Genomic DNA, 57,671 nt, shown 5'->3' on the forward strand with positions numbered 1-57,671 from the left:
TGTTCTTCGCTGCCGCGCCGATCAGGATGCTGCCGTCAGGGCGCGCCTCGATGGCGCCCGACAATCCGGTGACGTCGACCAGCGCGGCCGGCCGTTCCACGGTCTCGCGCATCAGGTCGATCAGGTTGGTGCCGCCGCCAAGGTATTTCGCGTCGCCCAGTGCGGCCAGCCGGATGGCATCGCCCGCGTCCTGGGCGCGGGCATAGGTAAAGGGTGTCATGGCGCCTCCTGTCCGGCCGCGGCCAGCTGTTCGTTGATGGCGGCGACGATGCCGTTGTGGGCGCCGCAGCGGCACAAATTGCCGCTCATGCGCTCGCGCACTTCGTCGTGGCTGGGAGCCATGTTGGCGGCGGCCAAGTCATCGGTGACGTGGCTGGGTACGCCGCGCTGCAGCTCGGCCGCCATGCCGATCGCCGAACAGATCTGGCCCGGCGTGCAATAGCCGCATTGGAAACCGTCGTTTTCGATGAAGGCTTGCTGGAGCGGATGCAATTGCCCGTCGGCGCCCAGTCCTTCGATCGAGGTAATGGCGCGGCCCTCGTATTGCACGGCCAGCGCCAGGCAGGACAGGATACGCTCGCCGTCGGCGAGGACGGTGCAGGCGCCGCAGGCGCCCTGGTTGCATCCGACCTTGGTACCGCTCAGGTGCAGGTGTTCGCGCAGGAAGTCCAGCAGGGACACGCGCGGGTCCTGCGGCAGGGGGTGATCGGAACCATTGATGCTGATCGTGGGCATGGCGGACATCCTTTCGACAGGGGTGTAACTGTAGCAAAGGGTGTTGCTGCGCTGCTGTGCTTCCGAAATGCCGGGTCCGGCTGATCGTTGCCGGGCCGTGAAGCGTGCGTAAAGCGGCTAGAGTAACGCGCCGGTGCGCTGCCGGGAAGGCTTGCGCCGGATTTTTTTTGCGATTAATGCAAGCAATGGACGCGTGGAATGAGCTGCCGAACATGGTGTCGAACACGAGACAGCGATCATTGACAAGTATCAAACGATACCGATCCAGCATAGGATTCCGCGCTAGGCAAACGTATGCTGGTCGGCCCACGCATCTTCCCAGGAGTCCCTCATGAAACGCCTTTCTTTCATGCTGGCCACGCTGGCGGCCACCTCCGCATTACACGCCGCGCCGCAGGTCGAGGTCGTCGCCACCGGCCTGAACAATCCGCGCGGGCTGGCATTCGCACCGAACGGCCAGCTGTTCGTTGCCGAGGCCGGCAGTGGCGGAAACGGGCGCTGCCTGGTCCTGGCCGACGGGCGCACCGCGTGTTATGGCGAGACCGGCGCGCTCACCCGGGTCGACCCGCGCGGCGTCAATCCGCCCAAGCGCATCATTACCGGGCTGCCGTCGGTGGCCGGGCAGCCGGATGGGTTTGGCGGAACCGGGCCGCAAAACATTGCATTTTCCCGCGATGGACGCGCCGCGCTCGCAATGGGACTCGGCGCCGACGCGCCGGCACGCAACGGTGTCGGGCGCAAAGCCTGGCTGTTCGGCAAGGTGCTGCAGCTCAGCCTGCATGGCGGACCCGTGCTGGCGGCTGCCGATATCGCCACCTACGAGTTCACCCACAATCCGGTGCCCGGCGGTGCGGACAGCAACCCGAACGGCGTCGCCCTCGCTTCCGGCCAGACCGTCGTTGCCGATGCCGGCGCCAATGCGGTTTTCGGCATTGCCGCGAATCGCAGCATCACCACGCTGGCCGCCTTTCCCCCAAGGCTGGTGCCCGCGCCGCCGTCGCTGGCGCTGCCGCCCGGCGCCACCATTCCGATGCAATCGGTCCCGACCACGGTCGTCGATGGCAGGGACGGCTGGCTGTATGTCGGCGAACTGACCGGCTTTCCCTTCCCGGTCGGCGGCGCCAACGTGTACCGGATGGCGCCGGATGGCACCCTGTTGCAAACGTATGCGAGCGGTTTCACCAACATCGTCGCGCTTGCCTTTGACAGCTGGCAGCGCCTGTATGTGCTGGAAATCGGCAATGGCCCGTCCTTCGGCGCGCCGCCCTTGCGGCCGCCCGGCCGCCTGATCCGCGTGAATCCCGATGGAAGCCGGACGGTGGTGTACGACCAGCTGTTCTACCCCGGCGGCCTGGCGATAGGCGAGGACAATGCGGCCTATGTGACGAACAACGGGGTCGTGCCGGGCCCCATCCCCGGAGGACAGTTTGCAGCCGGTGGCACCGTGCTTCGTATCCGCCTCGACTAGTTGGCCAGGCAGGCCGGGATCCGGTGCCGGGCCGACCCGGCGCCGGGCGGCTGGGCAAGCACACGATCGGTCTTCGCGCGCATAGTCTGGGCAGTATCCAAATGGCAAGTTCGTGTTATAGAATGGATAACAAGATGATCATTTGACACGAAGCGATCCATGCCCCGTTTCTTCCTGCTTCCTGGCGTTCTTTGCAGCGCCGCCCTGCTTGCCGCATGCTCTCCCTCTCCTCCATCACCGCCCACGCCCGGCGAGACCGGCCAGGCCGGTGGCCGCTCGTATCATGTCGTCACGGTCGAGCGTCCGGCATCGGCCACCGACCATCATCGCCTGCAGAAAGGCATGTACGACATGTGCGTGACCGTGCACCAGTTGAAGACGAAGTCGCCCCCCAAACCTTTCGTGACATTCCCGGCTGACTTCGTTACCGCACGCAAGACCTACGTCAGCGATGGCACATCGTATCTGTTCAAGGAAGAGCGCTTCGACGTCGAGGTGGGTGACGCGGACCAGGCCTGCGAAAGCCGGATCGTTCGTACCTGGACCACTTACCTTGGGCGTGCCGGCAAGCTGCACTACGACGGCATTGACAAGGAGGGCAAGCGCCTGGTGTCACCGCCCGGCGAATTCATGCCGCCGGAAACCGAGGGGAAAGCCGATCATTTCACCGAGGCGCGCACCATCGGGGGAATTGCGGTCAAGTGCATGCCGATTCCTCCCGGGATGCAGCAAGCGGTGAGCCAGATATGTGTGGCGGACGCAAAGCCGGGCACCCTGGTGGACGTGCACGGCGAGCCGATCACCCTGTTTTCCGAGACCGCCATCGTACAGGATATGGCAAGCGTGTTGCGGACCGAGGCGAAGTCGGTCCGGATAGGCGGCAAGGTGGACCAGGCCGTGTTCGACGCGGTCGCGGCGCCCTGAGACCGAAAGCGCGCGCCGAACACCGTAAGCTGAGGATGCAGGCACATCGTGGCGCCTGCCGGCGATGCTCAAACGGTGTCGCCAGGCGTTTCGGCATCCGGGGCCGGAACGCCGCGGCATCGGGCGCCGGTCAACCCATCAGCCGCGCTTTGCCGCCTCGGCACGCGCCTTGTGCAGCTTGCGGTAGCTGTCCATCAAGCGGTGATGACGGTCGAGTCCCTCGAGGCCCATACTGGTTGGCGTGAGGCCGAAGAAGCGGACATTCCCGTCCACCGACCCCAGCGCCGCATCCATGCGCGCGTCGCCGAACATGCGGCGGAAGTTGTGCACGTAGTCGCTAAGTTCCAGCTCGGGGTCGAGCACCACTTCCAGCACCACGTTCAGCGCCCCGTAGAACAGGCGGCGCTCGGCGGTGTTGTCGTTGTACTGCAGGAAGGCCCCGACCAGCTCGTGCGCTTCGTCGAACTGCTTCAGCGCGAGGTTGATCAGGAGGCGCAGTTCGAGCACGGTCAGCTGGCCCCAATCGGTGTTCTCGTCGAACTCGATGCCGATCAGGCTGGCGATGTCGCCGTATTCGTCCAGCTCGTTGGTCTCGAGGCGCTCCAGCAAGTCGGCCAGCTGCTCGTCGTCGAGACGGTGCAGGTTCAGGATGTCTTCGCGGAACAGCAGCGCCTTGTTGGTGTTGTCCCAGACCAGGTCTTCGACCGGATAGACTTCCGAGTAGCCCGGCACCAGGATGCGACAGGCGGTCGCGCCCAGGCCATCGTACACAGCCATGTAGACTTCCTTGCCCATCTCTTGCAGGATGCCGAGCAGGGTCGCCGCTTCGTCGGCGTTCGAGTTTTCGCCGTGGCCGGAAAAATCCCACTCGACGAAATCGTAGTCCGATCTGGCGCTGAAGAAGCGCCACGACACCACGCCGCTGGAATCGATGAAGTGCTCGACGAAGTTGTACGGCTCGGTGACCGCTTCGCTGGCAAAGGTCGGCTGCGGCAAGTCGTTCAGGCCCTCGAAGCTGCGGCCCTGCAGCAGTTCGGTCAGGCTGCGCTCCAGCGCCACCTCGAAGCTCGGGTGCGCGCCGAAGGACGCAAACACGCCGCCGGTCTTCGGGTTCATCAGCGTCACGCACATCACCGGATAGCGGCCGCCGAGCGAGGCATCCTTGACCAGCACCGGGAAGCCCTGCTCTTCCAGGCCCTTGATGCCTGCCACGATGCCGGGATATTTATCCAGCACGTCCTGCGGCACGTCCGGCAGGGCGAATTCGCCTTCCAGGATCTCGCGCTTCACGGCGCGCTCGAAAATCTCGGACAGGCACTGCACCTGCGCTTCGGCCAGGGTGTTCCCGGCGCTCATGCCGTTGCTGGCGTACAGGTTCTCGATCAGGCTAACCGGGAAGTACACCGTTGCGCCGTCCGAATGGCGCGTGTACGGCAGCGACACGATGCCGCGCGCCGCATTCCCGGAGTTGGTGTCGACCAGGTGCGCGCCGCGCAGTTCGCCCTCGGGATCGTAGATCTCCAGCGTGTAGTCGTCGAGGATTTCCTTCGGCAGCGCATCGCGGTGGCCGGGCTTGAACCAGCGCTCGTTCGGGTAGTGCACGAAGTCGGCGTTGGCGAACTCTTCGCCCCAGTAGGAACCGGCATAGAAATGGTTGTTGCTGATGCGTTCGAGGTACTCGCCCAGGGCCGAGGCCAGCGCGCTTTCCTTGGTCGCGCCCTTGCCGTTGGTGAAGCACATCGGCGAATGGGCGTCGCGGATGTGCAGCGACCACACGTTCGGCACGATGTTGCGCCAGGACGCGATCTCGATCTTGATGCCCAGGCTGGCCAGCAGGCCCGACATGTTGGCGATGGTTTGTTCGAGCGGCAGGTCTTTGCCGGGGATGTAGGTGGCGGCGCCGGCGTCGGGCTGCAGGGTCAGCAGCGCCTGGGCATCGGCGTCCAGGTTCTCGACTTCCTCGATCACGAATTCCGGCCCCTGCTGGACCACCTTCTTCACCGTGCAGCGGTCGATCGAGCGCAGGATGCCCTGGCGGTCCTTGTCCGAGATATCGGCCGGGAGCTCGACCTGGATCTTGAAGATCTGGGCGTAGCGGTTTTCCGGGTCGACGATGTTGTTCTGCGAAAGGCGGATGTTCTCGGTCGGGATGTTGCGGGTGTCGCAGTACAGCTTCACGAAATAGGCCGCGCACAGGGCCGACGAGGCCAGGAAGTAGTCGAAGGGGCCGGGGGCCGAGCCGTCGCCCTTGTAGCGGATCGGCTGGTCGGCGATGACGGTGAAGTCGTCGAACTTGGCTTCCAGGCGCAGCTTGTCGAGGAAGTTGACTTTGATTTCCATGGGAATTCCAGATTTTTACGCGAAAAGATGCGCGCATTATCCGTGGTTTCCGCCGCGCGGGAAAGGCAAGAATGCGAAAAGCCCTGTAAAAACAGGGCTCTATGATCGCGTTGCGTGTGCTGTGCGGCGGGGCGGCGCGCAGGCCAGGCGCTCTGCCAGGTCATGCGCCCACGGCGCCGGCATCGCGATACAGCCGCTCGAAATCCGCGATCGGCACCGGCCGCCCCAGCAGGTAGCCCTGCAGCGCGCCGCAGCCGCCTTCGACCAGGAAGCTGCGCTGCGCTTCGTGCTCGACGCCCTCGGCGACGATGTCGAGCCGGAGCCCGCGCGCCAGGGCGATGATGGCCTCGATGATCGGCGCGGCGGCGGGATCGAGGTGCACGTCGTGCACGAACGAGCGGTCGATCTTCAGGGCCGCCAGCGGAAAGCGGCGCAGGTAGGCGAGCGAGGAATAGCCGGTGCCGAAGTCGTCGAGCGAAAACTGCACGCCGAGGCCGCACAGCGTGTGCATGTGCGCGATCAGCTCGGCGACGTTTTCGGCGAACACGCTTTCGGTCAGCTCCAGGCACAGCTGGGCGGGCGGCGCGCCGGTGTCGTGCAGGATGCGCGCCACCTGCTCGGGAAACGCGTCGCTGCGCAACTGCTGCACGCTGACGTTGACGGCGAGCTTCAGCTTGTCCAGCGCCGCATCGCCCCGCCAGCGCGCCAGCGCGCGGCAGCTCTCCTCGAGCACGTGGCGGCCGAGGGGCACGATCAGGCCCGAGGCTTCGGCCAGGCCGATGAACTGGTCCGGCCCGAGCAGGACGCCGTCGGCGCGGCGCCAGCGCACCAGCACCTCGGCCCCGAACAGCGCACCGCTGCTGCTGAACTGGGGCTGGCAATACAGCACGAACTCGTGCGCCGACAGGCCCTCGCGCAGCGCGCGTTCGAGCGAGGCCTGGCGCTCGGCCGACGCCTGCATGCCCGGATCGAAAAAGCGCGCGGTGTTGCGCCCCTCCGCCTTGGCCTGGTACATGGCGAGATCGGCCTGCCTGAGCAGGGTGTCGACGTCGCTCGAGACGCCGTCGAACAGCACCAGCCCCATGCTTGGGGTACTCACGAAGGGGCGACCGTCCAGGCTGTAGGGCTGGTCCAGGACCAGCTTGAGCTTGTCGACGACGATGCCGGCTTCGCGCACCGCTTCTTCGCCCGACCCGCCCAGTTCTTCCAGCACGAGCACGAACTCGTCGCCGCCCAGGCGCGCCAGATGGTCGCTCTGGCGCAGCGTCTGGCGCAGGCGCCCAGCCACCTGGCGCAGCAGCGCGTCGCCGGCAGCGTGGCCCATCGTGTCGTTGATCAGCTTGAAGTTGTCGAGATCGAGAAAGACCAGGGCCCCGAGTCGTCCGGAACGGTGGCTGCGCGCCAGGGTCTTGTCGAGTTCCTCGATGAGCAGGCGCCGGTTCGGCAAGCCGGTCAGCTGGTCGAAATACGCCAGCTCGTATATATGGCGCTCGGCGCGCTTGCGCTCGCTGAGGTCGGTGTTGGTGCCGGAAATGCGCAAAGGTTTTCCAGTGCTGTCGCGCCGCACGAAGCCGCGCGACAGCACCGGCACGTAGTGGCCGTCGCGGTGGCGCAGCCGGAATTCGATGGCATAGCTCTCGCGGCGCTCCGCGGCCAGCGCCGCCATGAAGGCGTCGATGCCGGGCCGCTCGTCCGGGTGCACCAGGTCGAGCCAGAGTCCGGCATGCGGCGCCAGCTCGTCCGGCCGGTAGCCCAGCATGTGCCACCAGCGCTCGGAATAATAGAATTCGCCGCTCACGAGGTCGTTGTCCCAGGGCGCGTCGGTAGAGCCGCGCAGTACCAGGCGCAGGCGCTGCTCGGACTTTTGCAGGCGCTGCTTGGCGCGCTTGAGCAGGGTGCAGTCGGTGAAACAGACCACCGCCTCGCGCAGGTGGCCGGCCGCGTCGAATCCGGGATAGGCGTTGCAGATCAGCCAGCGTGGCTGCGTGCCCGGCGCGCCCGGGATGCCGACGATCAGGTGCGAGATCTTGCTGCCGGTGCGCAGCACGACGTTGACGGGGAATTGCTCCGACGGCATGGGGCTGCCGTCGGAGCGCACCAGCTCCCAGGCGGCGGCGCTTGCTTCGATGCCTTTCAGCTGCTGGGGACTCTGCCCCAGCAGTTCGCAGGCCAGCTTGTTGGCGCTGACGATGCGGCCGTCGGCGCCATGCACGACGACGCCTGCCGGCAAATGATCGAGCAAGTCATCGAGCCGGCGCTGGATCTCCACGGCAGTGCTGGAATGCATGGTCGCTGGATGATGCGTTAGTGCCTGCGGCCATACTAGCATGGCAAGCCGCGCGGGCGGCGTGCGTATGTACGCAGCGTGACGTCCCCCGTCTGCGGATAAACATTAACAATCCTTAATGTCCCAGACATCCACAGTTTAGTTCGCTGGTGGCATAGTGTTCCGCTACGCGATGTTCGCCAACCTCGACTACCAACTCTTCAATGCCATTCCACCTCCCTGAATGCCGCAAGGGACTGCCGGCCACCGGCAGCGCCCTCCTTCTTGCATGCCTGCTCGCCGCCTGCGGCAAGGACGCCACACCACCCGCCCCGGCCGTACCCGAAGTCACGGTCATGCCCGTGCAGCGCAGCGCCGTGCGGATGGACGTCGAGCTGCCGGGCCGTACTTCGCCCTCGCTGCTGGCCGAAGTGCGGGCGCGGGTCGACGGCATCGTGCAGGAGCGCAGCTTTACGGAGGGCAGCGACGTGCGCGCCGGGCAGCCGCTGTACCGGATCGACCCGGCTCCCTACCGCACCGCCCTGGCCAGCGCCGAGGCGCAGCTCAAGCGCGCGCAGGCGAACCTGGCCAGCAGCACCGCCCAGCTGAAGCGCTACAAGGTGCTCATCGTCAGCAATGCCATCAGCAAGCAGGACTTCGACGATGCCGAAGCGGCGCAGCTGCAAGCCGCCGCCGACGTCGCCGCGGCCGAAGCTGCCGCCAGCAATGCCCGCATCAACCTCGGCTACACCAGCGTCACGGCGCCGATCGCCGGCCGCAGCAGCATCTCGCAGGTGACGAAAGGCGCCTACGTGCAGGGCGGCTCGGCCACCCTGATGACCACCATCCAGCAGCTGGACCCGATGTTCGTCGACCTGCAGCAGTCGAGCGTGGAAGGCCTGGCCCTGCGCCGCGACATCGCGGCCGGCAAGCTGACCGCGAGCGGCCAGCAGACCAGGGTCAAGCTGCAGCTCGAGGACGGCAGCACCTATGCCCACGAGGGCACGCTGGAAGTGAGCGGCGTGACCGTGGACCCGGCCACCGGCTCGGTGACGCTGCGCGCGCGCTTCCCGAACCCCGACCATTTGCTGCTGCCGGGGATGTTCGTGCGCGCCTCGGTGAACCAGGGCATGCGCCCGAACGTCGTGCAGGTGCCGGCGCCGGCCGTCACCCGCAATCAAAAAGGCGAGGCCAGCGTGATGCTGGTCGGTGAGAACGGCAAGACCGTGCTGCGCCCGGTGCGCACCGGCGCACTCGCAAATGGCCAGTGGCTGGTCGAGGACGGGCTGAAGGAAGGCGAACGCGTGATCGTGAGCGGCACCCAGAAGCTCAAGCCGGACATGGCGGTGAAGGTGCGCGCCGCTGCTGCCGCTGCTCCGGCTGCTCCTGCTCCTGCCGCGCCAACCCCTGCCGCCGCAAGCTGAGGACCGTTCCCGATGCCTAAATTCTTCATCGAGCGGCCGATCTTCGCGATCGTCATTTCGCTTCTCATCATGCTGGTCGGCGGTATCACGCTGCACAACATGCCGGTCGAGCAGTATCCGCCGGTGTCGCCGCCGGCCGTGCAGATCCGCGCCAGCTTCCCGGGCGCCTCGGCCGAGACCATGCAGAACACCGTGGTCCAGGTGATCGAGCAGCAAATGACCGGAATCGACAACATGCTCTACATGTCGTCGAGCAGCGACGAGACCGGCCAGTCGACCACCACCCTCACCTTCGCCCCCGGCACCGACCCCGACATCGCCCAGGTGCAGGTACAGAACCAGCTGCAGGCGGCCGTGCCGCGCCTGCCGCGCGACGTGCAGAACGCCGGCCTGCGCGTCAGTAAATCGACCAGCGACTTCCTGATGGTGGCCGCCTTCGTGTCCGACAACGACAGCATGTCGAAATTCGACATCGCCAACTACGTGGCCTCGAACGTGCAGGACCCCTTGAGCCGCATCCCCGGCGTCGGCAGCATGAATTTGTTCGGCACCCAGTACGCGATGCGCATCTGGCTCGACCCGGTCAAGCTCACCAGCTTTGCGCTCACGCCGCTCGACGTGAACGCCGCCATCGAGGCCCAGAACGTGCAGGTCTCGGGCGGCCAGCTGGGCGGCCTGCCGGCCGTGCCCGGCCAGACCCTGAGCGCCACCATCAACCAGGCCAGCCTGCTGCGCACGCCCGAACAGTTCGAGCGCATCCTGCTCAAGGTCCGCCCCGACGGCTCCAGCGTACGCGTCAAGGACGTGGCGCGCGTGGCGCTCGGCCCGGAAAACTACAACGTCGACGTGCGCTACAACGGCAAGCCGGCCTCGGGCCTGGGCATCCAGCTCGGTCCGGACGCGAACGCGCTCGACACCGCCGACGCCGTTCGCGCGCGCCTCAAAGAATTGAGCGCCTTCTTCCCCGAAGGCCTGCGCGTGGTCTACCCGAACGACATCACGCCCTTCATCGAGGTGTCGATCCACGAGGTGGTGAAGACCCTGATCGAAGGCATCGTGCTGGTGTTCCTGGTGATGTACCTGTTCCTGCAAAACTTCCGCGCCACCCTGATCCCGTCGATCACGGTGCCGGTGGTGCTGCTCGGGACCTTCGGCATCATGTCGGCGCTGGGCTTCACGATCAATACGCTGTCGATGTTCGGCCTGGTGCTGGCGATCGGCCTCCTGGTCGACGATGCGATCGTCGTGGTCGAGAACGTCGAGCGCGTGATGCACGAGGACGGACTCGAACCGTACGAGGCGACGAAAAAGGCGATGGGCCAGATCACCAGCGCCCTGATCGGCGTGGCCCTGGTGCTGTCGGCCGTGTTCGTGCCGGTCGCCTTTTCGAGCGGCACGGTGGGCGCGATCTACCGCGAATTCTCGCTGACGGTGGTGGCCTCGATGCTGCTGTCGGTGTTCGTCGCGCTGACCCTGACGCCGGCGCTGTGCGCAATGCTGCTGAAGCGCCCCGACGACAACCATCACGAGAAACGCGGCTTCTTCGGCTGGTTCAACCGATCCTTCGAGCGCGAGCGCGACCGCTACCTGGGCAGCGTCACGGCCATCCTCGGCCGGCGCGGCCTGTGGATGCTGGTCTACGCGCTCATGATCGGCCTGGTGCTGGCGCTGTTCATGCGCCTGCCGGGCGGCTTCCTGCCGAAGGAAGACCAGGGCTACATGTTCGTGCAGGTGGAAACGGCGGCCGGCAGTACGGTCGAGACCACGGGCAAGGTGCTGGAACAGATCGACCACTACCTGCTGAACGACGAAAAGGCGATGGTCGACGCCACCTTCATGACCATCGGCGCCAATAACCCGGCGCGCGGCCAGAACCAGGGCCGCCTGTTCGTGCGCCTGAAGACCTGGGACGAACGCAAGGACGCGGAGCTGAGCGTCGCTGCCCTGAGCAGCCGCATCGCGGCGCGCTATGGCGACTTCCAGGGTGCCCGCATCACACCGGTGGAACCGCCGCCGATCCGCGGCCTGGGCTCGGCCGCCGGCTTCTCGATGCAGCTGCAGGACCGCGGCAACCTCGGCCACGAAGCGCTGGGCAAGGCGCGCGACCAACTGCTGGCCCTCGCCGCCAAGGAACCGAACCTGGTGCGGGTGCGCTTCACCGGCCAGGCCGACAGCTCGACCTACAAGATCTCGATCGACCACGAAAAGGCGGCTGCGCTCGGCGTCAGTCTGTCCAGCGTCGACCAGATCTTCTCGACCGCCTGGGGCGCGAAGTACGTCAATAACTTCTTCGATACCGACAACCGCATCAAGCGCGTCTACGTACAGGCCGATGCGCGCTTTCGCATGAACCCGGACGATCTCCGCCTGCTCCACGTGAGGAATGCCGACGGGCAGATGGTGCCCTTCTCCTCGTTCGCGAAAGCCGAGTGGTCGTGGGGCGCGCCGGCGATGCAGCGCTATAACGGCATCGAGTCGGCCGAGATCCTGGGCCAGGCCGCGCCCGGCACCAGCAGCGGCGAAGCGATGCAGATCATGGACCGGCTGGTGAGGCAGCTGCCGGCCGGTATCGGCTACGAGTGGAGCGGCATCTCGCTGCAGGAATCCCAGGCCGGCGCCCAGGCGCCCCTGCTGTACGCGCTGTCGATCCTGGTGGTCTTCCTCAGCCTGGCCGCGCTGTACGAAAGCTGGAGCGTGCCGGTGTCGGTGATCATGGTGGTGCCGATCGGCGTGCTCGGCGCGCTGGGTGCGGCCACCGCCTTCGGCCTGCAGAACGACGTGTTCTTCCAGGTGGGGCTCCTGACCACCATCGGCCTGTCGGCCAAGAACGCGATCCTGATCGTCGAATTCGCGCGCGAACTGCAGCAGCAGGGCTACGGCGTGGTGGAAGCGGCGCTGGAATCGGCCAAGCTGCGCCTGCGACCGATCATCATGACCTCGATGGCGTTCGTCTTGGGCGTGCTGCCGCTGGCAATCGCCACCGGCGCCGGCGCCGCCAGCCAGAACGCGCTCGGCATCGGCGTCATCGGCGGCATGCTGACGGCGACCTTCCTGGCGACTTATTTGATTCCGCTGTTCTTCGTGCTGATTGCGCGGCCGATCAAGCGGCGCAAGGCGGCTGCGGCCGTGCATGCGGCGGATGAACACAAGGTGGCCAGCCATGGCGCCCTCTGACACGCGGGCCGGTACAATGACGGCATCGCGCCCGCCATGTGCGGGAACCTGAAGGAAACGCTGTGAAACTGCTGCTAGTCGAAGACAACGAACGGGTCGCGCGCTTCGTGTGCAAGGGCCTGGTCGAGGCCGGCCATACCGTGCACCACGCCGACAACGGCCGCGACGGCATGTACCACGCCGTCAGCGAGCCGTATGACGCCATCGTCATGGACCGCATGCTCCCAGGCGGCATCGACGGCCTGGCCATCGTCGAAACGCTGCGCCAGGGTGGGAACCGGGTGCCGATCCTGGTGCTGAGCGCCCTCGACGGCGTGGACGACCGCATCCTCGGCCTGAAGCGCGGCGGCGACGACTACCTGGTGAAACCCTTCGCCTTTGGCGAATTGCTGGCGCGCCTGGACGCGCTGATGCGGCGCTCGCAGGTACAGGCGGCGGACACCACGCTCGCGCTCGGCGACCTGAGCGTCGATCTGCTGGCGCACAAGGTCACCCGCGCCGGCACGGCGATTGCCCTGCAGCCGCGTGAATTCAAGCTGCTCGAATACCTGCTGCGCCACGCCAACCAGGTGGTCACGCGCACCATGCTGCTCGAGAACGTGTGGGATTACCACTTCGACCCGCAGACCAACGTGATCGACGTCCATATCAGCAAGCTGCGCCAGAAGATCGACGCGCCCTTTGCCACGCCGCTGCTGAAGACCGTGCGCAATGCCGGCTACATGCTGACCGACCGCCAGTGAACCGGCCCCGTTTCGCCTTCATGCTCAAGCTGCCGACCTTTTCCGCCCGCACCATCGCCGCCGGCTACGGCGTCGTCAGCCTGCTGGTGCTGGCCATGTTCGCCGGCCCGCTGTGGTACGCCTGGCATACGAACATCGAACAGGTGCGCACCGAACTGCTGCGCTCCGACGCCCAGCGCCTGGCGAACCTGTTCACGCGCAGCGGCGAAGCGGCGCTGGCCAATGCCATCGACAGCCAGGTGGTCGGCACCAACGACGGCGTGCGCAAGATCATGCTGCTGGCCGCGTCCGACGGCAGCCGCATCGCCGGCAACCTCTCGCGCTGGCCGCAAGGCCTGCCCGACCGCGACGGCCTGTGCTCGGGCACCATCCACGTTGACGGCAAGGCGCGCCGCATCGAGTCGGTGCGCGTCACCCTGCCCGGCGGCTACCGCCTGCTGGTGGCGAGTAACCTGAACCGTTTCGAGGAGCTCGAACGCCTGTTCGTGTATGGCCTGCTCGCCTGCGCGGTCACGGTGCTGGTGGGCGCCATCCTGGGCGGGATGCTGATCCGGCGCGCACTGCTCGAGCGAATCGGCGGCATCAGCCAGACCACCGCCGCCATCATCGAAGGCAAGCTCTCGCGCCGCCTGGCCGAGCCGCACGATGGCGAGGAACTGCGGCTCCTGACCCAGACGGTGAACCGCATGCTCGACCAGATCGAGCAGCTGGTGACGAGCGTGCAGGACGTGTCGAACTCGATCGCCCACGATTTGCGCACGCCGCTGAGCGAACTGCGCGCGCGGCTCGAAGAACTGGCGATCACGCGCCCGGACACCGAGGAGACCTTTGCCGAGATCGACGCGGCGATCGGCGACATCGACCGCGTGATGCGCATCTTCCAGGCCCTGCTGCGCCTGGCCGAAATCGACAGCGGCAGCCGGCGCAACGGCTTCGTGGAGGTCGACCTCGCGCGGCTGGGGGCGGAGGTCACCGAGTTTTACCTGCCGGTGGCGGAGCTGAAGGAGATCGACCTGGGCTTCCACGCCGAGGGCGCGTTGACGGTGGTGGGCGACCCGCTGCTGATTGCGCAGGCGCTCGGCAACCTGGTCGAGAATGCGCTCAAGTACGCGCCGGAACGGGGTGCGATCGCGGTATCGGCGCGGCCGGAACCCGGTGGCGTGCTCGCCTTGGCGGTGGCGGACGATGGGCCGGGCATTGCCGAGGACGAGCGGCCGAAGGTGGTGCAGCGTTTCTACCGCGTGGACGGCAGCCGCGGCACGCCGGGCGTGGGGCTGGGCTTGAGCGTGGTGTCGGCCGTGGCGCGGCTGCATGGCGGAAGCCTGCGGCTCGAAGACAACGCGCCGGGGCTGCGCGCGACGCTGGTGCTGCCGGTGCAAACCACGCACGCGGCCGTCGAACGCACCGGCTGAATCCCGTACGGTGGGGTCATTGATGCCGGGGGCATCGATGACGAAGTGCCCACGCGGTTACGTGCGTATCCCTAGGACACGTGCACCGAGATGTCGCTCGAAACATCTGCCCCGGACGAACACCGTATCAGCATACTGCGCCATGCTGCAGAGGCCACGGAAATCTGCGGCGCGGCCAACGGCAACAGGATACGCGCGTAACCGCGTGGGCACGGAGTGCCCACCCTACGGAATCATCGATCAATCGGATACCCCGGCCGGTGCATCCGAAACAACTGCTCCTCCGTGATCTCGAAATAATCAGCCGGCCCGCCGCCGCGCAGGATGTGCCCCGCGCCGGCGGTGTCGTAGATGCCGTCCTTGAGCAAATGGCGCGCAATGTGCACGCCCACCACTTCCCCCAGCACCAGCCGGTTACCGGTATCGCTGCCGGCCGTGGTCTGCAGCGGGATGACCTGGGTGACGCGGCATTCGAAGGCAACCGGCGACTCCGCCACGCGCGGCGTCCCGACCACCCGTGCCGGCGCCGGCGTCAGCCCGGCCAGTTCGAACTCATTGACCTCGGGCGGCGCAGGTGCGCAGCTGACGTTCATCGCTTCGGCCAGCGGACGCGTGGCCAGGTTCCACACGAATTCGCCGGTCGCCTCGACGTTGTTCAGGGTGTCCTTGCGCCCCTGGCTGGAGAAGCCGATGATCGGCGGGACGTAGTTGAACGCGTTGAAGAAGCTGTAGGGCGCCAGGTTCAGGATGCCGTCCGCGCTGCGGCTGGAGATCCAGCCGATCGGGCGCGGGCCGATGATGGCGTTGAAGGGATCGTGCGGCAGGCCGTGGCCGCGCGCCGGTTCGTAGAAGTGATAGTCCTGGGTCACGTGAGCGTTCCGATGTCGATGGCAGATGCCCTATTCTGCCAAAGGATGCGAATCGCTGCCGGACGCGGCCTCAGGCCAGGCCAGCGCAGCGCAGCGCCACCCGCGCCGCCGCCAGGTCCCAGGCCGCGGTGCCGACGCTCTTGAACACCGCCGGGCGCACCGGGTCGGCCGGGGTGCGCAGCGAGTCGCCGAGCGAGCGCACGCGTGACCAGTCGACGCCGGCGCGCAGCAGGTCGCCGGCCTCGTGGCGCGCACCAGGCGGGTCGTCGGCATACAGGTCGCTGCCGTGCAGGGTCGTGGCGCCGAGTTCCGCCATCTCCGGCCGGAAGGCGCCGACGCCGATCACCAGGCAGCCAGGCCGGGGGGTTTCGTCGTACACCGGTTCGAGGCTGGTGGTCAGCGTGATCACCACGTCCATCGCGGGAGGGTCGGCCGCAAGCGGCTGCATACGGCTGTGCAGGGCGCGGTGCGCGTCGCAAAAACGCATGGCAGCATCCTGCGTGCGCGCCCGCACCCAGACCTGGGCCTGCGGGTGCAAGGCCTGCAGGGCCTGCGCGTGGTAGCGCGCCTGGACGCCGGTGCCGACGAGCAGGACGTGCCGTGGCGCATGCGGCAGCAACCGGCGGATCGCCAGCATGCTGACGGCGGCGGTGCGGCGGCCGGTGACTTCCGGGCCGTCGAGCACGCAGCGCACCTGGCCGGTGGCCGTGTCGCATACCGTCACCGCGCCGTGGATGGCCGGCAGGCCGATCCCCGGATTCCTGGGATGGACGTTGACCAGCTTGTGAATCGCGATGTCCGGCGCGGCAGCGGGCATGCTGAGCATCACCGCACCGGCACCCAGCGGCACCACCAGCCGCTCGGGGCTGCGGATGGCGCCGGCCTCGAGTTCCCCGGCAGCCGTGGCAATGGCGTCGACCAGTGCGGCGAAGTCGAGCACGGCGGCGGTTTGCTCGCGGTCGTAAACGATGAGTTTGCTGGAACGGATGGCGGCCGGATCGATGTCTTGCATGCGGTTTTCCATGGCGGGCTGGGGACCGGTCCATGATGTCTGATTGTTGAGCATTGCGCAACAATCAGCCGGCCCTTGCGTGTCGACCTCAGTGTATGAACGAGCCATGGAAGCCCAGCGGAATCGCGCTGGGTACGGTGGCGCGCACGATTGGCGTCATCGTCCTGGCATCGATGACGGCCAGTACCGACGTTTCCGCATCGCGCGCCGAGCCGACCGTCAGCAGCACACCATCGTCCTCGCTTTCGCCATGCGGGCGCGCGACGAAAACCGGTTCGCCGAACACGTAGGGTTCGTCGCCGAAGGCCGTCGACTGGCCGGTGTCGAGGTCGGTCTTGACGAGGGCCGAGGCATACGCGTGCCCGGCGTCGGGCCAGTTCGCGGCGCCATACACGTAGCGGTACGCGCGGCCGTTCACCCGCTTGTAGTTCGTCGCCGGGAACTCGAACCCGGCCTCGCCGGGCTTCTCGACCCGCGCCCGCGCCACACCGTGGCGCATGACGATGCGCAGCAGCGTCGGCCTGAGGTCGGGCAGTTCCGCCAGCATGCGCTCGACGCGCAGGGCCGCGACGATGCCGGCGTCGGGATAGGCCAGCAGGTCGAGCACGGTCTCGTCGCCGCGCTCGAAAGCATTCACGGTGTGGAAGGCGAAGAACGGCTCGGTCACGTGTTCGCGCACGGCGCCGCTGGCGCGGTCGATCACGACCAGGTGCGTGCCCTCTTCCGGGTGCCAGTCGAAGTGATCGATGTAGCCTTTGCTCGACCACAGCATCTTCGACGTCTTGACCGCGAACGGGTGCGCGACCAGGATCGCGTTCTCCGGCGTCAGCCCGAAGGTGTGGATATAGGGAATGCGCGCGGGTTGCCAGGACCCGACGACCTCGCGCCGGCGCGCGTCCGGTGCGTGCTCGTAGACCGAGATCGTGCCGTGCATGCCGAACTCCGTGGCGACGTTCACCACCTTTCCCTGCTCGGCGTCGAAGTGCGGGTGGGCCGTCATCAGGGCGCCGTGCAGGGTGTCGCCCGCATAGCGCACGGCGCCGTCCACGGCGAGCGTGGCGTCGTCGATGACGAGCTGGCGGCTGCCTTCGGTCATGGCCACCAGGTCGCGGCCGATGCGCACGATGTTGACGTTGTCGTTGTCGGTCATGCGCGGCACCGGCTCGACGATGCGCTGCCAGAGCGGGCGTTCGGTCGGCGTGCCGTAGTTGCCGAGTCGGGCCTTGCCGCGCCAGGCGTCGCGCGCCGCCTCCGAGTCGAGCAGGCGCGAACGGAAGCCGATGCCGGCCTCGCCGATGCGGAAGGCGTAGACCATGCCGAGTCCGTCGAACCAGTGCCGGGCATGCCAGCCCGCCGCGTCGAACACGGCCGGACAGGTGCGCACGAGTTCGCCGCGCAGCCAGCCTGGGATGTCGCCCTCGATCTCGGCGGGAACGGCCGTGTGGCACTCGCGCGAGCGGCGAAACGGCGCGAGGGTTTCGATGGAGGGCGGGTGCGCCAGCATGGTGGCCATGATGATCCTTTCCTGCGCCTGGACGCATGACGTGCGGAAGTATTCCGCGCTCGGACACGACTTTCGCGATCAAGAAGTGTAGATCGCATTCGGCACCACCAGGTTCCGAGAATTGTTACATCAGCCCGGCCGCGCCGCGCGTCCGCCAGCGTTCAGCCACCGGCTTTCCGGCAAGCGAGCCCGATCGAATCCGACAAGATCCGCCACAAGGCCGCATGCCGCTGGGCGAACGCCTGCGCGCTGCCATATACCAGTTCGACGTGCAGGCTGTCGACGATCCCGAGATAGGCATCCGCGAACTGCTGCACCGCCGCCTGCTCGATCGGCAGGCGCGCCAGCAGACCGGCGCCGTAGAGATGACGTACGGTTTGCAAATAGCCTTCGTAGCCGGGCGCGACAATCGGACGCAGGGACGCCGGCGGCAGGTAGGCCGTGCGCAGCAGGAAGCGCAGCGATGGCGAATCGCGGTAGCGGTCCGCCACCAGCCGGCAGTAGGCTTCGCCCGTGCCCTCCTTGCCGCTTTCGTCGTTGAAGCAGGCGCGCGCGAATGCCGTCTCCTGGGCGAGCGCATCGGCGAAGATCTCGCCGTACAGTGCGTCCTTGCTGGCAAAGTGCGCGTACAGCGAGGCCTTGCGCATGCCGACCTGCTCGGCGATGGTGGCCAGCGACGAGCCGTCGTAGCCGAACTCGGCAAAGTGGAGCACGGCGACGGCGCAGATGCGGTCGACGGAAGGTGAGCGGGTTTTCATGACGCAATTTTACCCTGTACCGTCGCGTCGACCTGCCACTCAATGCCCGGCCAGTTCGCGCAGCTCGGCCGGCACGCGCGCCGCGCTCGCCATTGCCAGCGCCAGCGCGACCACGCCGAGGATCACCAGCAACGACAGCCAGGCCACCGGCCCCGATTCGGCAAAGGCGCCGGCAACCGGCGTGGCGGCCGACGAGATCATGAGCTGGAAGGCGCCGAGCAAGGCCGCCGTCGAACCCAGCGCCACCTGCTGTGACGACATTGCCAGCGACATCAGCGTGGCTTCGGCGATGCCCAGGCCCAGCATGGCGACGAACATGCCGGCCGCGACCACGGCCAGGGGCGCATCGAAGCCGGCGGCCGCCGCGCCGATGGCCGCGCCTGCCGTCATGCAGCCAACGCCAGTCGTCGCCACGCGCGCCACGCCCATCCGTGCCACCAGGCGCGTGCTACCCAGTGCGCCGAGCAGCACCGCCACGCCGGTGGCGCCGAACACGAGGCCGAAGGTATCCGACGCCAGGCCGTAGTGCTGCTGGTAGACCAGCGACGCGCCGCCGATGTAGGCGAACAGGAAGAAGAAGGCGGCGGACAGCGCCAGCGTCGGCAGCAGGAAGGCGCTGTCGCGCACGATGCGCAGGTAGGTTTGACTGACCTGCCCCGGCTGCAGCGAGGAACGCTGTGCCTGCGGCAGCGTTTCCGGCAGGTTGACCAGGGTATTGCCGAGCGCCAGGACGCCGAGGGCGGCCAGCACCAGCATCACGGCACGCCAGCCATGGGCCGCGTCGACGTAGCCGCCGACCGCCGGCGCCAGCACCGGCGCCAGGCCTTCGATCGTCATCAGCAGCGCAAACAACTGCGCGGCGCGGGTGCCGGAACAGACATCGCGCACGGTACTCATCGCCACGACCAGCGTCAGCGCCGCGGCCATGCCCTGCACGAAGCGTGCGCCCAGCAAGGCATCGATCGACGGAGCGAACCCCGCGCCCACGGACGCGGCGATATAGACGAACAGCGCCAGGACCAGGGGACGGCGGCGGCCGTAGGCGTCGACGATGGGCCCGAACAGCAACTGACCGGCGCCCATCGCCAGCAAAAACACGGTCAGCGTGAGCTGCACCCGCGCATACGAGGTGTCCAGCTCTTGCGCCATGTGCGGCATGGACGCGAGGTACATGTCGATCCCGGCGGGACCAAGAATGGTGACGAGGGCCAGGGAGGCCGCGAGCTTGAAGCCTGTTTCAGGTGCTTCCATCGTAGTTCCAGAAGAAATTGTGCAAGAGCGCCGAATCATATTAACTACCTACCGACCGGTAGTCAATCATGTTATGATCGGCTCATACTTGGCTTCCATAAGCTGCTCAAAGCGGACATTCCTTTACCTCTCCTACCGATTGGAAGGCATGAATTCTGTGCGGCGCAGCTCCTATCACGCTCCGGGAATCGATTACTTTTTTGCCCCTGACCTTATGCTCAACCCCTTACTGTCCGGCCCCCTCTTCATTGGCGCAAGCCTTCTCATCGCCCTCGCCGGTGCCCGCCGCGATGCCAGCAAGGAAGACCTGCGTTTCCTCGGCGTCGGCGCCTTGGCGATGTTCGGTTTCGCCGGCATCGCCCTCCTCCTCGGGGCGCCGACGACATGAGCCATCCGCACCCCGCCCAGGGGCGAAATGGCCGTTTACGGCTGAGCAGTGCAAGCGCATTGCACTGCTCTGCACCCGGGTTGTAGTCAGCCGCGCGCCCCCGTCTCGCACCCTTCGTTACGCTTATGGGGTCAGGACTGGCGAATTCGCCTGACCTCTCGTCCAATCAGGGACGCTCCACGCGGGCAGCTTGTGTGCTGTCCAGGCCGCTGCAACACCTTGCGGCCTGTTTCCCGCGTGAACGTCCCATCGACCAAAAGGAGAACGATCATGCCGTACGAACTGCCACCCTTGCCTTACGCATACGATGCCCTTGAGCCGCATTTCGATGCACGCACGATGGAAATCCACCATACGAAGCACCATCAGACCTACGTCACCAACCTAAACAATGCGTTGAAGGAAGCCGGTGTCGACGACAATGCCCAGATCGAAGACCTGGTTGGCAGGATCGATAGCCTGCCCCAGCAGATCCAGACCGCCGTGCGCAACAACGGCGGCGGCCACGCCAACCACTCGCTGTTCTGGACCGTACTAAAAGCCGGCGGCGGCGGCCAGCCCTCGGGCCCGGTGGCCGAAGCGATCGAGCGCGATCTCGGCGGCTACGACAAGTTCAAGGAAGCCTTTACCAAGGCCGCGCAGACGCGCTTCGGCAGCGGCTGGGCCTGGCTGACGGTGGGCTCGGACGGCAAGCTGCTGGTGGAAAGCAGCGCCAACCAGGACCACCCGCAGATGGGCAGCTTCGCGGGCCTGTCGGGCGGCACGCCGATCCTGGGCCTGGACGTGTGGGAGCACGCGTACTACCTGAACTACCAGAACCGCCGGCCGGATTACATCGCGGCGTTCTTCAACATCATCAATTGGGATGAGGTCAACCGCCGGTATGAGGCGGCCGTGAAGTAAGACAGAGAGGGCCGGCGCGGCGTAGCTCACGCCGGCCGGATTTCGGTCAATCGATGTACAGCGCAGGCTGCTTGTCTCCATGCAGCCTGCTCTTCCTCCGTACTCGGGCACTCGCCTATCCGTACTTTTCCCTCGTAGTACTTCTCTTCCGCATCCCGCTGCACGTTATGCGCGTGTCATCGCACCGTCATGCGCGCCACTTACATTCTCTGCGTCCTGCAGTCGTATCGGCATGACAACACTCGGCAACATAAGTTGCTAATGAGTAACCACAACTTCTCCGGAAACGTTATGACCTCACGACGCAGATTCTTGCGCGGCAGTGCCCAGGCGGGCATCGCCGCTGCCACCTATGCGGCCTTCCCGCCGGCCATTCAGCGCGCGCTCGCAATCCCGGCCAACAATGCCACCCGCAGCATCCGGGACGTGGAACACGTGGTGATCCTGATGCAGGAAAACCGCGCCTTCGACCATTATTTCGGCACCCTGGCCGGCGTGCGCGGCTTCGGCGACCGCTTTCCGATTCCGCTGCCCGAGGGCCGCAACGTCTGGCAGCAGCGCATGGCCAACGGCAACCTGATGATGCCCTTCCACCTCGACTCCAGCCGCGGCAATGCCCAGCGCGCCAACGGCACGCCGCACGACTGGCTCGACAGCCAGCTGGCCTGGGACAACGGCCGCATGGACCAGTGGCCGCGCTACAAGAACGCGATTTCGATGGGCTACTTCAAGGAGAACGAAATCCCGTTCGCCTTTGCGCTGGCGAATGCCTTTACGCTGTGCGACGCCTACCACTGCGCGATGCATACCGGTACCGACGCGAACCGCTCCTTCTTCCTGACCGGCACCAACGGCGCCGTCCCCACCGGCACCGCCTTCGTGACCAACGAGTGGGACGCGATCGACGGCACGGTGGCCGGCGTGAACACCGGCTACACCTGGACCACCTATGCCGAACGCCTGGAGGCGGCCGGCGTCAGCTGGATCAGCTACCAGAACATGCCCGACGAATGGGGCGACAACATGCTCGGCGCCTTCCGCCAGTTCAAGCGCGCGAATATCGCATCGGGCTATCCGGTTTCCAGCGGCGGCGCGCCGAACCAGCCGTACACCAACACCGGCCAGGCCCTGCCCTACCACGCCTACGATGCGGCCACCGACAACGGCAGCAATCCGCTGTACAAGGGCATCGCCAACACCCTGCCCGGCACCCAGCCGGAGCAGTACCTGGACGCCTTCAAGCGCGACATCCGCGAGGGCAAGCTGCCGCAGGTATCGTGGATGAACGCGCCGTCGATCTACTGCGAGCACCCCGGCCCATCGAGCCCGGTACAGGGCTCCTGGTTCCTGCAAGAGGTGCTGGACGCGCTGACGGCGAATCCCGAGGTCTGGAGCAAGACCGTCCTGATCGTCAACTTCGACGAGAACGACGGCTACTTCGACCATGTGCCCTCGCCTTCCGCGCCTTCGCCCGACGGCAAGGGCGGCTACGCGGGCAAGACCACGCTGCCGCCGGGCGCCCTGGGTGCGGAATACTTCACGCACGGCCGGCCCGAAGGCAGCACCCGGCAGCCGGCGCCGGACGGCCGCGTCTACGGCCCCGGGCCGCGCGTGCCAATGTACGTGATCTCGCCCTGGAGCCGTGGCGGCTGGGTCAACTCGCAAGTGTTCGACCACACTTCGGTGCTGCGCTTCCTGGAAACGCGCTTCGGCGTCAAGGAGCCGAACATCAGCCCCTTCCGCCGCGCGGTGTGCGGCGACCTCACCAGCGCCTTCAACTTCGAGACGCCGAACAGCGAGGCCCTGCCGGTGCTGGCAGGCCGGAGGAGCAGGAGCCAGGCCGACGCCCTGCGCGCCGCCCAGCAGCGCCTGGGCCAGATCGCGCCGCCGGCATCGCCGCAATTGCCGCTGCAGGCCATCGGCACCCGTCCCTCGCGTGCGCTGCCGTATGAACTCGCGACCATCTGCGAAGTGCTCCCCGGCGCCACGATGGCCGCCGTGCAGGTGGCCCTGACGTTCGTGAACACCGGCCGCCAGGGCGCCGTCTTCCACGTGTACGACCGCAAGAATTTGGCCGCGGTCCCGCGCCGCTATACGGTCGAAGCGGGCAAGACGCTGTCGGACGCATGGACGCCGGCCGTGGGCGGCCCCTATGACCTGTGGGTGCTGGGGCCGAACGGCTACCACCGTCACTTCAGCGGCAGCGCACTGCGCGCCGTGGCGGCCGGCCAGCCGCGTCCCGACGTGCAGGTGCGTTGCGATGCGAGCACCGGCGAGCTGGTCGTGCGCATGGTGAATGCAGGCGCGGCCCCGTGCACCTTCAACCTGAACGCGAATGCGTATGCGGCGCTGCGCCAGATGCACACGGTTGCGCCGCGCACCGAACTGACAGTGCGTATCCCGACGGCGGCCAATGGCTACTGGTACGACATCAGCGCCACCGTATCCAGCCAGCCTGATTACCTGCGGCGCTTCGCCGGCCGCGTCGAAACCGGACGCCACACGGTCAGCGACCCGGCGCTGGGCCGCGCCTGACCGCCCACCCGCAGCCGGCCCTGCGCCGGCTGCTTTCGCTTACCAGCCATCCATCGAAAGGAACCGTATGCATCCCCTCATTCGCAAGCTCGCCGTCAGCGCCGCCCTGGCCATGGCCGCCCCCTTCGCCTCGGCCACCGTTCTCGGCTTCGACGACATCGTCGGCCCCGACGGCCATGCCGCCATGCCGGTCAACTATGGCGGCCTCGACTGGTCGGACGCGGGCATGTCCGTCTACACCTATGAGCAGGCGCCATTTACCCCGCATTCGGGCCAGGGCCGCGTCACCACCGACTGGACGGACAACTGGCCGGTGGCCAGCACCATCCGCTTCCTCTCGCCCACGGTCTTCGGCGGGGCATGGTTCGCGGGCTATGGCGACAGCAGCGTACGCTTCGACCTGTACTTCGGCGGCGAACTGGTTGCCAGCTCGGCTTCCCTGCAACTGTCGGACGTGCCTGCCTACCTCGGCGGCGGCTGGACGGGGGCGATCGACACGGTCGTCGTGGCCAGCGACTTTCCGGCGTCGTACGTGATGGACGACCTGAGTTTCGACAGCATCGCCGAAGTGCCGGAACCCGGCACGCTGGCCCTCATGCTGGCCGGCCTGGGCCTCGCCGGCACCGTGCGCCGCCGCGCAGCGCAGCGCTAGGCGCTACCGCGCAGGACTTCCCGGCCGGTCGCCACAGCGGCGGGCTGCATGCAAAGGCGCAGCCCGCCGTCAGTCACTGCGCAACAAGGCTGATGGCATAGCCGCCGCCGGGGGCACAGTACTGGCTCAGCCTGGTCTTGCTGTCGACCTTCATCTTGCGGATGACGTAAGCTTTCGGGTTGGTCTCATAGTGTGCATCCTTGCGGTCCGCATAGATCGTGGCGGCGTAGTGTTTGCGAGGATCGAGGAAGCCCAGGTCGATCTTCGACGTCCGTCCCTGCTCGTCACACGTGCTCCCCACGAACCAGCTGCTCTGGCCCTTGGCCTTGCGCGCAATCGTGATGTAGTCGCCCGGTTCGGCTTCCAGCACTTTGGTATCGTCCCAGTCGACAGCCACGTCCTCGATGAACTGGAACGCATCCAGGTATTTCTCGTAGGTCTCCGGCAGATCGGCCGCCATCTGCAGCGGCGAATACATGGTCACGTACAGGGCCAGCTGGCGCGCCAGCGTGCTGTGCACGAAGGACTTATTCTTCGGGTTGTAGGCGCTGATCCGCGTTTCGAAGATCCCGGGCGTATAGTCCATCGGTCCGCCGATCAGCCGGGTGAACGGCAGGATGGTCGTGTGGTCCGCATGGTTGCCGCCGAACGATTCGTACTCCGTGCCGCGCGCCGACTCGTTGCCGATCAAATTCGGATAGGTGCGCGACAGTCCGGTCGGGCGCACCGCCTCGTGCGCATTGACCATGATCTTGTACTTGGCCGCCTCGGTAACCGCATACAGGTAGTGGTTGTTCATCCACTGCCCGTAGTGGTATTCGCCGCGCGGCAGGATGTTGCCCACGTAGCCGCTCTTTACCGAGTTGTAGCCGTTGTCGGCCATGAACTGGTAAGCCGCCGGCAGGTGCCGCTCGTAGTTGCGGATCGAACCGCTGGTTTCGTGGTGCATCATCATCTTGATGCCCTTGCTGGCCGCATAGCGGTGCAGCTCTTGCACATCGAAGTCCGGGTACGGCGTGACGAAGTCGAACACGGCGTCCTTGTGTTTGCCGAACCAGTCTTCCCAGCCCACGTTCCAGCCCTCGACCAGCACCGCATCGAGTCGATGTTTGGCGGCGAAATCGATGTAGCGTTTTACATTCGCGGTGTTCGCGGCGTGGGTGCCGTTCGGCCTGGCCTTGGCATAGTCGAAGCTGCCGAGCTTGATGTTGCCTTCGTCGGTGTAGGACCAGGAACTGCGCCCGGTGATCATTTCCCACCACACGCCCACGTACTTGATCGGCTTGATCCACGAGACATCCTTGTATTCGGTCGGCTCGTTCAGGTTCAGCACCAGCTTCGATTCGAGGATGTCCCCGGCCCGGTCGCTGACGATGACCGTGCGCCACGGCGTCACGGCCGGGGTTTGCAGGTAGCCCTTGTCGCCGCGCGCGTCGGGCGTCAGGTGCGATTCGAGCACCATGTTCCTGTCGTCGAGGTCGAGCGACATGGCCGCGTAGTCGACCAGCGCCGCTTCGTGCAGGTTGATGTACAGGCCGTCCTGGCTCTTGAGCATAAGCGGCGTCTGCACGCCGGTCGGCGAGAAGGTGGTCTGCGAAGCGTTCGGCGTGACCGCCTTTTTCATCAGGCCGCGCACTTCCGACAGCTTCGAGGTCGTGGTGTGGTATTCCTGGGTGTCGTAGTCGCCCGGCAGCCAGAAGGCCTTGTGGTCGCCGGCCAGCGCGAACTGCGTGCGCTCTTCCTTGATCACGAAGTAGTCGAGATTCGGCTGCTTGGGGAAGTCGTAGCGCAGGCCCAGGCCGTCGTCGAACAGGCGGAAGTGCAGCAGCATGGTGCGCTTCGTGGCCGCCTGGGTCAGCGTGACGGTGAGCCCGTTGTAGTGGTTGCGGATGGTCTTGACCTCGCCCCACACCGGATTCCAGCTTTCGTCGAACGTGCTGGTGCTGCTGGACGCCACGGCGAAGCCGCCCGTGAGGCCCGGGCCTTCCTTCAGGTCCAGGCCGAGGCGGCTGGTCTTGATGACGGGGCGGCCCTTGTAGCTCAGGCTGTAGGTGGGCTCGCCACCCGCGCCGAGCGCGAAGTGGAGCGTGAGTTGACGGTTCGGCGAGTGGATGTCCTCGGCCCGGGCGGCATGGGCCGACAGGCAGAGGGCCAGCAACAGGAAGCGGGAAAATAGCGCGCGGACGGCGCGAGGGCGGAAAATATTGGTCATAAGTAATTATATACTTAACAAGACCACCCTTCCTCTCATCCGGACCGCTCACAGCAGCGCGCGCGGTAGCGAGCGCCTGCATGGCAACCGGACCTGCGCGACGCCATCAACAGCCTGCAGCCTGCGGCCGACTCAGGCCGCCAGCGCCCCCAGCTCGACGATCCGGTAGCTGGCCTGCGGCGCATCGTCACCACTGGTGGCGATGAACTCCCACCCCGCACCGGCGCCGCCCATGCGGTAGACCCGTCCGCTGCCGGGCGGCAGCAGCAGGTGCACGCGCGAGACGACATAGCCGACGCAGGCGCCGCCGCTGCGCACCACCATCACGTCGCCGCGTGCTGCATCGACAACAGCGGCAGCATCGCCGGTGCGCAGGTCGCGCATCGGGATCGTCCGGCCCTCCCACGCCATGGCGCCGTTGCCATCGGTTGCCGCCTCGCGCAGGCTGACGATGCGCTCCACCGTATCGATGGCGGTGGCGAACATGCCGTCGCCTTCGAACACGATGTAGGCGGTGGCGTTGGCCGCGCGCCGATCCTGCTCATGGCCGTGCCCCGCGCCGGCGCGCAGGCCGGCACCTGCGCCGATGCGCGTGCCGGCGTCGCGGCTGAGTTCCGCCTCCGAAAACCGCGCGAACAGGCGCGCTTCGTCGAGCAGGCGCAGCGGCGCGCCGTCGGCGTCGAACAGGGTCGACAGCAAGCCGTCCGCCGCCTCTAGCCCCGCCGTATCGACGGTTTGCAGGCTCAGCGCCGCGTGCACCGGCAGTCCCAGCGCCAGGCCGCCGTGCTCGACGATCGCCAGCAGCGCGGGGGCGGCGCCGTCCGCCAGCGCTTCCAGCCCCAGCGCCGCATGCGCCAGCACCGGCACGTGGCGGCCGCGCCAGGTGCAGTAGCCCATGCCGGCGCCCAGGGGTTCCAGCGCCGGCATGGGCAGCACCTCGGTCAGCGCGTCGGCCGCCAGGGCCAGCCGGTCGGCGCCTGCCTGCAGCACCGCATACGAGCGCGCGCCAGGCGGCGGCGCGTCCGCCGTGGCCGCCGGCATGCCGGAATCCGGCGAACAGCCGGCGTCCTGGTGCCAGGCCGCCGCCAGCCGCGCCAGGCGCTCGACGTCGAGCAGGCTCAGGATGCGCCCACTGGCCGGCTCGCGCACCACGCAGTGAAAGACTTCGTCCTCGCAGTCGTCGTGGTGCAGGCGCGTGACGGTGTGCGCGGCCACCTCGGCCAGGCCGCCGACGGTGTCGGCCTTCAGGCCGATGGTGCGCCCGCCGGCGTGCAGGATTAGCACGCGCGCCGCGGCGGCCGACCCGGGCCGCCCCTCTTCTGGCGCCGTGCCGACATCGACCCAGCGCGCCAGGTCGACCACCGGCACCAGCCGCCCTTCATGTTCGATCACCCCAAGCAGCGCGCCATGGCGACGCGGCAGCATGGCCGGCGCGGGCGGCAGCGTGACCGCCTGCAGCACGCTGTGCGCCGGAATGCCGACCCATACCGCGCCGATCCCGGCCTCGGCCAGGTGCAGGAGTTCTGCCGACGGCATCGCTCAGCGCTCCGTGGCGATGCGTTCCAGTTCGCCCAGCAGCGCCGAGGCGTTGCGCGTGGCGCTGGCCTGGGCGCTGGTCGAGGCATGGATGCCGCCGATCGACTCGCTGGTCTTTTCCACCGACACGACAATGCGGCCGAACGCATCCTCGACCTCGCCGGACAGGCGCGTGCCCTCGCCGACCCGGGTCACGGTTTCGTTGATCAGCTTGGCGATCTCGCGCGCGGCCAGCGCCGATTTCTCGGCCAGCTTGCGCACCTCGTTGGCCACCACCGAGAAGCCCTTGCCGTGCTCGCCCGCGCGCGCCGCCTCGATCGCCGCGTTGAAGGCAAGCAGGTGGGTCTGGCCGGCGATGTCGCTGATGGTATCGATGATTTCGCGCACGTTGCCGGAGGCCTGCTGGATCGCCCCGATCGACTGGCGCGAACGCGCCAGCAGCTTGCTGCCTTCGGCCGCGTCCTGCTGGGTGCGCGTGGCCAGTTCGCTCGACTGCTGCGAACCCTGGGCGATCGCCGCGATCGACTGGGTCAGCTCGTTGAGCACGCCGGCAATCGCCTTGACCTTGGCGCTGACCAGCTCTTCGCGGTGCACCTGCTCGGTGACGTCCATCGCGAATTTCACGACCTTATAGGGCTTGCCGTTGACGTCGAGGATGGGGTTGTAGGTGGCGACGATCCAGATGTCGGCGTCGTGCTTGCCGCGCCGCTGGAAGCGTCCGGACTGGAACTGGCCCTGGGCCAGGTTGGCCCAGAAATGGCGGTAGGCCGCGCTTTTCACCAGCGCCGGGTCGCAGAACATGCTGTGGTGGGCGCCGGCCACTTCGTCGCTCGTATAGCCCATGGTGCGCAGGAAGTTATCGTTCGCGCTCAATACGTTGCCGCGCAGGTCGAATTCGATCACGGCCTGCGAGCGCCCGATCGACTCCAGCTTGCCCTTGACCTCGGTGTCCTGGCGCTTCTGCTGCGTGATGTCGGTGGCGAACTTGACGATCTTGATCGGCTTGCCGTCGGCGTCGAAGATCGGGTTGTACGAGGCCAGCAGCCAGACCTCCTTGCCGGCGCGCGTCACGCGGCGGTACTCGCCGGCGTTGAATTCGCCGCGTCCCAGGCGGTCCCAGAAGGCCAGGTACTCGGGCGAACCGGCCAGGGCCGGGTCGCAGAACATGCGGTGGTGCTGGCCGCGGATCTCGTCCAGCGCGTAGCCCATGGCGTCGAGGAAGTTGGCATTCGCCGTCAGTACCCTGCCCTGCAGATCGAACTCGATCACGGCCTGGACCCGGTCGATCGCCTGGTTCTTGCCTTCGTAGTCGGCATTGCGCAGGGTTTGCTCGGTGATGTCGGTGGCGTACTTGATGACCTTGCACGGCTTGCCGTCGGGGCCGAACACCGGGTTGTACGAGGCGCTGATCCAGACATCGCGCCCGGACTTGTGGCGGCGCTTGAACTGGCCCGAGTGCACTTCGCCCTTGCCCAGGTGGGCCCAGAACAGCGCGTACTCGGGCGACGCCGCATAGGCCGGCTCGCAGAACAGGCGGTGATGCTGGCCACGCAGCTCGTCGAGGGTATAGCCGAGCGTATCGAGGAAGCTGGCGTTGGCATGCAGGATGCTGCCGTCGAGGCCGAATTCGATGACGGCCTGGACCCGGTCGATGGCGTCGATCTTGGCCGCGTTCTCGGCCTGCTGCAGCCTGGACTGGGTGATGTTGGTGGCGAACTTGATCACCTTGGCCGGGCGGCCCTCGCCGTCGAACACCGGGTTGTACGAGGCCTGCAGCCAGACCGGCACACCGTCGCAACCCAAGCGCATGTATTCGCCCTGGCTCGGCTGGCCGCTGGCCAGCGTGTCCCAGAAGGCGGCGTAGGCATCGGACGCCACGTAGTCGGCGGCGCAGAACATGCGGTGGTGGCGGCCCACGATCTCGCCCAGCGTGTAGCCCATCGCATCGAGGAAATTCTGGTTCGCGTGCAGGACGTGGCCCTGCATGTCGAATTCGACCACGGCCTGGGTGCGCTGGATGGCGTCGAGCGCGGCGTGGGCCATGTCGAGGCGGCTGTCGGGAGTGGCGAGGGTGGTAAAGGTGTGCATTGTTCTTGTCTTTTTTATCTGGTGGGTAGGCGCAGCCATGCATGCTGCCGGACGGATGTGCGCGATCCGACCGGCAGGCCTCGAAAATTCTTGCTGGGAGTGCGGTACTAGGTGGAGATTTCCAAACGGAAACAAGAATAGCAGGATAAAAACAATATCGCTGTTAAATATTCAATTGAACGGGGTATTTACTGATGAGGCGGGCCTGGACGCGTCGCAATTTGACAACGCAAACAGTCAGAACTGGTGAGGCTAGGGGCTGGCTTGGCGGATGGAAGATTTCCTGCAAACCGTAGACAAGCTTTAATGGGCGCGCGGCAGCGATTGCCACCGGCACGCCCGGGTTTCAGGCGAGACAGTGCTCAGGACTTCTTCGCCGTGCTGCGCCGGGTGCGCGAATGGCTGCTGCGGCTCTTGCGCCGCGATGCCGTACGGCGCTTCGGCTTGTGCTTCGTCTTGGTTTCGCCGGCAGCTGCGCGCTGCTTGTTGACGATCCGGGCTGCGACTTCGTCCTCGCGTCCCTTGTACCGTTTTTCCTTCTTGAACTTGCGTTCCAGTTTCTTGGCTTCGCGTTCGCGTTTCGGGCTGGCTCCTCGCGGCATGGCATTCTCCTGTTTGTCTTGATGTCTTCATGTTAGACAGGCGAACGCGACCGTGGCGCACGCGTGCTCTTGTCAGGACAACGGCATGCCCACTTGTGCCGAAGCCCAGGAATTGTTGATAATAAACAAGTCAGCACATTCTCCCTCCTCCCATGGCCAGCCTTTCCCCGCAACTCCTCCCCCCGCTTCGCACCGACGCCGGACGCTACCGCGAACTCGACGTGCTGGAACGACTGCGCGACCACCTGCCCGACGGTTTCGAGGTCTTCCACAACATCGCGCTCCATACCCTGCGCGGCGGACGCGATTGCTACGGCGAGATCGACGTCGCGGTGCTGTCGCCGGAAGGCTGCCTGCTGCTGATGGAGGTCAAGGCCGGGGCTGTGGTGCTGCGCGGCGGCGAGATCTTCAAGCTCTACGGCGACGGCGAATGCGACGTGGCGCGCCAGGGCCGCCTGCAGCGCGCGGCGATGCAGAACCGGCTCAAGCAAGCGGGCCTGGAGACAACCGTGATCAGCTGCCTGGTGCTGCCCGACTACGAACTCGGGGACAGCCAGGTGATCTCGGTTCCGCGCGACCGCATCGTCGACGCGCCCGGTTTCGGCAACATGGTGTCGACGGTGCGGCAATGGTTCGCCGCCACCGCCAGCACGGTCGACCGCACCGCCCTGCGCAGGCTGCTGCTGAACCAGTTCCAGGTCACGCCCAACCTCGAAGCGATGCGCGACCAATTGCTCGGCACCGTGCGCCGCCTCGCGGATGGCCTCGCGACCTGGGTCCCGCGTACCGGGTCGCCGACCGGCGTCTTCCGCATCCAGGCCACCGCCGGCTCGGGCAAGACCCAGCTCGCGCTGCAACTGCTCGAGACGGCCGCCGCCGAGCGCCGCAACGCCTGCTACGTCTGCTACAACCGCAGCCTGGCCGACCACGTACGCCGCCTGGCCTCGCCGAAAGTCGAGGTGGTGAATTTCCATGAACTGTGCGTCGATCACTACCGGCGCAGCGAGGGCGCGCCCGACTTTTCGCCGCACGCCTTCGAGCGCATGGCCGCGCATTACGTTGCCGCCAGCGCCGGCTTCCCGCAAAACCTGGACCTCCTGATCATCGACGAGGCCCAGGACTTCGACGCGGACTGGGTGGAAAGCCTGTGCAGCCGCCTGCGGCCCGACGCCAGGCTGTACGTGCTGGAAGACGAGGCCCAGCGCCTGTACCGCAAGGAAGGCTTCGAGCTGGGCGATGCGGTCACCATCGATTGCAGCGACAACTTCCGCAGCCCGCAGGTCATCTGCGACCTGATCAACGCGCTGGCCCTGGTACGCCCGCCGATCCGCGCCATGAATCCGCTGCGCGGCGACCTTCCCGGCATCCGGACCTACGCGTCAAGCGAGGAACTGCCGGCCCGGACCGAGGACGCGGTGCGCGCCCTGCTGGCGCGCGGCTTCGCCCTGGCCGACATCGCCGTCGTCTGCGGCCGCGGCCGCGACAAGTCGGCGCTCCTGAACCGGACCGCCATCGGCGCCCATGCGACCCGCCGTTTCACCGGCGAGTACGACGCCGGCGGCGAGCCGCGCTGGAGCCAGGGCGAGCTGCTGGTGGAATCGGTCTACCGCTTCAAGGGCCAGAGCGCGCCGGCCGTGGTGATCACCGAAATGGACTTCGCCGAGCTCGACGAGGCGGCGCGGCGGCGCCTGTTCGTCGCGCTGACCCGGGCCCAGATGGCGGTGGAACTGGTGCTGTCGGAACGGGCCGAGCGCTGCATGGCCGCCGTGCTGGCATAGTTCGCACCACGCACCGGGGAGCCGCCGGGGAGCGGTGCACTCCTCAGCATTCATACGGGGCCAGCTCGCCCTGCGTGCCCGCCGCGAGCGGCGCACCGGCGCCATAGGCCGCCGCCATGCGCCGCGCGACGCCGGCCAGTTCCTCGCGCAGCTGCGCTGGCTCCTGCACGACGACCCCGTCGCCGAAACCGAGCAGCCACCACACCAGCGAGCGGGTATGCGGCACGGTGGCCGCCAGCTGCAAACCTCCCGCCGCATCGGGCACCAGCACCTGGTCGGCGCTGAGCGGCGTTTCGAACAGGTGTTCGCCGGCGGCGCGGGTGAACGCGGCGCGCAGGACGATCGGCGCACCGGCGATCACGCCGAACTGGCCCGACGCGATATAGGCGTCGACGTCGAAACCGGGCTGGCGCCGCGCCGGTTCGTACAGCGCCTCGGCCTGCTGCAGCCGGTGCAGGGCGATGGTACGCACGTCGTCGTAGCCGCCGAAGGTGCACACGAGGTAGACCAGGCCGCCGCGCTGCACCACGGCCAGCGGGTGCACCGCGGGATAGACGATCGGGGCGTCGGCGTCGCGCTTGCGGTAGTGCAGCCTGAGCTGGCGGTCCTGCATCAGCGCCATGTAGACGATGCGCTGGCATTCGTCGTCCATGCGCGGCGGCAGCAGCGGCTGCTGGGGCGGCACGCTGCGCACCTTGTCCAGCCAGGCGCGCGGCGGCGCGGCGTCGTCCACCGCCGACAGGGTGCGCGCCGCCGACTGGAAGTGCGGGCGCAGCGCGTCGACCGCGTTCGGCGGCAGGTGGTGCCGCAGGTGCTGCTCGACCAGGGTCAGGGTCAGGGCCTCGGGCAGGGTCAGCCCGGGCAGGTCGAAGCTCGACGCCTCGCGCAGCCAGCTCCAGCCATACGGCTTGTCGCGGCTGTCGACCACGATCGGGAACACGTCGGACAGTTCCTTCAGGTCGCGCTCGACGGTCCGCTTGACGACCTCGAAGCCGGCCGCGCACAGGCGCTCGCACAGCTCGCGCGCCGATATTTTCAATGGCGCGCGCGGCACCATGCGCAGCATGTGCCACTGGCGCAGCAGCGATTGCTGGTTGGTCGCCATCAGAACTCCTCCGCCTGGCGTTCCCAGAAGCCCGGTTCGTCATGCGCGGCATTCTGCATCGCGTGCTCGAGCCGCAGGGCATAGAAGCGCACCCCGGGGTGGCGCATGGTCCCGTCCGGGTATTCCAGGTAGTCGCGCAGCATGCGGTAGGCGGGCAGCGACTCGTCGTAGGGAACGTCGAAGTAGACCTGGCCCAGGTAGGGCAACATCATGGCGGGATTGGCGATCGGGCCGCAGGGCGTCCAGGGCACGCCGTGCTGGTCGGCCCAGGCCAGCACCCGGGCGCGCAGCGGGTCGTCTTCGTACCGGTATGCGCGCCACTCGCGGAAGGACTGGGGATGGAATTCGAGGTAGAGGACGGCGCGCCCCTTCTTGCGGGCGATGGCGTCGATGTGTTCGATCAGTGCAGGCATGTGCGAGGGGGGCAGCCGGGCCGGCCACGGTGTGGGTTCCAGCTGCCATGTTAGCAAAAGTATTGTTAATAAGAAATATGAGCAGGCCTGCTCACGCCGGCGCCGCGCCATACACGCGGGCGTGCGCGGCCGCGCGCGGCTGTTCATGGACCAGCTCGCCGATCGCGGCGGCGATCTTCCGTCCGCCCCGGGCCGACGGTTCGATCGGCGACGAAGACGCGTAGTCCGCAGCATCGGCGCACAGCACCCGCAGGTCGAGCACCGGCAGGCGCCGCAGCACCGCTTCGCGCAGGATCACGTCGTTGAACGGCGCCAGCGCGGTGCGCAGGCCGGGCGACAGGCCGGGCACGGCGTCGTAGATGGTGGCCACGGCCAGCGGAATGTCCTGCGCCAGCAGCAGGTCGAGCATGCCCCGGTAGGCGTGGCGGAAGCTGGCCTGCCACGCGGCCAGCAGTTCGGCCGCCTCGAGGACGGTGCCGGCCTGCGCATGCATCGCGCCGACCAGGCCGAGCACGTCGTTGCCGCCGCAGCTCACCACCAGCCAGTCGGCCGGCGCCGGCAACGCGCGCAGGCGCGCCGCCTGGGCCGCCATGTCGGCCAGCACGCTGCCGTCGCGCGCCAGCAGCGACACGCGGTGCGGACGGCCCGGCAGCGACTGCAGGCAGGCCGAGACCTCGGTCCCGGCCGGGACATACGGCGCGTTATCGAAAATCGAATCCCCGAGCAAGACAATGTGCGCCATCGGCGCCTCCTTCCTTCAACGATTGGTGTCGGGCCACGAACGTGGCACCTGTTCATGCGCCTTACCGGCCGGCGCAACGCCAGCTTAAGCGCATGCCGCGACAAGCGCCGTCGCGCCGTGCTGCGACGCCGCCTGTCGCGCGCATCCCTATACTGATCCCTCGACCGCCGCGGCGGTGATTATCGAGGAGGACTGGCATGAGCAAGGGACTGGTACATTTCGTTCACGGAAAAGAAAGCGGCCCGAACGGCAGCAAGATCACCGCGCTGGCAGAGGTGGCGCGGCAGCACGGCTGGGACGTCGTCAGCCTCGACTACTCGCATACCACCGAACCGCGGCTGCGGCTCGACCAGCTGAGGGATGCCTGCAAGGATGTGGACCAGACCCTGCTGCTCGTGGGGTCGAGCATGGGCGGCTGGGTCGCCGCCGAAGCCTCGGTGCGGGTCGACGCCGAAGGCCTGTTCCTGCTCGCCCCCGCGCTCTACATGCCGGACTACCCGGTCCCGGCGCCCGCCATCCTGGCCACCCATGCGGAGATCGTGCACGGCTGGGACGACGAGGTCATCCCGTACGAAAATTCGGTGCGCTTCGCGCGGCTGCGTGGCTGCACCCTGCACCTGGTGCCGGGCGGTCATCGCCTCGACAATCGCATTCCGCTGCTGTGCGAGCTGTTCGGCGCCTTCCTGACGCGCTGCGCCGCCTAGACCTCGGCCTGGACCAGGTTGCGAACGGTGCGCGCAGCCTGCTCCTTCGGCGATTGCAACTTCACTAGGGAAAGGCAATCGGCGCGATGACATTTTATTTCAAATAAGCAATAATATTGACATAATCTTTCACCATGAGGCCGCGCCATGTCCCGCCTGTCCAAGTCCAAGCTGCTGGCCTTCCGCCAGTGCGAACGCCGCCTCTGGCTCGAACTGCACCGCCCCGGCCTGCGCCAGGACGACAACGCCAGCCAGGCTGCGTTCGCGAACGGGCACCTGGTCGGCGCGCTGGCGCGCCAGCTGTACGACCCGGGCCGCCAGGGCGTGCTGCTCGACCCGGTAAGTGACGGCGTCGACGCGGCGCTGGCACGCAGCCGCCACCTGCTCGCCGGCGCGCAACCGCTCTTCGAAGCCGGCTTCGAGGGCGGCGGCGCCCTCGCGTTTGCCGACATCCTGCTGCCGCTCGACCCAGGTCCCGACGCTGACGCTGACGCGCAGCGCTGGCGCATGGTCGAAGTCAAGTCCGCCACCAAGCTCAAGGACTACCACCGCGACGACGCCGCCATCCAGGCCTACGTGACGCGTGCCGCCGGCGTCGCACTCGACGGCATCGCGCTGGCCCGCATCGACAGCCGCTGGGTCTATCCCGGCAACGGCCAGTACGGCGGCCTGCTGGTCGAGGAAGACCTGAGCGCAGAAGCCTTCGGGCGCAGCGGCGAAGTCGCATCCTGGATCGCCCGCGCCGGAGAAGTGGCGGCGCAGGAGCACGAGCCGGTCATCCGGCCCGGGGACCACTGCGCCAGCCCGTACCCATGCGGCTTCACGGCGCACTGCACTGCCCGCATGCCGCAGGCCGCATACCCGGTGCACTGGCTGCCGCGGATCGCCAGCCGCGCCCTGAAGCAGCACATCATTGATGGCGCCGCCGACATGCGCGAAGTGCCGGACGCCCTCCTCAACCCCATCCAGCTGCGCGTCAAACAGCATACCCTTGAGGGCACGACCTATGTCGATGCCGGGGGCGCCGCCGCCGACCTCGCGCCCTACCCGCCGCCGGCCTGGTTCATCGACTTCGAGACCATCGCCTTCGCGGTGCCGGTCTGGGCCGGCACCCGCCCGTTCCAGATGATCCCGTTCCAGTTCAGCGTGCACAGGCTGGACGAGACCGGCAAGCTGGAACACCGCGCCTTCCTCGATTTGTCCGGGAGCGATCCCTCGCGCGCGTTTGCCGAGGCGCTGCTCGATGCCTGCCACGGCGAGGGTCCCGTGTTCGTCTACAACGCCGGTTTCGAGACCGCCCGCATTGCCGAACTGGCGGCGCGCTTTGCCGACCTGGGCCCGGCCCTGCTGGCCATCAACGCGCGCGTGGTGGATTTGCTGCCGGTGGCGCGCGAGCGCTACTACCATCCCGCGCAGGAAGGCAGCTGGAGCATCAAGCGGGTGCTGCCGGCAATCGCGCCCGAGCTGCGCTACGACCAGCTCGACGGCGTACAGGACGGCGGGGCGGCGATGCACGCCTTCCTGGAAGCGATCGCGCCGGATACCGCTGCTGAACGCAAGGGGCAGATCGAGCGCCAGCTGCTCGATTACTGCCATCTCGATACGCTGGCCATGGTGCGGCTGTGGGAGTTCTTCACGGGACGGCAGGAACCCTGCGACCTGGAGCGGCGTATCCTGCAGAACGGCGAACTGGTCGAACGCATCCTGGCGTCCGAGCAGGAAATGAGCGAACCGATGTCGGCCGAGGAATTCATTGCCTGGCTCGGCCAGGTGAAGAATGACGCTGCGCCCGAAGACCAGGCACAGGCCAAATAAAACCTGCACAGAGCGCGCATATCCAAGGTCGATTGCGCCGACCGTACGGTGGGCCGGCCGCGCAAGGCACCCCGTGCCCACGCGGAACGTCGCGTCATGTTGACGTTTGATCCCGCCGAAAAACAAGCGCCGCGTGATCGCTTCTGAGGCGATAACGCGGCGCTTGTTTCATGCCACGAACATGCTATATCACCGGCGTCAGCAGGAAGCCGCCAGGCACAGGAAGCGGCCGTCAGGCCGGTCCCGGATTTCCCAGGTGGCGTAGTAGCCCTTCGAGCAACCCGGCCAGCCACGCAGGCGCGGCCGGGGACAGGTCGAGGCAGTCATCCAGGGGAAACGCGTCGATCCCGTATCGCGCGCCGCCGGCATGCAGCGTTTCCATGAAGTTCATCGTCACCAACAGTCCTCCGAATCGCAATATCAGGCACGGTCCTCGAGCAGCACCGCTAGACGCTCGATGAAGCGCGCCTCGCTGGCGAGGACATCGTCGGCCCCCTCGCCGCCGCCTTCCGGCACCCGGATGCCGTCGACCACGAATGCGGTCGTTTCGTCGCCCATCCAGGCATCGTGGCAGCGCCGCGGGTCCGGCTCCGTCGCCAGCGGGTACAGCAGCCCGCCCAGGACCAGTCGCTTGCCGGGCAGGCGATCGAAATGGCTCATGTAGGTGGCAATCTGGAAGAAGTCTTCGCGGTCGACGTCGCCCATGCCGTGCGCGCTGCCGCCCTGGAAGTGCATGCGCTTGTACTTGGTGTCGAGTACCGCGACCCGGCGCCCGTCCTCGTGCAGCATGACGATGTCGGGGATGATGCGGCGTGCGTAGAACCGGCCCGCATGCAGGCGGATCGCGGGCGATGACACGCTCCATCCGGGGAAATGCAGCGCCAGCAGTTTGCCGACATAAACCTCGAACAGCTCGGCGACGTTGACCAGCAATCCCGACATGGATGTACTCCCCTCGGGTCTGTCGCGCGCGCTGTCGAGCGCGATGATCGTCTCGGCCAGATCCAGTACCTTGCGGTACGGTGCGAAAATCGGATTGGCCAGGCCCTTGTCCGATTGGGCGCGCCGGATGGTGGCGGCGTCGACTGCCCGGTTCGAGCGCGCGCCTGCCAGCTGCGTGCGGACGTGGGCGATACGCCGCAGCAGCTGCTCCCCGCCATTGCGGTCGATCACCTGGATCGCCCTGGCCAGCACGTCGATGATGGCCTGGCTCGGCACCTGCTCGCGCGCCACGCTGGCTACCTGGCCCCTGAACGGCAGGTCGTCCCTGACCATGCGCGGGATGTCGATCCGGCCGCGCACCACGAAGTCGTGGTGCTGGATGCTGCGGTAGGACTTGGGCAGGCCCAGCAGGAAGGCTTTTTCCAGCGCCCGCACGAAGCTCATGAAGATCAGCACGCGCGCATAATCGGTCGTGGCGGCGTCGATCCGTTCGGCCGGCGCTGCCCAGTCGTCGACGTAGATGTCGTTCGCAAAATTGAGCATGCGCTGCATGAAGGCATCGCCGAAACGCGAACGGATGTCGAACTCGTGCTTCTGGTAGCTCAGGCGCCCGACATAGTTTCCGGTCTGGGCCACCCATCCGGCTTCGCCCTCCTCGCTCAGGGCCAGGACCAGCTCGTCATTGCCGTTACGCTTGGCGCGCCTGTCCTCGTCCTCGCCGTGGAACGAGAACAAACGGTTGCCCGCCGCCCGGCAGGCGCCGATCGTCAGCGCCGGCAAGACGCCCGGTTTTTTCGGCAAATGCCTGACGCTGACGAGGCCGGCCAGCGGATGCGCATGGCAATTGTCGTGCAACCGGATCATGCGGCGGCCGGAGCCAGCGTGAAGATCGCGCGCGCCTGCTTGACCTTGCCGGCGATCTGCTCGGGCCTGTACTCGGCGCGCAGGTATTCGGTCAGCAGCGGCTCGATACGCGTGTCGAACAGCTGCTGTACCGCGGCGTCGCGCAGGGCGCGGCCCGCAACCGTCATGAAATAGGCATGGCCGATTTCGTAGGCCTGCCCCAGATTCAGGGTGTCGCGGATGAAATCGTTCAGCCGCTTGCAGATGTCGGTGTACGCGTCGGCATTCGCTTCGCCGTTCACGGCTTCGCGGATCACCTCGTAGTCGCAGCCGGTCCTGACCCAGGCGAAGCGCCGGCGCAAGGCCATGTCGAAACTGTCGATGCTGCGGTCGATGTCGTTCATGGTGCCGATGAAGTACAGGTTGGCGGGAACGCCGAAGCGGCCCTCGCCTTCCTCGGCCATGTAGCCGTACTGGGTACTGACGCGCAGGCCGGTCTCGATGCCGTCCCTGTCGAAGTCGACGCGCTTGGATTCTTCCAGGCAGACCAGGACTTCGCCCAGCACGCGCGACAGTTCGGCGCGGTTGATCTCGTCGGCCACGAAATAGAAGGTACGCGGCGCCTTCACCCCTGCCATCCGGTCTTCGCGCAGCGCTTTCATCGCCTTTTCGCAGAAACGCTTGAACACGCCCGGCCTGACCTCCAGCGCGATGCCACCGCCTGGCGCATTGACCGGTTTCAGCCCTTCGATGAAGTCTTCGTACGAATAGCTGGGGTGGAACTGCACGATCTCGCACACGTCGTCGAAGCGGGCTCCATCGGCCAGCACGCGCTGCGCGATCCCCTCGGTAACGCGATGGGTCTTGCCGGTGCCCGGCGGACCGTAATACACCAGGTTCTTCTGCTCGAAGTCGAGGGTGAGGCCGAAGCGCTGGAACAGGAATCCGGTCATCTTCTGGCTTACTTCGAACTCGCGCGTCAGGCGGATCTCTTCGTCATCGAGCGACCCGCCATCGGCCAGGGTCCATGCCCGCAGTTCGTCGACGTCCCAGGAGCAGACGTCCCCGGTGCTCACGCCCCATTCCATGGTGAGCTGGTCCTTGATCGCCGCAGTCGCCTGGTAGCCTTCGAGCGGCTGCTGGATGCCCAGGAAACCGCCGATGCGGCGGATCACTTCGTTCTTGTACAGCGCCAGCAGATTGCCCGGGTTGTACATGTAGGCGACCTTGCGGGCGAAGTTGATCTCCAGCGGCTTCAGGTCCTGGCACGGGTCGCAATTCGAGAGCGCCACCAGCACGGGGCGGACGGTGCGCTCGAAAACCTCGGTGGCAACCGCAAGGTCCACCTCGGCCCGCGCTGCGCGGCCGTTTTTTGGAATCGAGAACCGGGGCGCCGTGCCCTGCGCGGCATCGGCCGGCTTGACGCGGTAGATGCCGTATCCCGCGCTGCTGGCAGGGCGGAAGCGGCCGCAGCGCGTGGTGCGGCGTTCGATCAGGTTGGTGAAGTAGATGTCGCCGCCGTCACCGAGCAGGTTGGTGTAGCGTTCGAGCGCCAGGCTTTCCATCGGGTTGTTGCGCCTCCAGTCGAGGAACAGGCGCCATTCCCCGGCAACGCGCTCGTCGAGCGGCTTGTCCTTGAATTCGTGCCAGTCGCGTTTCAATGCGTCGCGGTGCGCCATGTCGCCCTGCCCTGCGTCCATCCTTGCCTCGGCCATGATCAAGCCTCTCCCGACAGCAGGCCGCGCGCCGCGATCACACGCCGCAAGGCCAGCTCGGGGTCGAAGCCTTCGATCAGGAGATTCAGGATTTCCTCCTTCTCTTCTTCGCTCAGGCCCGCGTAGGCTGCCCGGTTTGCCGAATAATGCGCCCAGCGCAGGTCTTTTGCATCCTGGAGGCTGCGGCGCCTCTTCGGCGCGGCCACCAGCTTCGCATCGTAGACATAGGCGTCCAGCTTCGCCTGGGCCGTCGACCAATCGAAGGCCGCGACCGCGCGCCGGTCCGCTTCCCAGTCGCCCTTGTACCCTTCGCTTGGCCTGCCGGTGCCACGGCTGACGGCCAGGCAGGCAAGGTTCGGATACCCGTTCGCGCTGCAGAAGTTCTCGACGAACAGCAGTTTCATGCCGATCCCGATCGGCACGGCACGCTGCAGTTCAGCGTCGTCCGGCGCCAGCGCCTTGGCCTGCGCAAGAATATCCGAATAGTAGACGGGCGCGCCTCCTGTCGAACGTGCATGCGCGACGAGCGCCGTGTACAGGCGCGTGCCCACATGGATATCGTTCAGGGTGTATTCGGAGATGTCGACCGCTGGTAATGCCACCGTCATGTCTAGCCTTGTGATGATAAAGTTGGGTATTCCGGTCAGGTTCCGGTCGTTCTAAAAACTATAGCATTCAACGACATTAATTGCACTAAGGTAATTTTCTGTTCCTCATGCGTGACCGCCCGGTGCGTACGCATCGCTTGCCTGGTGATAAGGGGATGTGAAGGCAGCGCTCGACCGCTGCCGGAGTGAACAAGGCCGGCTGAAGGACCCGCCACGCTCGAAGCGCACGGGGCCGGTCTTCCTGCTGTGATCGGAGCTTGTGCAGGGGCGCCGGGCTGAACGCCTAGCGCGCCAGCGCCGGATCGAGCGCCTCGGCAATGGCAATGCTGTTGCCATCCGGGTCTTTGATCATCAAAGTCTTGACGCGCTCGCTGTTCGTCCGGTCGCCAGTCTGCACGCCCATCGCCGCCAGCTGGCGCGCAACGGCCTCGATGTCGCTGACCACCAGCGTGAACGAGCAGTTTCCGGCGCGATCGGCGCCCTGGTAGACCTGCAGCCCGCCGCCGCGCGGAAACACCCACTCCTCGACTTCAGGCATCGGCCGGCTGCCTTTGACGCCCAGGAGTTCGGCGTACCACGCGGCGGATTTGTCGAGGTCCTTGACGGCCATGCTCGCCAGTGCGTTATCGATAGACATGTCGGACTCCTTTTCGTGCAGCGGGTTGATATCAGTTGTGCACCTGGATGGCCACTTCGATCACCCATCGATGCCGGTCCGGCTCGGTCCTGTCGTCAGTCAGGAAAGTTTCGTACCGGGACTGGAAGACCTCGCCCTGCTCCGATGCGTGGGCGACGGGCTGCTCGCCCTGCGCCGCGATCCAATCGAGGAACTGGCGGGTAGCCGACACGCCATTCTCTACTCCCGTGTATACCGTTACCGCGTAGCGGCCAGCCGGCAGCCGGTGGCTTGCCACCGCGCCTGTCGCTGCGTGCGCACGATCGGTCGGCATGCCGAACTCCACGTCCATGCGCTCCGGCATATCGATCACGTAATAGCGCAGGAATGGCTGGCCCGACGCGAGTACATTGTGCTCGTCCAGCCAGCGCGACAGCGTCTGCGCCATCGCGGGGATCTCGCGATCGAACTCGCGCATGGCGATGACCGTCCGCGTTCCCACATAGGGTTGCTCGAGCCGTATCTCGATCCTGGGTTGCGTGCTCATGTTCGTGCCTCCGATGCCAGCGCGTCGTAGCGCATGTCCTCAACCGTATGGCGCGCGATATCGGCCCGCTGGTCCTGCTCGGCCCGCACATGCGCGGGGCGCGCGAGTATGGTCCGCTGCCATGCCGCCAGCGCCGGCAATTCATCGAGCAGCGCCAGCCGGTCGGCAACCTTGAGGATGGAAGCGAGCATCAGGTCGGCGACCGTGAAGCCGTCGCCGACGAACCAGTCGCGCCCGGCGCGCGCGCTTTCCAGCATCGCCAGCCCGACGACCATCGGACGCCTGGCGCGCCTGGCGTCCTCGTCGTCCATGAAGTACTCGACTTCGGCCACGTTGAACAGCATCGGTTCGACCGAATTCAGGCCGGCGATCACCCATTGCAGCGCGGCCGCCCGCTCGGGCGTTCCCTCGGCGGCGATGCAACGGCCGGCGCGCATGGCGACGTCGAGCACGATGGCCCCGCTCTCGAACACCGGCGGCCGGCCCTCCTCCTCCAGCACCGGCAGCTGGCCGAAGGGCTGCAAGCCGCGGCTGTATGCGGCCGACTTCATGGTGGGCGCATCGACCAGCCGGACCTGGTAGGGCCAGCCCACTTCGTTGAGGATCCAGCGCACGCGGTGGTCGCGTACCTGGCCGGCGGCAAAGGGCGGCGCCCACTTCATGGCGGTGACCGTGATCATGACAGCCTCCGCGCCTTGCGCTGCAGCTTGTCGAGCGCGCCGTTCCAGCCGTGCTCGTGGCTGTCGCGCGTGGCGGCGTCGCGCAGCTGCGCATGCACGAAGGTGAGCTCGGTATGCCCTGAATCGGCCGGCGCGAAGCTGGCCTGCACATACGAGGCCGGCGTGTCCTCGCCCTCCCACGACCAGCTCATGGCGAGGCGGTGCGGCGGCTCGAACACCTCGAAGTTGCCGAAGCAGCCGTGCTCGCTGCCGTCGAGCATGCGAAAGCGCACATGGAAGCGGCCGCCGGGACGGGCATCGACTTCCGCGTGCGTGACGGGCCCGTCGTCGGGGCCCCACCACAGGGCGATCTTCTCGGGTTCGACGAAGGCGGCGAAGACGGCCGCGGGCGGCGCTTCGATGACACGGACGATGGTGAGGCTGGTCATGGCGATTCCTCCTCGGATGCGGGCGGCCCGGCAGGCCGCGCGGGTTCAACAACGGTGGCAAGCCGGTCGAGGCGGCTCGTCCAGAACGTTTCGGTGCGCTGCAGCCAGGCCAGCGCTTCGGCCAGGGCGGCCGGCTGCAGGGTCACGCTGACCGTGCGGCCGGTCTTGTGCCTGGACACCAGCGCGGCGCGCTCCAGCACGTCCAGGTGCTTGAGCACGGTCGGCATGGCCAGCGGCAGGGGCGCCGCCAGCTCGCTGACCGTGAGCGAGCGCCCGTCCGCCAGCCGCTGCAGCATTGCGCGCCGGGATGGATCGCCCAGCGCACGGTAGATGGTGTCGAGGCTCGCCGTGTGCATTACTTCACTATAGGGTGAAGTATTCGACTTGCAAGGAGAATCTGCGGGAGGTCCGGGCATGTGGAAAAAAGCCGGTGCGGCGCACTGTCCGCGCGGCGCGAAAATGTGGCAGGATAAGCCGTCCTGCCGAGGTAATGCGGCAGGACGGCCAGAGCTTTTTGTGCAAGCACTATGGAGCGCGCCATGAGTTGGATCACCCACCAAGTTGGTAGCCGGACCTATGCCTTCGCCGACCTGCGCGAGCTGCTGGCCAAGGCCACGCCCGCGCGCTCCGGCGACTACCTGGCCGGCGTGGCGGCCAGTACGGGCGAAGAGCGCGTGGCGGCGCAGATGGCCCTGGCCGAACTGCCGCTCACGACCTTCCTGAACGAGGCGGTGGTGCCTTACGAAAACGACGAGGTGACGCGCCTGATCGTCGACGGCGTCGACGCCGCCGCCTTTGCGCAGATCCGCCATCTTACGGTGGGCGATTTCCGCGACTGGCTGCTCGGCGACGAGGCCGACGCGGCGCGCCTGGCACAAATCGCCCCGGGCATCACGCCGGAGATGGCGGCCGCGGTGTCGAAGATCATGCGCATCCAGGACCTGGTGCTGGTCGCCCGCAAATGCCGCGTCGTCACGCGCTTTCGCAACACGATCGGCCTGCCCGGCACCCTGTCGACGCGGCTGCAGCCGAACCACCCGCTGGACGACGCATCCGGCATCGCGGCCAGCCTGTTCGACGGCCTGATGTACGGCAGCGGCGACGCCGTCATCGGCATCAACCCGGCCACCGACAACGGGCAGCAGGTGATCAAGCTCGTCAACATGCTCGACGAGATCATCGCCCGCTATGCGATTCCGACCCAGTCCTGCGTGTTGACCCACGTGACCAACACCATCGCCGCCATCGAACGCGGTGCGCCGGTCGACCTCGTGTTCCAGTCGATTGCCGGAACTCAGGCGGCCAACGCCGCCTTCGGCATCGACCTGGCGCTGCTGCGCGAAGCCCGCGACGCCGCCCTCTCGCTGCGCCGCGGCACACTCGGCGACAACCTCATGTACTTCGAGACCGGCCAGGGCAGCGCCCTGTCGGCCAACGCCAACCACGGCCTCGACCAGCAGACCGCCGAGGCGCGCGCCTACGCGGTGGCGCGCGCTTTTGACCCGCTGCTGGTGAATTCGGTCGTCGGCTTCATCGGGCCCGAGTACCTGTACGACGGCAAGCAGATCATCCGCGCCGGCCTGGAAGACCACTTCTGCGCCAAGCTGCTCGGCCTGCCGATGGGCGTGGACGTCTGCTACACCAACCATGCCGAAGCCGACCAGGACGACATGGACGTGCTGCTGACGATGCTGGGCACGGCCGGCTGCACCTTCGTGATGGGCGTGCCCGGCGCCGACGACATCATGCTGAACTACCAGACCACCTCGTTCCACGACGCCCTGTATGCGCGCCGTGCGCTCGGCCTGCTGCCGGCGCCCGAATTCCACGCCTGGCTGCGCGAGCTGGGCATTTTTACCGGCGATGCGACGCCCACGCTGGGCCGCGCGCTGCCGGCGCCGTTCGCGCAAGCGCTGCTGCAGCTGCCCTGAAGGAGCCGACATGACCGACCTCGATCCCTGGCAGGCACTGCACCGCTTCACCGCCGCCCGCATCGGGCTTGGCCACAGCGGCGCCAGCCAGCCCACCCGCGCCCAGCTCGACTTCCAGCTCGGCCATGCGCGTGCGCGCGACGCCGTGCACGGCGCCCTCGACACGGCGCAACTGGGCGCGGCCCTGGCGCCCGCCTGGCCGGCCGCGCCCTGCCCCCTGCTGCTGCACAGCGCAGCAGCGGACCGCAACATCTACCTGCAACGGCCCGACCTGGGCCGGCAACTCGACGCGGCGTCGCGCCAATTGCTGCGCGCCCGGCACGGCGGCGCGGTGAACGAAGACCGATACGACCTGTCCGTGGTCGTCGCGGACGGTCTGTCGGCCCTCGCCATCATGCGCCATGCCGCACCGCTGCTGCAGGCGCTGCATGCGCGGCTCGAGGCGCTGGCATGGCCGCTGGCGCCTGTCGCGATCGTGCAGCAGGGCCGCGTGGCCGTGGGCGACGAGGTCGGCGAACTGCTCGGCGCGAAGATCGTCCTGGTGCTGATCGGCGAACGGCCGGGCCTGAGTTCGCCCGACAGCATGGGCCTGTACCTGACCTGGGCGCCGCGCGTCGGCCTGACCGACGAACGCCGCAACTGCATCTCGAACGTGAGGCCGGCCGGGCTGTGCATCGAAGACGCGGCGGCAAGGCTGCATTACCTGCTGGCCGAGGCGCACAGGCGGCAGCTCTCCGGCGTGCATCTCAAGGATGACAGTACGGTCGCGGCCAGGCGCCTGGGCGGCGATGTGGGCAGCTTCCTGCTTTGACCGGCGCCGCCACGATGGCGGCAAACGGGCGCAGCCGGCAAACGGCCGCGTGTTGACAAGGTTTTCGTCCGATTGCACGGCTTCTTACAAATCGTTTCGATTGAAACCTTTATACGCTTTCGCGTGCGCTGAACAGCAAGTAGTCTAATGGCCTCGGCATCCGCCGGCACGCATCCTGGGTGGTGCGCGGCCGTCGCGCGTGCGGCCGACCGCTAATTCTACAAACGGAGTGTTCCTTGTCCGAATCCACAATTACCCAGCCGGCGACGGTCATCAAGATCATCGGTATCGGCGGCGCCGGCGGCAACGCCGTCAACCACATGGCGCCCACCGGCTCCTCCACTTTCGAATTCATCTGCGCGAATACCGACGCGCAGGCCCTGTCGACCACCCGCACCGAGCAGCGCATCCAGCTCGGCGAAAGCGGCCTTGGCGCCGGCAGCGACCCGGCCGTCGGACGCGAATGCGCCACCCGCGAACGCGAGCGCATCGCCGATGCGCTCAAGGGCGCCGATATGGTCTTCATCACCGCCGGCATGGGCGGCGGCACCGGCACCGGCGCCGCCCCGGTGGTGGCCGAAGTGGCACGCGAGCTGGGCATCCTGACCCTTGCCGTGGTGTCGAAGCCCTTCGACTTCGAAGGCCCGCGGCGCATGCGCGTGGCCGAGGAAGGCATCGCGACGCTGGCGCGCTGCGTCGACTCGCTGATCGTGGTCCTGAACAGCCGCCTGGAAGAAGTGCTGGGCGACGACGTCACGCAAAAACAGGCGTTTGCCGCCGCCGACGAAGTGCTCAGCAAGGCCGTGACCGGGATCGCGGAAATCATCGTCGTGCCGGGGATGGTCAACGTCGATTTCGAAGACGTGCGCACGGTGATGCGCCAGACCGGCATGGCGATGATGGGCTCGGCCGAACACGCCGGCGACGACCGCGCCGCCAAGGCCGCCGCCGAGGCCATCGCCTGCCCGCTGCTCGATGGCGCCAACCTGCGCGCCGCGCGCGGGGTGCTGGTCAACATCGCCGCCTCGGAAGAAACGCTGAAGCTGCGCGAAACCAAGCTCGTGATGAATACGGTCTGCGCCCAGACCAACGAAGACGCGATCATCAAGTTCGGCGCGGTGTACGACGAGACGCTGGGCGACGCCATGCGGGTGACGGTGGTGGCCACCGGGCTGACCCGGCCGAGCGACCTGCCGCTTGGGACGCGCAGGTTGTCGATGCCGCGCCCGGGCGCGCCATCGCAGCCGGTGCTGCGCCAGGGCGCGCTTCACTCGCAGGTGCGGCAGGGAGCGGCGCAGTACGAGTCGCGGGCCGGGGCGTCGTCGCGCCAGTCGGCCGGGCCGGGCGGCGAGGATGGCCAGCCGGGCTGAGAATCGGCCGGCGCAGGATGGCCGGATGCACGGCACACTGGTAGCGCCGGCGAAATGAGACGGGCCGCCTGACTTTACACGGGCCGCTGGCGATGGAAGGTCAGCGGGCTATAGGACACGGCGGACGGCGGCGGCGAGCGCAGGATGCCGGGCTTCATCGCGCCGACGACGTGCATCTCGCAGGGCTTGCAGTCGAAGCGCAGCGTGTAGGTGTCCTCACCCGACTTCAAGGTCATCGGCTCGGCCCGCACCTGGCCCTGCACGCCCTGCACACCCTTGGCCTGTTTCGGGCACAGGTTGAACGAGAAGCGCAGGCAGTGCTTGGTGATCATCAGCGACACCTCGCCCGCTTCCTGGTGCGCCTCGTAGGCCGCGTCGATCAGGCCCACGCCATGCTTGTGGTAGAAGGCGCGCGCCTTGTCGTTGTAGACGTTGGCCAGGTACGAGAGCTGGGTCGCCGGATACACGGCGGGCGGTTCCACCGGCGCCTTGCGCTCCGGGCGTTCCCACGCTTGCAACCTGGCCGCTTCGTGCGCCGCCACCGCATCGCGCCGCAGTGCATTGATGGCGGCGGCAGGCACGAACCACGGGTGCGACAGATTCAAGACGATGCCGTCGGCTTCGAACATCGTGTTCCCCAGCTTGGTCAGGCTGGTGCGCAGCGCTGCATCGGCCTGATCAGGATTGTGCGCCGGCTGCAGCGCCAGCAGCGCATGCGTCACCGTCTCGATACCATCCTCGTCGCGCAAGGTCAGCGCCAGGCCTCCTTTGGTTTCCGACAGCGTCAGGTGCAGCGCCACCTTGCGGTCGGCCGAGCGTTTGGTGAGCGCCGTTTCCCACCCGTGGTCGCGGTTGCGGTGGACTTCGGTGCCGGGCTTCAGGCCAGGCAAGGCGCTGACCGGCTCGTTCGGGAACACGCGCCAGCGCTGGCCCTCCTCGCTCTCTCCCAGCTTCTGCACCGTGTTCACGCCGATGCCGACACTGGTGCGCTTGTTCATGTAGTTCAGGCCGTCGCCGTTGGCCAGCGGTGCGTCCGTCATCATCTCGACAAAATCCGGCGCGACCTTGCTGACGGCGCCCACGCGCACGCCCAGGTACTTCGGCGAATCGAAGGCGCCGATGTCGTCCTGGCGGCCCTGGGCGAAATAGTCGGTGTGGCCGCGGTTGAAGTTCTTGTCGACGTCGGGCGTGAAGAAGACTTGCGTGTGGCCGCTGGCGGCGCGCACGAAACCGGATCGACCCGCGGCGCGGCGCTCGAGGATCTCGTCGAGCAGCAGGCGATAGTGGGCCGTGATGTTCTTCACGTAGCCCATGTCCTTGTAGCGGCCCTCGATCTTGAACGAGCGGATGCCGGCGTCGATCAACGCCTCCAGGTTGCGGCTCTGGTCGTTGTCCTTCATCGACAGCAGGTGCTTGTCGTAGGCTACGACACCGCCCTGGATATCGGTCAGCGTATAAGGCAGGCGGCAGGCCTGGGAACAGTCGCCGCGATTCGCGCTGCGGCCGGTGTCGGCATGCGAGATATAGCACTGGCCGGAAAACGCGACGCACAGGGCGCCGTGGATGAAGTATTCGAGCGGCGTGTCGACCTGCGCGCGGATCTTGCGGATCTGGGCTATCGTCAGTTCGCGTGCCAGCACCAGCTGCGAGAAGCCGACGTCGCCCAGGAACTTCGCTTTCTCCACGGTACGGATGTCGCACTGCGTGCTGGCGTGCAGCTGGATCGGCGGGAGGTCGAGTTCCAGCAGGCCCATGTCCTGGACGATCAGCGCATCGACGCCCGCCTCGTACAGCTGCCAGACCTGCTTGCGCGCGAGGTCGAGCTCGGCGTCGTGCATAATCGTGTTCATCGTGACGAAGATGCGGGCGCGGTAGCGGTGGGCAAACTGGACCAGGCCGGCTAGGTCTTCGAGGGAGTTGCTGGCGTTGTGACGGGCGCCGAATGCCGGGCCGCCGATGTAGACGGCGTCGGCGCCATGCAGGATGGCCTCGCGGCCGATCTCGGCGGTTTTGGCGGGCGACAGCAATTCGAGCTGGTGGTCAAGTAGAGACATGGCGCGTTCCTCGTCGACGGAGCCTTGAAGTATAGCTTTGAAGGCAAACCATGTCACCAGCGAGGCCGGCATATAAGTCTTCAACGCCAGTTCCGAACCTTGTCATGCCTCGCACAATGCAGCAGCAACCTACTGGTTGCGCGCCAGCTTTCGAAGAACTAGAAAGGGTGCGTTTTACACATGTTGTTGGGGGGATTGGTAACGCCAGCATGGGCCGGCGACGAGGATAGTCAGGCAGGCGCCTGCACCCTGCTCTCGCCATTCACCGGCACCTGATGTGTGTGCATCCGAACAGACGCCGCCGTTATCGGGCAGCACGATGCCGTCATGCCGCCATTACATGAACACCAACCCTTCGGGGCGTGCGCTTGAGCACCCTGCCCATCGATTGCGACCGCACGCTCGCCGCTAGCGCACGCGCCCATGACAAGGCACCGGCACATCCGAACCTGGTGCTGTGCACCTCGATCCTGGCAAGCAGCCTGGCTTTCATCGACGGCTCGGTCGTCAACGTCGGCTTGTCGGCGATCGGCCGGGATTTCGCCGGCGGCGGCGCCGACCTGTCATGGGTCGTCAACGGCTACCTGCTGCCGCTCAGTTCGCTTCTGCTGCTGGGCGGCGCGCTGGGCGACCGCTATGGGCGCAAGCGCATGCTCGTGGCCGGCATCGGCGTGTTTGCGCTGGCCTCCCTGCTCTGCGCGCTCGCGCCGAGCCTGGCGCTGCTGGTGGCAGGCAGGCTGCTGCAAGGTGTGGGCGCGGCCATGCTGCTGCCGAACAGCCTTGCCGTCCTGAGCGCGACCTTCCAGGGGAAAAAACGTGGACGGGCGGTCGGTACCTGGGCTGCGGCCGGCGCCGCTGCCGGGGCGATCGGACCATTGCTGGGCGGTTGGCTGATCGACACCATGGGCTGGCGCGCGGTCTTCTATATCAATCTGCCGATCGCGGCGCTGGCGATGTTCATGGCCTGGCGCTTCGTGCCGGGGAACACCCGCGACAAGCCGGTTGCGCTCGATCCGCTCGGGGCCGTACTCGCCAGCCTGGGTCTTGCCTGCCTCACCTGGGGCCTGGCCGACGCGTCGGCAGAAAAACACCTGACCCCGTGGGCCGGCATGGCGCTGGCGGCCGGCGTCGTGATCCTGCTGGCCTTTTTGTGCATCGAGCGGCGCGCCGGCGAGCGCGCGATGCTGCCCCTGAAACTGTTCGGTTCGAGCGCGTTTTCCGGCTTGAACCTGATGACCTTCCTGCTGTACGGCGCGCTCGGCGCGCTGATGCTGCTGGTGCCGTTCGTGCTGATCCAGTCCCTGGGGTACTCGGCCAGGCAGGCAGGTGCGGCGCTGCTGCCCTTTCCGGTCGTGCTGGCGATCGGCTCGCCGCTGATGGGACGCGTGGCCGCCAGCCACGGCTCGCGCCTGCCGCTGTCCGTCGGTTCGCTGATTGTCGCCGGCGGCTTCCTGCTAGCGCTGCGCATTGGCAATGGCAGCTATGCGGCGACGGTGCTGCCGGCCTTGTTAGTGATTGCGCTGGGCATGGCTTGCGTGGCGGCGCCGCTGACCACGGCGGTGTTGTCGTCGGTGGATGGAAGCCATACCGGGATTGCATCCGGCTTCAATAGCGCGGTGGCGCGTGGCGGCGGACTGATCGCAACGGCGATGCTGGGTGTGGTGCTGACTGCGCAGGGGCGCGCTTTGCTGGCGCCGTTTCATGTGGCGTTGATGGTGTGTGCTGGCAGTGCGGCGGCGGCTGCGGTTTGCGCCTTTGCCTGGGTCCGGCCCGGCAATACGCCGCCGCGATAGGCGGATTCGGCCGAGTTTGATGCTGGTCGGGCGCTGTCTTCGTCTGGTACGTTCTGGAGCGAAAAAGGTGGCTGTAGATTGAGCAGCTGCTATTGCCAAGTCTGTCGCTGGCTAGCGATGCGGCGCTGCCCCTCTTCCCGCATTTTTCGCTGGTGCGCCCGACGGTACGCAGCGGCCGCTGCCGGCCATTCGCCCCAGTCGCGGTCCACTGGTCCTAGCGCAGCAAGGCCAAACCCAGCACTGCCAGCGATGACAGAAGGCTCGCAGCGCACATCGCTGCGAGCCAGCCGGACCGCTTGTTCAATGGCGCCAGCTGCAGAGCGAGTTCTTGCTGCACTACCGCACTGACGATGGCTTTTTGCTTGTCGGAGAAACTCGCATACGCGTCGGCGATATCGCGCGCAGAATCATCGACTGCGGCCTGCAGCCGGTCCAGGCGGGGCGCTAACGCCGGTTGCAGCGCATCCACACGTTCGGTCAACTGAGCCTGCTGACGCCCCAATCCCGTTACGTCGCGCAGCAGCCGGTCGGTGCCGGCCTGGCCGGCGTCGCGCAGCCCGGCGATCCCCGCATCGAGGCGCGTTTGATGATCGGCCTGCGCGGCGAACCCGTTACCCAGGGCCGTGGCTTGGCTGGCGGCCTGCTCGCGCATCTCGTCGACCGTGTGCTTGACGCCGGCCAGGTTGCGGTTGAGGCGAAGCGTGCTTTCCTCGACGGCCTCGGTAACGCTGGCGCTAATGGTCATGTTCAGCATCTTGCCGGCCTTCTCCTGCTGGTACAGCTGCTCCTGTACTTCCTCGAGCGCCTCGCAGATTGGCGCCAGCGGCGCCTGGATGATGCGGCCCAGCACGGCGGCCATCGCCTGCTCCTGCTGCTCGATGCTGCGCTGGAGCGCTTGTTCTTCGTTGTCCTGGAAATTCATGGTTGGTTTTTTCAAGTAGGTTTGATCTTGAGACGCTCTTCCTGCAGAAGAGCGATCGACAGCAGGATGGACAGGGAGTTCAGCGGCGACCTGCTCGCGGCCAGCGCCGCACGCCGCGAGCGCATTTCCGCCAGGTATTCCTGGTCGAGCATGATCCTGAAGCGCTGCGCGAGGGCGCCGTCCTGCTTGAGCCGCGCGCTCCGTGCGTCCAGCTCGCTGCGGGTTCGGTCGAGCTGGTTCATCAAGGACTGCTGTTGCTCGAGCAGGCTCTTGGCGACCTGGTCGAGCGCGGCGCGTTCGGCGTCCGCCGTGTTGGCCTCGGTTTCCAGCTGGGCGAGACGCACCTTGAACTGCCTGGTCCAGTCCTTGTGCGCGAGCTTGCCCGCCTTTTCGGCACAGGCGCGGATAGCGGCGCGCAGCTCGGAGGTGTCGTCGGCGAAGCTGCTCGACATCGATGGGTAATACTCGTCCCGCCAGTAGCCGTTCATGCGGCTGCGCAACGAGGAAAACTCGTCCTCGACGATACGGTTCAGGGCAATGACCTGGCCCTGCATGTCCGGCGCGCTCTGGCCGAAGAAGGCGAGCGCGTGATCGTCCGGTTCCCGCGCCAGGAACGCCTTGCGCAGCCAATCCTCGAATTGACTCATCCTGCCATACAGGTAGGTGGTATTCGTGCCAAGGCGGTCGACCAGGCCGGCCTGCTCGTCGACGTCGATTTTGGCGACCTGCGCAATCACCGCTTCGACGTGCGCGCGCTCGGCAAGGCGCGCGCGCGCGGCGGCCGCGCGTTTCGCGGCCCCCTGCGCGCCCTTGACGGACACACGGTGTCCAGCCTCGGCCTGCGCGAGCTCCCTCCCCAGCAGCTCCATCGTGGCCTGAGCCTGCTGGACTCCTGCCTCCTGCTGGCGGCGCGCGACGATGTGGATGTCGCAGGCATTGCGGAACCGGCTCGCCTCGTTGGCGGAGGCGCGGATGTCCGCGTGCAGCTCGGCCCTTACCTGCGCCACCACCGGCGCCAGCCGCGCCGCGAAGTCCAGGTCGACGTCAAGCATCGCTTGCCAGGATTGCCCGAACTCGAGGGGGTAGAAGCGGTGCGGTTCGCGCGCCTCGGGCGCCAGCGGCAGGCCGAAGGTATCGACCTGACCCAGCAGGCGTTCGCGGAACCTGGCCGGATCGGGCGCTCCGTCCAGCTGGCGTGCGTATTGCTGGACCGATTGCGGCGTGAACGAATACGTCGTGACGATGCGGAACCGGTTGGGCACGTACTGCCAGTCCTTGATGCCGGGCAGCGCCAGCGCGGCCGGGTCGAGGAAGGACAAGTCGTCGGCGCGCCCGACCAACAGGATCAGGTCCGCGTGCGGCACGTAGCGCTCGGCCATGCGCGCCACGTGAACGCGCTCGACCTCGTCGGTCGGGTTATCGCCGGGCAGGTCGAGCATGCGCACGTTGAGGCCCGCATCGGCCGAACGCTGGAAGCGGTCGGAAGGAATCGACACGACTACCGGATCGTCGCTCAGGAGCTTGCGCTCGCTCATCGCCTGGCGCAAGGCACCGAGCGCATCGCACATCGCGTTGTCATCGGCGTAGACGACCGGGCCGGCGCCAACATCGAGATGCCAGTCGTTGTCCGGCGAGCGCCGGTATTCCATCGCGGTTGCCGTCGCCGACTTGCCGTACTCGCGGCGCCCACGCAGCACGGCGCTGATGCCGGCCTGTGCGCTTTCGCGCACTTCCATCAGTTCGAGCAGGAGCGTGGTCTTGCCCACCTGCGTCTTGCCGTACACGGCGACATAGGGTTCGTGCACGCCGTCGCCACCGACCAAGTGTTCGCGCACTTCTGGGCTGAGTGCGTTGATAAAGCGCTGGTAGGCGCGGTGTGCCCAGCCGAGTCTGTCGGCATACAGACCGCTCGAATGCGCTCCTCCCCTGTCGACGACCGCGCTCATGCGTCGCTGCTGCGGAAGAGCACCAGGCTCTGGCCGGACTGGGCCAGCTGCGACAGCAGGTCCTGCTGCAGCGTCTTGACGTCGGCCAGCGCCTTGGTCAGGCGGTCGCGCTTGACCAGCCGCTGGTCCATGCCATAGCGTCGCCGCAGGCCTTCCTTCAGGCGCGCCTGCACCTGGTCCATGATGTCGTCGAAGCGCTCGTTATAGTGCATCGTATAGTGGTCATGGATGCTGCGCAGCATGCGGCGCGAGACCTGTCCGACCTTGTCATCGTAGTTGCGCATCTCCTTCATTGCCGTGTGAGCGAGGAAGCCGATCGCGAACACGCCGGCAACAGCGCCGCCGACCGTCATGCCGGCCGCCGCGGCCGCCCCTCCGGCCGCAGCCCCGCCCGAACCAATGCCGAGCACGCCGTTGATGATGTCGGCTTGGCCGTCGGCCGCGATATCGACGGCCATGACCGCCGCCACCCCTTTGAGGATACCGCGGGTTGCCTCCGAAAATTCGCCGAACTGCTTGCTGATGCTCTGCGCTGCCTGGGTCAGGTCGCCGCCAGGGATTTCCTGCATCGTGCTGCTGTCGACCCGCACCAGCTCGGGAATGGCCGACGCGATCCGGGTGTATTCGAGCGCCATCACCGGCAGCAGAGCGGCGGTATCCTCGAGCTTGTGGTTGGTCGCGCCGGTGGTGACGTCGCCCGCCTTGCTCTGCATTAGCGCGCGCAAGTTATCCTGAACATCTTTGTCGGCGAATTCGGATGTGACCGGTTTCCCGCCGGCATCTACATAGCCGAGCCGTTGCAGCGGCGTGCCCACCGACAGCACCGCCTCCTGCGACTGTTTTGGCCCAACGGCGCTGGTCAGCGTGCCCAGCGCCGCGGTATAGGCAGGGGCGAGCGAGCCAGGCTTGCTCCAGGCTCCCAGAACGGACGCTTCGATGCGATTCTTGTCCTCGGTAGACGTCGATCCGAAATTCTTGATCTTGTTGAGGAAGCCTTCATGCTCATCCGTGAGCCGTTTGTCGAGTTCCTTGTCCGCTTCGCTCAGGTGGGTGTCGACGATCGCCTTGACCTCTCGTTGATATTGCTTGCGCAATTCCTTGCGTGATTCGTCGAAGGCATGCAGACAGGCGGCGATCGTTTCCTGGGCGCCGTCGTCGGTGCCGGACTGGCGGAAGTGCATCGTCGCCTGGTTGCGCAGTCCACCAACGACCATGGTGAGGTCGGTAGCCAGGATCTGTTCGAGATAGGCGAGCTGTTCCTGACGCGAAACGGCGCCGGCATGGGACATGTCGTGCAGGCGTGCCGCCAGCTCCGGCATCCAGATGGCGGGATAGTCGATGGTGGCGCCGGGCGCATTGACGCCGGCGCACAGGACCTGGGCGGCGCCATGCTCGGCGTCGAGACCGAATGCCTCGACGGCGCTCGCACGCAATTCGTCCAGACGCTGCCGGTTTCCAGCCAGCGCTTCGGTCTTGGCCACTACGATGATCGGCCGCGCGGTACGCAATTCGCCGGCCAGCATATCCTTGACGATGTCCTGCTGGGCCTGGCTTGCCAGGCGGGTCGAGTCGGTAACGATGATGCAGCCCTTGGCGCCGATGAGCGCCTGGCGCATCAGGTCTTGCCACTCTTCGTTCTTGCGCGAGCGCTTTTCATAACCCGGCAGCAGCAGCAGGACCGGGCCGCCGCCGCCGAAGAAGCGCGGCGGGACATGCAGCACGGGCAGCAGGACGTTGGTGCCGCCACCGCGGCAGGCATCGACGAAGCTGCGGCTGTCGTCGCAACGGCGTTCCTGGATCTCGAAGTAGCGGCCGTCGGCATCGGTGGCCACGAGCATCAGCAGGAACCCGTGCGGCGTTTCGCAATCAGGATCTTCCTCGATCAGCACCGGCATCGTTTCGCCCCGGCCCTCGTTGGCCGGCAGCCACGGATCGTTCTCGCCGAGTCCGTACATGGTACGCACCAGCGTTGTCTTGCCTGCGCCTTGCGTGCCGCCGACGGCGATCGGCTGGCGGCTGCTCATCATTTCGGCAAGCATCAGGCGGCGCATGATCGGCAGTATCTTTTCGTCGAGACTGGTATCCTCCAGCTCGCGGGCTGCGCCGCGCAGTTCGCGCAGTGCCTGGTTGAGTTTAGTCAGCAGGAGTTCGGGTGTTTGCATGGTTCGAAGCAGCGATGGTTAGTCAAGCCGGGCCAATGGCCGACAGGCGGGATGGATTATATTTTGCGGATTCTGTCACAATACTCTCCAAATGTTGCGTTTCATAAATATTTAATTCATGAAAAGCATAAACATGGGCATGATTTCAAGATTCGACTGTGCAGCGCCTTGGATTCTCCGGCACGCTGCGACAAAGACTGTCGCATTCGGCGATGCCGCGCGTTCGCGGGCCTTCGCCATGCTGACGAAGCCGGCAATATTCTTGACGCTGATTTAGATTCGTATCGGGCCTTGGCGAGAGGTGCCTGACGACGAAGGACGGAGTGCAAAATGGTTAAGCAGTGCGTGACACTGTTGAGACACGTTATTGTTACAGCCGGGCTTTGAACCCGGACCTGGCGTTAAAGGCAAGCTCCATTAGCGATTGAACGACCTTGGGCGGTCGAATATCAATACTGAATGGGCCGAAGGCGACTGTCCTGGAATTGGTTAAGCTAAAAAAAAAGCTCGCCGAAGCGAGCTTTTTTCAAACCATACGCAAAATTTCTGCAGGAAACCTCATTCCCACTCAATCGTCGCCGGCGGTTTCCCCGAAATATCATACACAACGCGATTCAACCCACGCACCTCGTTGATGATCCGGTTCGACACCTTCCCCAGCAGCGAATGCGGCAGATGCGCCCACTGCGCCGTCATGAAGTCCAGCGTCTGCACCGCGCGCAGCGCGACCACGTATTCATAAGTCCGCCCGTCGCCCATCACACCCACCGACTTCACCGGCAGGAACACCGCAAACGCCTGCGAAGTCGCCTCGTACCAGTTCACCGGCGCCTTGCCCGGATCGATCCCGGCAACAGCTGGCAGTTCGAACGGCGTATTCCTCAGCTCTTCGATGAAGATCGCATCCGCCTCGCGCAGCAGATCCGCATACTCCTTCTTTACTTCACCCA

At 66.7% G+C, this 57,671-nt stretch carries 47 protein-coding genes (2 of these 47 cut by a window edge); 17 read left to right on the forward strand and 30 right to left on the reverse strand.

Annotated elements, in window-relative coordinates:
* Nucleotides 1-220: the 5' end (the start) of a xanthine dehydrogenase family protein subunit M gene (locus LK540_RS19750; RefSeq protein WP_229439027.1), read on the reverse strand. Its footprint begins 773 nt before the window's first position; only the first 220 of its 993 coding nucleotides appear in the window; the start codon lies at nt 218-220; its stop codon lies beyond the left edge, outside the window.
* Nucleotides 217-735, reverse strand: a complete 519-nt coding sequence (locus tag LK540_RS19755) for a 2Fe-2S iron-sulfur cluster-binding protein (RefSeq protein WP_307729192.1) — start codon at nt 733-735, stop codon at nt 217-219. Before LK540_RS19755 ends, LK540_RS19750 begins: the two co-directional genes overlap by 4 nt.
* A gap of 331 nt (nt 736-1,066) precedes the next feature.
* Here LK540_RS19755 and LK540_RS19760 point away from each other — a divergent pair, with 331 nt between their 5' ends.
* Together LK540_RS19760 and LK540_RS19765 are read left to right on the forward strand one after the other, a co-directional pair.
* Complete coding sequence (locus LK540_RS19760) at nt 1,067-2,203, forward strand: ScyD/ScyE family protein (protein WP_229439029.1); 1,137 nt, start codon at nt 1,067-1,069, stop codon at nt 2,201-2,203.
* Between the two features lie 159 nt (nt 2,204-2,362).
* Nucleotides 2,363-3,127 carry a hypothetical protein gene (locus LK540_RS19765; RefSeq protein ID WP_229439030.1) on the forward strand — a complete coding sequence of 255 codons (765 nt, stop codon included), beginning with the start codon at nt 2,363-2,365 and terminating at the stop codon, nt 3,125-3,127.
* A 138-nt stretch (nt 3,128-3,265) separates the two neighbouring features.
* Here the strand turns inward: LK540_RS19765 and LK540_RS19770 are convergent, their stop codons facing one another.
* On the reverse strand, nt 3,266-5,467 hold the full coding sequence (locus LK540_RS19770; protein WP_229439031.1) for an OsmC domain/YcaO domain-containing protein: 2,202 nt from the start codon (nt 5,465-5,467) through the stop codon (nt 3,266-3,268).
* A 160-nt stretch (nt 5,468-5,627) separates the two neighbouring features.
* The gene (locus tag LK540_RS19775) at nt 5,628-7,754 is read right to left on the reverse strand and encodes a bifunctional diguanylate cyclase/phosphodiesterase (RefSeq protein WP_229439032.1); all 2,127 of its coding nucleotides are present in this window, start codon (nt 7,752-7,754) and stop codon (nt 5,628-5,630) included.
* A 203-nt stretch (nt 7,755-7,957) separates the two neighbouring features.
* Between LK540_RS19775 and LK540_RS19780 the strand changes: the two genes are divergently transcribed.
* From LK540_RS19780 to LK540_RS19795, 4 genes are all read left to right on the forward strand, one after another.
* Nucleotides 7,958-9,157: an efflux RND transporter periplasmic adaptor subunit gene (locus tag LK540_RS19780; protein ID WP_229439033.1), complete on the forward strand. Its 1,200-nt coding sequence runs from the start codon at nt 7,958-7,960 to the stop codon at nt 9,155-9,157.
* Between the two features lie 12 nt (nt 9,158-9,169).
* Nucleotides 9,170-12,331 carry an efflux RND transporter permease subunit gene (locus tag LK540_RS19785; protein WP_229439034.1) on the forward strand — a complete coding sequence of 1,054 codons (3,162 nt, stop codon included), beginning with the start codon at nt 9,170-9,172 and terminating at the stop codon, nt 12,329-12,331.
* A gap of 62 nt (nt 12,332-12,393) precedes the next feature.
* Nucleotides 12,394-13,074, forward strand: a complete 681-nt coding sequence (locus LK540_RS19790) for a response regulator transcription factor (protein WP_229439035.1) — start codon at nt 12,394-12,396, stop codon at nt 13,072-13,074.
* On the forward strand, nt 13,071-14,486 hold the full coding sequence (locus tag LK540_RS19795) for an ATP-binding protein (protein ID WP_229439036.1): 1,416 nt from the start codon (nt 13,071-13,073) through the stop codon (nt 14,484-14,486). Before LK540_RS19790 ends, LK540_RS19795 begins: the two co-directional genes overlap by 4 nt.
* 233 nt (nt 14,487-14,719) lie before the next feature.
* On the opposite strand, the gene LK540_RS19800 is transcribed toward LK540_RS19795, so the two are convergent.
* From LK540_RS19800 to LK540_RS19820, 5 genes are all read right to left on the reverse strand, one after another.
* Nucleotides 14,720-15,355, reverse strand: a complete 636-nt coding sequence (locus LK540_RS19800; protein ID WP_229439037.1) for a flavin reductase family protein — start codon at nt 15,353-15,355, stop codon at nt 14,720-14,722.
* A gap of 70 nt (nt 15,356-15,425) precedes the next feature.
* On the reverse strand, nt 15,426-16,367 hold the full coding sequence (lhpI, locus tag LK540_RS19805) for a bifunctional Delta(1)-pyrroline-2-carboxylate/Delta(1)-piperideine-2-carboxylate reductase (protein ID WP_229439038.1): 942 nt from the start codon (nt 16,365-16,367) through the stop codon (nt 15,426-15,428).
* Between the two features lie 88 nt (nt 16,368-16,455).
* Nucleotides 16,456-17,880: a carotenoid oxygenase family protein gene (locus LK540_RS19810; protein ID WP_229439039.1), complete on the reverse strand. Its 1,425-nt coding sequence runs from the start codon at nt 17,878-17,880 to the stop codon at nt 16,456-16,458.
* A gap of 152 nt (nt 17,881-18,032) precedes the next feature.
* The gene (locus tag LK540_RS19815; protein ID WP_229439040.1) at nt 18,033-18,629 is read right to left on the reverse strand and encodes a TetR/AcrR family transcriptional regulator; all 597 of its coding nucleotides are present in this window, start codon (nt 18,627-18,629) and stop codon (nt 18,033-18,035) included.
* Between the two features lie 39 nt (nt 18,630-18,668).
* The gene (locus LK540_RS19820; protein WP_229439041.1) at nt 18,669-19,880 is read right to left on the reverse strand and encodes a multidrug effflux MFS transporter; all 1,212 of its coding nucleotides are present in this window, start codon (nt 19,878-19,880) and stop codon (nt 18,669-18,671) included.
* Between the two features lie 148 nt (nt 19,881-20,028).
* Between LK540_RS19820 and LK540_RS19825 the strand changes: the two genes are divergently transcribed.
* The 4 genes from LK540_RS19825 (at nt 20,029) to LK540_RS19840 (ending at nt 24,358) form a co-directional block, all read left to right on the forward strand.
* Nucleotides 20,029-20,268, forward strand: a complete 240-nt coding sequence (locus LK540_RS19825; RefSeq protein WP_229439042.1) for a hypothetical protein — start codon at nt 20,029-20,031, stop codon at nt 20,266-20,268.
* 270 nt (nt 20,269-20,538) lie between these two features.
* Entirely contained in the window at nt 20,539-21,171 is a 633-nt protein-coding gene (locus LK540_RS19830; protein WP_229439043.1) for a superoxide dismutase, read from the forward strand.
* Nucleotides 21,172-21,462: 291 nt separating this feature from the next.
* Nucleotides 21,463-23,706: a phosphocholine-specific phospholipase C gene (locus LK540_RS19835; protein ID WP_229439044.1), complete on the forward strand. Its 2,244-nt coding sequence runs from the start codon at nt 21,463-21,465 to the stop codon at nt 23,704-23,706.
* A gap of 67 nt (nt 23,707-23,773) precedes the next feature.
* Complete coding sequence (locus LK540_RS19840; RefSeq protein ID WP_229439045.1) at nt 23,774-24,358, forward strand: PEP-CTERM sorting domain-containing protein; 585 nt, start codon at nt 23,774-23,776, stop codon at nt 24,356-24,358.
* A 73-nt stretch (nt 24,359-24,431) separates the two neighbouring features.
* On the opposite strand, the gene LK540_RS19845 is transcribed toward LK540_RS19840, so the two are convergent.
* The 4 genes from LK540_RS19845 to LK540_RS19860 all read right to left on the reverse strand — a co-directional run bounded on the left by LK540_RS19845 (nt 24,432) and on the right by LK540_RS19860 (nt 30,796).
* Nucleotides 24,432-26,570 carry a glycoside hydrolase family 97 protein gene (locus LK540_RS19845; protein ID WP_229439046.1) on the reverse strand — a complete coding sequence of 713 codons (2,139 nt, stop codon included), beginning with the start codon at nt 26,568-26,570 and terminating at the stop codon, nt 24,432-24,434.
* 132 nt (nt 26,571-26,702) lie between these two features.
* Nucleotides 26,703-28,106, reverse strand: a complete 1,404-nt coding sequence (locus LK540_RS19850; protein ID WP_229439047.1) for a chemotaxis protein CheW — start codon at nt 28,104-28,106, stop codon at nt 26,703-26,705.
* Between the two features lie 3 nt (nt 28,107-28,109).
* A complete protein-coding gene (locus tag LK540_RS19855) occupies nt 28,110-30,194 on the reverse strand; it encodes a PAS domain-containing methyl-accepting chemotaxis protein (protein ID WP_229439048.1) in 2,085 nt (694 codons plus the stop codon).
* A 362-nt stretch (nt 30,195-30,556) separates the two neighbouring features.
* Nucleotides 30,557-30,796: a hypothetical protein gene (locus LK540_RS19860; RefSeq protein ID WP_229439049.1), complete on the reverse strand. Its 240-nt coding sequence runs from the start codon at nt 30,794-30,796 to the stop codon at nt 30,557-30,559.
* Between the two features lie 152 nt (nt 30,797-30,948).
* Between LK540_RS19860 and LK540_RS19865 the strand changes: the two genes are divergently transcribed.
* Nucleotides 30,949-32,574, forward strand: coding sequence for a nuclease-related domain-containing DEAD/DEAH box helicase (locus LK540_RS19865; protein ID WP_229439050.1), 1,626 nt, complete (start codon nt 30,949-30,951; stop codon nt 32,572-32,574).
* Between the two features lie 43 nt (nt 32,575-32,617).
* On the opposite strand, the gene LK540_RS19870 is transcribed toward LK540_RS19865, so the two are convergent.
* From LK540_RS19870 to LK540_RS19880, 3 genes are all read right to left on the reverse strand, one after another.
* Nucleotides 32,618-33,679 carry a YafY family protein gene (locus LK540_RS19870; protein WP_229439051.1) on the reverse strand — a complete coding sequence of 354 codons (1,062 nt, stop codon included), beginning with the start codon at nt 33,677-33,679 and terminating at the stop codon, nt 32,618-32,620.
* Entirely contained in the window at nt 33,679-34,092 is a 414-nt protein-coding gene (locus LK540_RS19875; RefSeq protein WP_229439052.1) for a hypothetical protein, read from the reverse strand. The genes LK540_RS19870 and LK540_RS19875 overlap by 1 nt, the downstream gene beginning before the upstream one ends.
* A gap of 91 nt (nt 34,093-34,183) precedes the next feature.
* Nucleotides 34,184-34,834 carry an SGNH/GDSL hydrolase family protein gene (locus LK540_RS19880; RefSeq protein ID WP_229439053.1) on the reverse strand — a complete coding sequence of 217 codons (651 nt, stop codon included), beginning with the start codon at nt 34,832-34,834 and terminating at the stop codon, nt 34,184-34,186.
* A gap of 197 nt (nt 34,835-35,031) precedes the next feature.
* Between LK540_RS19880 and LK540_RS19885 the strand changes: the two genes are divergently transcribed.
* Together LK540_RS19885 and LK540_RS19890 are read left to right on the forward strand one after the other, a co-directional pair.
* Nucleotides 35,032-35,538, forward strand: coding sequence for an alpha/beta hydrolase (locus tag LK540_RS19885; protein WP_229439054.1), 507 nt, complete (start codon nt 35,032-35,034; stop codon nt 35,536-35,538).
* A gap of 147 nt (nt 35,539-35,685) precedes the next feature.
* Nucleotides 35,686-37,353, forward strand: coding sequence for a DUF2779 domain-containing protein (locus LK540_RS19890; RefSeq protein WP_229439055.1), 1,668 nt, complete (start codon nt 35,686-35,688; stop codon nt 37,351-37,353).
* A 232-nt stretch (nt 37,354-37,585) separates the two neighbouring features.
* On the opposite strand, the gene LK540_RS19895 is transcribed toward LK540_RS19890, so the two are convergent.
* The 9 genes from LK540_RS19895 to LK540_RS19935 all read right to left on the reverse strand — a co-directional run bounded on the left by LK540_RS19895 (nt 37,586) and on the right by LK540_RS19935 (nt 44,088).
* Nucleotides 37,586-37,750: a hypothetical protein gene (locus LK540_RS19895; RefSeq protein ID WP_229439056.1), complete on the reverse strand. Its 165-nt coding sequence runs from the start codon at nt 37,748-37,750 to the stop codon at nt 37,586-37,588.
* A gap of 23 nt (nt 37,751-37,773) precedes the next feature.
* Nucleotides 37,774-39,159 (reverse strand): McrC family protein, encoded by a 1,386-nt coding sequence (locus LK540_RS19900; RefSeq protein ID WP_229439057.1) that lies wholly within the window; start codon nt 39,157-39,159, stop codon nt 37,774-37,776.
* The gene (locus LK540_RS19905) at nt 39,156-40,853 is read right to left on the reverse strand and encodes an AAA family ATPase (RefSeq protein WP_229439058.1); all 1,698 of its coding nucleotides are present in this window, start codon (nt 40,851-40,853) and stop codon (nt 39,156-39,158) included. Before LK540_RS19905 ends, LK540_RS19900 begins: the two co-directional genes overlap by 4 nt.
* 2 nt (nt 40,854-40,855) lie before the next feature.
* Nucleotides 40,856-41,461: a hypothetical protein gene (locus tag LK540_RS19910; RefSeq protein ID WP_229439059.1), complete on the reverse strand. Its 606-nt coding sequence runs from the start codon at nt 41,459-41,461 to the stop codon at nt 40,856-40,858.
* A 283-nt stretch (nt 41,462-41,744) separates the two neighbouring features.
* Complete coding sequence (locus LK540_RS19915; RefSeq protein ID WP_229439060.1) at nt 41,745-42,098, reverse strand: VOC family protein; 354 nt, start codon at nt 42,096-42,098, stop codon at nt 41,745-41,747.
* A 31-nt stretch (nt 42,099-42,129) separates the two neighbouring features.
* Entirely contained in the window at nt 42,130-42,624 is a 495-nt protein-coding gene (locus LK540_RS19920; RefSeq protein WP_229439061.1) for a GyrI-like domain-containing protein, read from the reverse strand.
* Nucleotides 42,621-43,304 carry a glutathione S-transferase family protein gene (locus LK540_RS19925; protein ID WP_229439062.1) on the reverse strand — a complete coding sequence of 228 codons (684 nt, stop codon included), beginning with the start codon at nt 43,302-43,304 and terminating at the stop codon, nt 42,621-42,623. Before LK540_RS19925 ends, LK540_RS19920 begins: the two co-directional genes overlap by 4 nt.
* Nucleotides 43,301-43,732, reverse strand: coding sequence for an SRPBCC domain-containing protein (locus LK540_RS19930; protein ID WP_229439063.1), 432 nt, complete (start codon nt 43,730-43,732; stop codon nt 43,301-43,303). Before LK540_RS19930 ends, LK540_RS19925 begins: the two co-directional genes overlap by 4 nt.
* A complete protein-coding gene (locus tag LK540_RS19935) occupies nt 43,729-44,088 on the reverse strand; it encodes a helix-turn-helix transcriptional regulator (RefSeq protein ID WP_229439064.1) in 360 nt (119 codons plus the stop codon). The genes LK540_RS19930 and LK540_RS19935 overlap by 4 nt, the downstream gene beginning before the upstream one ends.
* A gap of 183 nt (nt 44,089-44,271) precedes the next feature.
* Here LK540_RS19935 and LK540_RS19940 point away from each other — a divergent pair, with 183 nt between their 5' ends.
* The 3 genes from LK540_RS19940 (at nt 44,272) to ftsZ (ending at nt 47,844) form a co-directional block, all read left to right on the forward strand.
* Nucleotides 44,272-45,663 carry an ethanolamine ammonia-lyase subunit EutB gene (locus tag LK540_RS19940; protein ID WP_229439065.1) on the forward strand — a complete coding sequence of 464 codons (1,392 nt, stop codon included), beginning with the start codon at nt 44,272-44,274 and terminating at the stop codon, nt 45,661-45,663.
* A gap of 10 nt (nt 45,664-45,673) precedes the next feature.
* Nucleotides 45,674-46,474 carry an ethanolamine ammonia-lyase subunit EutC gene (gene eutC / locus LK540_RS19945; RefSeq protein WP_229439066.1) on the forward strand — a complete coding sequence of 267 codons (801 nt, stop codon included), beginning with the start codon at nt 45,674-45,676 and terminating at the stop codon, nt 46,472-46,474.
* 236 nt (nt 46,475-46,710) lie between these two features.
* Nucleotides 46,711-47,844, forward strand: a complete 1,134-nt coding sequence (gene ftsZ / locus LK540_RS19950) for a cell division protein FtsZ (RefSeq protein ID WP_229439067.1) — start codon at nt 46,711-46,713, stop codon at nt 47,842-47,844.
* 74 nt (nt 47,845-47,918) lie between these two features.
* Here ftsZ and LK540_RS19955 read toward each other — a convergent pair whose 3' ends face one another.
* The gene (locus tag LK540_RS19955; RefSeq protein ID WP_229439068.1) at nt 47,919-49,898 is read right to left on the reverse strand and encodes a U32 family peptidase; all 1,980 of its coding nucleotides are present in this window, start codon (nt 49,896-49,898) and stop codon (nt 47,919-47,921) included.
* Between the two features lie 368 nt (nt 49,899-50,266).
* Between LK540_RS19955 and LK540_RS19960 the strand changes: the two genes are divergently transcribed.
* Entirely contained in the window at nt 50,267-51,691 is a 1,425-nt protein-coding gene (locus tag LK540_RS19960; protein WP_229439069.1) for an MFS transporter, read from the forward strand.
* Between the two features lie 214 nt (nt 51,692-51,905).
* On the opposite strand, the gene LK540_RS19965 is transcribed toward LK540_RS19960, so the two are convergent.
* The 4 genes from LK540_RS19965 to guaA form a co-directional block, all read right to left on the reverse strand.
* A complete protein-coding gene (locus LK540_RS19965; protein WP_229439070.1) occupies nt 51,906-52,613 on the reverse strand; it encodes a hypothetical protein in 708 nt (235 codons plus the stop codon).
* 11 nt (nt 52,614-52,624) lie between these two features.
* On the reverse strand, nt 52,625-54,448 hold the full coding sequence (locus tag LK540_RS19970; protein WP_229439071.1) for a hypothetical protein: 1,824 nt from the start codon (nt 54,446-54,448) through the stop codon (nt 52,625-52,627).
* 107 nt (nt 54,449-54,555) lie between these two features.
* A complete protein-coding gene (locus LK540_RS19975) occupies nt 54,556-56,721 on the reverse strand; it encodes a hypothetical protein (RefSeq protein WP_229439072.1) in 2,166 nt (721 codons plus the stop codon).
* A 558-nt stretch (nt 56,722-57,279) separates the two neighbouring features.
* On the reverse strand, nt 57,280-57,671 hold the 3' end of the coding sequence (guaA, locus tag LK540_RS19980) for a glutamine-hydrolyzing GMP synthase (protein ID WP_229439073.1). The gene runs 1,219 nt beyond the window's last position; only the last 392 of its 1,611 coding nucleotides appear in the window; the start codon falls outside the window, past its right edge — the gene reads right to left on this strand; it ends in the stop codon at nt 57,280-57,282.

This window comes from Massilia sp. IC2-278 (assembly GCF_020708045.1).
Taxonomy (GTDB): domain Bacteria; phylum Pseudomonadota; class Gammaproteobacteria; order Burkholderiales; family Burkholderiaceae_D; genus Telluria.

Coding starts and splice junctions, on each gene's coding strand:
- LK540_RS19755 (WP_307729192.1), bottom strand. CDS start 735: ATGCCCACGATCAGCATCAATGGTTCCGATCACCCCCTGCCGCAGGAC.
- LK540_RS19760 (WP_229439029.1), top strand. CDS start 1,067: ATGAAACGCCTTTCTTTCATGCTGGCCACGCTGGCGGCCACCTCCGCA.
- LK540_RS19765 (WP_229439030.1), top strand. CDS start 2,363: ATGCCCCGTTTCTTCCTGCTTCCTGGCGTTCTTTGCAGCGCCGCCCTG.
- LK540_RS19770 (WP_229439031.1), bottom strand. CDS start 5,467: ATGGAAATCAAAGTCAACTTCCTCGACAAGCTGCGCCTGGAAGCCAAG.
- LK540_RS19775 (WP_229439032.1), bottom strand. CDS start 7,754: ATGCATTCCAGCACTGCCGTGGAGATCCAGCGCCGGCTCGATGACTTG.
- LK540_RS19780 (WP_229439033.1), top strand. CDS start 7,958: ATGCCATTCCACCTCCCTGAATGCCGCAAGGGACTGCCGGCCACCGGC.
- LK540_RS19785 (WP_229439034.1), top strand. CDS start 9,170: ATGCCTAAATTCTTCATCGAGCGGCCGATCTTCGCGATCGTCATTTCG.
- lhpI (WP_229439038.1), bottom strand. CDS start 16,367: ATGCAAGACATCGATCCGGCCGCCATCCGTTCCAGCAAACTCATCGTT.
- LK540_RS19810 (WP_229439039.1), bottom strand. CDS start 17,880: ATGGCCACCATGCTGGCGCACCCGCCCTCCATCGAAACCCTCGCGCCG.
- LK540_RS19815 (WP_229439040.1), bottom strand. CDS start 18,629: ATGAAAACCCGCTCACCTTCCGTCGACCGCATCTGCGCCGTCGCCGTG.
- LK540_RS19820 (WP_229439041.1), bottom strand. CDS start 19,880: ATGGAAGCACCTGAAACAGGCTTCAAGCTCGCGGCCTCCCTGGCCCTC.
- LK540_RS19825 (WP_229439042.1), top strand. CDS start 20,029: ATGAATTCTGTGCGGCGCAGCTCCTATCACGCTCCGGGAATCGATTAC.
- LK540_RS19830 (WP_229439043.1), top strand. CDS start 20,539: ATGCCGTACGAACTGCCACCCTTGCCTTACGCATACGATGCCCTTGAG.
- LK540_RS19835 (WP_229439044.1), top strand. CDS start 21,463: ATGACCTCACGACGCAGATTCTTGCGCGGCAGTGCCCAGGCGGGCATC.
- LK540_RS19840 (WP_229439045.1), top strand. CDS start 23,774: ATGCATCCCCTCATTCGCAAGCTCGCCGTCAGCGCCGCCCTGGCCATG.
- LK540_RS19845 (WP_229439046.1), bottom strand. CDS start 26,570: ATGACCAATATTTTCCGCCCTCGCGCCGTCCGCGCGCTATTTTCCCGC.
- LK540_RS19850 (WP_229439047.1), bottom strand. CDS start 28,106: ATGCCGTCGGCAGAACTCCTGCACCTGGCCGAGGCCGGGATCGGCGCG.
- LK540_RS19855 (WP_229439048.1), bottom strand. CDS start 30,194: ATGCACACCTTTACCACCCTCGCCACTCCCGACAGCCGCCTCGACATG.
- LK540_RS19860 (WP_229439049.1), bottom strand. CDS start 30,796: ATGCCGCGAGGAGCCAGCCCGAAACGCGAACGCGAAGCCAAGAAACTG.
- LK540_RS19865 (WP_229439050.1), top strand. CDS start 30,949: ATGGCCAGCCTTTCCCCGCAACTCCTCCCCCCGCTTCGCACCGACGCC.
- LK540_RS19870 (WP_229439051.1), bottom strand. CDS start 33,679: ATGGCGACCAACCAGCAATCGCTGCTGCGCCAGTGGCACATGCTGCGC.
- LK540_RS19875 (WP_229439052.1), bottom strand. CDS start 34,092: ATGCCTGCACTGATCGAACACATCGACGCCATCGCCCGCAAGAAGGGG.
- LK540_RS19880 (WP_229439053.1), bottom strand. CDS start 34,834: ATGGCGCACATTGTCTTGCTCGGGGATTCGATTTTCGATAACGCGCCG.
- LK540_RS19885 (WP_229439054.1), top strand. CDS start 35,032: ATGAGCAAGGGACTGGTACATTTCGTTCACGGAAAAGAAAGCGGCCCG.
- LK540_RS19890 (WP_229439055.1), top strand. CDS start 35,686: ATGTCCCGCCTGTCCAAGTCCAAGCTGCTGGCCTTCCGCCAGTGCGAA.
- LK540_RS19900 (WP_229439057.1), bottom strand. CDS start 39,159: ATGATCCGGTTGCACGACAATTGCCATGCGCATCCGCTGGCCGGCCTC.
- LK540_RS19905 (WP_229439058.1), bottom strand. CDS start 40,853: ATGGCCGAGGCAAGGATGGACGCAGGGCAGGGCGACATGGCGCACCGC.
- LK540_RS19910 (WP_229439059.1), bottom strand. CDS start 41,461: ATGACGGTGGCATTACCAGCGGTCGACATCTCCGAATACACCCTGAAC.
- LK540_RS19915 (WP_229439060.1), bottom strand. CDS start 42,098: ATGTCTATCGATAACGCACTGGCGAGCATGGCCGTCAAGGACCTCGAC.
- LK540_RS19920 (WP_229439061.1), bottom strand. CDS start 42,624: ATGAGCACGCAACCCAGGATCGAGATACGGCTCGAGCAACCCTATGTG.
- LK540_RS19925 (WP_229439062.1), bottom strand. CDS start 43,304: ATGATCACGGTCACCGCCATGAAGTGGGCGCCGCCCTTTGCCGCCGGC.
- LK540_RS19930 (WP_229439063.1), bottom strand. CDS start 43,732: ATGACCAGCCTCACCATCGTCCGTGTCATCGAAGCGCCGCCCGCGGCC.
- LK540_RS19935 (WP_229439064.1), bottom strand. CDS start 44,088: ATGCACACGGCGAGCCTCGACACCATCTACCGTGCGCTGGGCGATCCA.
- LK540_RS19940 (WP_229439065.1), top strand. CDS start 44,272: ATGAGTTGGATCACCCACCAAGTTGGTAGCCGGACCTATGCCTTCGCC.
- eutC (WP_229439066.1), top strand. CDS start 45,674: ATGACCGACCTCGATCCCTGGCAGGCACTGCACCGCTTCACCGCCGCC.
- LK540_RS19955 (WP_229439068.1), bottom strand. CDS start 49,898: ATGTCTCTACTTGACCACCAGCTCGAATTGCTGTCGCCCGCCAAAACC.
- LK540_RS19965 (WP_229439070.1), bottom strand. CDS start 52,613: ATGAATTTCCAGGACAACGAAGAACAAGCGCTCCAGCGCAGCATCGAG.
- LK540_RS19975 (WP_229439072.1), bottom strand. CDS start 56,721: ATGCAAACACCCGAACTCCTGCTGACTAAACTCAACCAGGCACTGCGC.